The sequence below is a fragment of the Pseudomonas aestuarii genome (assembly GCF_027988105.1).
In the GTDB taxonomy this organism is placed as follows: domain Bacteria; phylum Pseudomonadota; class Gammaproteobacteria; order Pseudomonadales; family Pseudomonadaceae; genus Aquipseudomonas; species Aquipseudomonas aestuarii.
Map to the genome: position 1 here is coordinate 1 of NZ_JAQJZJ010000015.1, position 56,093 is coordinate 56,093.

General features: G+C 61.4%; 54 protein-coding genes and 1 pseudogene (1 of these 55 running past the window's edge). 30 read left to right on the top strand and 25 right to left on the bottom strand.

The genetic code is table 11. The features are described 5' to 3' along the window. Positions 1-63: 63 nt before the first annotated feature. From queD to PH586_RS22100, 3 genes are all read right to left on the bottom strand, one after another. On the bottom strand, positions 64-420 hold the full coding sequence (gene queD / locus PH586_RS22090; protein WP_271349969.1) for a 6-carboxytetrahydropterin synthase QueD: 357 nt from the start codon (positions 418-420) through the stop codon (positions 64-66). 157 nt (positions 421-577) lie between these two features. Then, on the bottom strand, positions 578-1,723 hold the full coding sequence (locus PH586_RS22095) for a catalase family protein (RefSeq protein WP_271349970.1): 1,146 nt from the start codon (positions 1,721-1,723) through the stop codon (positions 578-580). 74 nt (positions 1,724-1,797) lie between these two features. Further along, positions 1,798-3,672 carry a di-heme-cytochrome C peroxidase gene (locus PH586_RS22100; protein WP_271350024.1) on the bottom strand — a complete coding sequence of 625 codons (1,875 nt, stop codon included), beginning with the start codon at positions 3,670-3,672 and terminating at the stop codon, positions 1,798-1,800. A 305-nt stretch (positions 3,673-3,977) separates the two neighbouring features. On the opposite strand from PH586_RS22100, the gene PH586_RS22105 reads away from it, so the two are divergent. Further along, on the top strand, positions 3,978-4,445 hold the full coding sequence (locus PH586_RS22105) for a DUF3429 domain-containing protein (RefSeq protein ID WP_271349971.1): 468 nt from the start codon (positions 3,978-3,980) through the stop codon (positions 4,443-4,445). A 192-nt stretch (positions 4,446-4,637) separates the two neighbouring features. Here the strand turns inward: PH586_RS22105 and PH586_RS22110 are convergent, their stop codons facing one another. Then, entirely contained in the window at positions 4,638-5,252 is a 615-nt protein-coding gene (locus tag PH586_RS22110) for a hypothetical protein (RefSeq protein WP_271349972.1), read from the bottom strand. A 7-nt stretch (positions 5,253-5,259) separates the two neighbouring features. Then, a complete protein-coding gene (locus tag PH586_RS22115) occupies positions 5,260-6,894 on the bottom strand; it encodes a methyl-accepting chemotaxis protein (RefSeq protein WP_271349973.1) in 1,635 nt (544 codons plus the stop codon). A 337-nt stretch (positions 6,895-7,231) separates the two neighbouring features. On the opposite strand from PH586_RS22115, the gene PH586_RS22120 reads away from it, so the two are divergent. The 3 genes from PH586_RS22120 (at position 7,232) to PH586_RS22130 (ending at position 9,478) form a co-directional block, all read left to right on the top strand. Continuing rightward, on the top strand, positions 7,232-8,062 hold the full coding sequence (locus PH586_RS22120; RefSeq protein WP_271349974.1) for an undecaprenyl-diphosphate phosphatase: 831 nt from the start codon (positions 7,232-7,234) through the stop codon (positions 8,060-8,062). Positions 8,063-8,147: 85 nt separating this feature from the next. After that, complete coding sequence (locus PH586_RS22125; RefSeq protein WP_271349975.1) at positions 8,148-9,116, top strand: alpha/beta fold hydrolase; 969 nt, start codon at positions 8,148-8,150, stop codon at positions 9,114-9,116. A 167-nt stretch (positions 9,117-9,283) separates the two neighbouring features. After that, entirely contained in the window at positions 9,284-9,478 is a 195-nt protein-coding gene (locus PH586_RS22130) for a hypothetical protein (RefSeq protein ID WP_271350025.1), read from the top strand. A gap of 5 nt (positions 9,479-9,483) precedes the next feature. Here PH586_RS22130 and PH586_RS22135 read toward each other — a convergent pair whose 3' ends face one another. After that, positions 9,484-9,837 (bottom strand): MmcQ/YjbR family DNA-binding protein, encoded by a 354-nt coding sequence (locus tag PH586_RS22135; protein WP_271350026.1) that lies wholly within the window; start codon positions 9,835-9,837, stop codon positions 9,484-9,486. An 81-nt stretch (positions 9,838-9,918) separates the two neighbouring features. On the opposite strand from PH586_RS22135, the gene PH586_RS22140 reads away from it, so the two are divergent. Together PH586_RS22140 and PH586_RS22145 are read left to right on the top strand one after the other, a co-directional pair. After that, the gene (locus PH586_RS22140; protein ID WP_271349976.1) at positions 9,919-10,425 is read left to right on the top strand and encodes a DUF1993 domain-containing protein; all 507 of its coding nucleotides are present in this window, start codon (positions 9,919-9,921) and stop codon (positions 10,423-10,425) included. Between the two features lie 210 nt (positions 10,426-10,635). After that, positions 10,636-11,820 carry an MFS transporter gene (locus PH586_RS22145; protein WP_271349977.1) on the top strand — a complete coding sequence of 395 codons (1,185 nt, stop codon included), beginning with the start codon at positions 10,636-10,638 and terminating at the stop codon, positions 11,818-11,820. 79 nt (positions 11,821-11,899) lie between these two features. Here the strand turns inward: PH586_RS22145 and PH586_RS23775 are convergent, their stop codons facing one another. Continuing rightward, positions 11,900-12,205, bottom strand: coding sequence for a heme-binding protein (locus tag PH586_RS23775; RefSeq protein WP_408637034.1), 306 nt, complete (start codon positions 12,203-12,205; stop codon positions 11,900-11,902). A gap of 204 nt (positions 12,206-12,409) precedes the next feature. On the opposite strand from PH586_RS23775, the gene PH586_RS22150 reads away from it, so the two are divergent. Continuing rightward, positions 12,410-14,935 carry an EAL domain-containing protein gene (locus PH586_RS22150; protein WP_271349978.1) on the top strand — a complete coding sequence of 842 codons (2,526 nt, stop codon included), beginning with the start codon at positions 12,410-12,412 and terminating at the stop codon, positions 14,933-14,935. 2 nt (positions 14,936-14,937) lie between these two features. Here the strand turns inward: PH586_RS22150 and PH586_RS22155 are convergent, their stop codons facing one another. Then, positions 14,938-15,936: an AraC family transcriptional regulator gene (locus PH586_RS22155; protein WP_271349979.1), complete on the bottom strand. Its 999-nt coding sequence runs from the start codon at positions 15,934-15,936 to the stop codon at positions 14,938-14,940. A 159-nt stretch (positions 15,937-16,095) separates the two neighbouring features. Between PH586_RS22155 and PH586_RS22160 the strand changes: the two genes are divergently transcribed. After that, on the top strand, positions 16,096-17,235 hold the full coding sequence (locus tag PH586_RS22160; RefSeq protein ID WP_271349980.1) for an acyl-CoA dehydrogenase family protein: 1,140 nt from the start codon (positions 16,096-16,098) through the stop codon (positions 17,233-17,235). 120 nt (positions 17,236-17,355) lie between these two features. Next, positions 17,356-18,537, top strand: coding sequence for a CaiB/BaiF CoA transferase family protein (locus PH586_RS22165; RefSeq protein ID WP_271349981.1), 1,182 nt, complete (start codon positions 17,356-17,358; stop codon positions 18,535-18,537). A gap of 60 nt (positions 18,538-18,597) precedes the next feature. Here PH586_RS22165 and PH586_RS22170 read toward each other — a convergent pair whose 3' ends face one another. Together PH586_RS22170 and PH586_RS22175 are read right to left on the bottom strand one after the other, a co-directional pair. Then, on the bottom strand, positions 18,598-19,530 hold the full coding sequence (locus tag PH586_RS22170) for a transporter (protein WP_271349982.1): 933 nt from the start codon (positions 19,528-19,530) through the stop codon (positions 18,598-18,600). A 66-nt stretch (positions 19,531-19,596) separates the two neighbouring features. Next, entirely contained in the window at positions 19,597-20,208 is a 612-nt protein-coding gene (locus PH586_RS22175) for a VOC family protein (RefSeq protein WP_271349983.1), read from the bottom strand. Positions 20,209-20,782: 574 nt separating this feature from the next. On the opposite strand from PH586_RS22175, the gene PH586_RS22180 reads away from it, so the two are divergent. Then, complete coding sequence (locus PH586_RS22180) at positions 20,783-22,747, top strand: sigma-54-dependent Fis family transcriptional regulator (RefSeq protein WP_271349984.1); 1,965 nt, start codon at positions 20,783-20,785, stop codon at positions 22,745-22,747. Between the two features lie 128 nt (positions 22,748-22,875). Here PH586_RS22180 and PH586_RS22185 read toward each other — a convergent pair whose 3' ends face one another. From PH586_RS22185 to PH586_RS22220, 8 genes are all read right to left on the bottom strand, one after another. Next, a complete protein-coding gene (locus PH586_RS22185) occupies positions 22,876-23,589 on the bottom strand; it encodes a lipoyl protein ligase domain-containing protein (protein ID WP_271349985.1) in 714 nt (237 codons plus the stop codon). Further along, positions 23,586-24,293 carry a 2-oxo acid dehydrogenase subunit E2 gene (locus tag PH586_RS22190; protein ID WP_271349986.1) on the bottom strand — a complete coding sequence of 236 codons (708 nt, stop codon included), beginning with the start codon at positions 24,291-24,293 and terminating at the stop codon, positions 23,586-23,588. Before PH586_RS22190 ends, PH586_RS22185 begins: the two co-directional genes overlap by 4 nt. Before the next feature lie 3 nt (positions 24,294-24,296). Then, positions 24,297-24,530 carry a lipoyl domain-containing protein gene (locus PH586_RS22195; RefSeq protein WP_271349987.1) on the bottom strand — a complete coding sequence of 78 codons (234 nt, stop codon included), beginning with the start codon at positions 24,528-24,530 and terminating at the stop codon, positions 24,297-24,299. After that, positions 24,527-25,558 carry an alpha-ketoacid dehydrogenase subunit beta gene (locus PH586_RS22200; protein ID WP_271349988.1) on the bottom strand — a complete coding sequence of 344 codons (1,032 nt, stop codon included), beginning with the start codon at positions 25,556-25,558 and terminating at the stop codon, positions 24,527-24,529. The genes PH586_RS22195 and PH586_RS22200 overlap by 4 nt, the downstream gene beginning before the upstream one ends. Positions 25,559-25,586: 28 nt before the next feature. Continuing rightward, positions 25,587-26,576, bottom strand: coding sequence for a thiamine pyrophosphate-dependent dehydrogenase E1 component subunit alpha (locus tag PH586_RS22205; protein WP_271349989.1), 990 nt, complete (start codon positions 26,574-26,576; stop codon positions 25,587-25,589). 22 nt (positions 26,577-26,598) lie between these two features. After that, positions 26,599-28,179, bottom strand: coding sequence for a GMC family oxidoreductase (locus PH586_RS22210; RefSeq protein WP_271349990.1), 1,581 nt, complete (start codon positions 28,177-28,179; stop codon positions 26,599-26,601). Positions 28,180-28,233: 54 nt separating this feature from the next. Then, on the bottom strand, positions 28,234-28,752 hold the full coding sequence (locus PH586_RS22215; protein WP_271349991.1) for a gluconate 2-dehydrogenase subunit 3 family protein: 519 nt from the start codon (positions 28,750-28,752) through the stop codon (positions 28,234-28,236). A 489-nt stretch (positions 28,753-29,241) separates the two neighbouring features. Beyond that, positions 29,242-30,198, bottom strand: coding sequence for a LysR family transcriptional regulator (locus PH586_RS22220; RefSeq protein ID WP_271349992.1), 957 nt, complete (start codon positions 30,196-30,198; stop codon positions 29,242-29,244). Positions 30,199-30,302: 104 nt separating this feature from the next. Here PH586_RS22220 and PH586_RS22225 point away from each other — a divergent pair, with 104 nt between their 5' ends. Continuing rightward, positions 30,303-31,058, top strand: coding sequence for a sulfite exporter TauE/SafE family protein (locus PH586_RS22225; RefSeq protein ID WP_271349993.1), 756 nt, complete (start codon positions 30,303-30,305; stop codon positions 31,056-31,058). Here PH586_RS22225 and PH586_RS22230 read toward each other — a convergent pair. Continuing rightward, on the bottom strand, positions 31,048-31,902 hold the full coding sequence (locus PH586_RS22230) for a LysR substrate-binding domain-containing protein (protein ID WP_271349994.1): 855 nt from the start codon (positions 31,900-31,902) through the stop codon (positions 31,048-31,050). The genes PH586_RS22225 and PH586_RS22230 overlap by 11 nt on opposite strands. 97 nt (positions 31,903-31,999) lie before the next feature. On the opposite strand from PH586_RS22230, the gene PH586_RS22235 reads away from it, so the two are divergent. The 4 genes from PH586_RS22235 to queF all read left to right on the top strand — a co-directional run bounded on the left by PH586_RS22235 (position 32,000) and on the right by queF (position 34,917). Beyond that, a complete protein-coding gene (locus PH586_RS22235) occupies positions 32,000-32,260 on the top strand; it encodes a DUF1127 domain-containing protein (RefSeq protein ID WP_271349995.1) in 261 nt (86 codons plus the stop codon). Between the two features lies 1 nt (position 32,261). After that, entirely contained in the window at positions 32,262-33,140 is an 879-nt protein-coding gene (locus PH586_RS22240; protein WP_271349996.1) for a PhzF family phenazine biosynthesis protein, read from the top strand. Positions 33,141-33,285: 145 nt separating this feature from the next. Then, a complete protein-coding gene (gene pyrF / locus PH586_RS22245; protein ID WP_271349997.1) occupies positions 33,286-33,984 on the top strand; it encodes an orotidine-5'-phosphate decarboxylase in 699 nt (232 codons plus the stop codon). A 102-nt stretch (positions 33,985-34,086) separates the two neighbouring features. Then, positions 34,087-34,917 carry an NADPH-dependent 7-cyano-7-deazaguanine reductase QueF gene (gene queF / locus PH586_RS22250; protein ID WP_271349998.1) on the top strand — a complete coding sequence of 277 codons (831 nt, stop codon included), beginning with the start codon at positions 34,087-34,089 and terminating at the stop codon, positions 34,915-34,917. 71 nt (positions 34,918-34,988) lie between these two features. Here queF and PH586_RS22255 read toward each other — a convergent pair whose 3' ends face one another. Together PH586_RS22255 and PH586_RS22260 are read right to left on the bottom strand one after the other, a co-directional pair. Continuing rightward, on the bottom strand, positions 34,989-35,255 hold the full coding sequence (locus tag PH586_RS22255) for a DUF4404 family protein (protein ID WP_271349999.1): 267 nt from the start codon (positions 35,253-35,255) through the stop codon (positions 34,989-34,991). 233 nt (positions 35,256-35,488) lie between these two features. Next, positions 35,489-36,211: an HAD family phosphatase gene (locus tag PH586_RS22260; protein ID WP_271350000.1), complete on the bottom strand. Its 723-nt coding sequence runs from the start codon at positions 36,209-36,211 to the stop codon at positions 35,489-35,491. Between the two features lie 300 nt (positions 36,212-36,511). Between PH586_RS22260 and PH586_RS22265 the strand changes: the two genes are divergently transcribed. Continuing rightward, entirely contained in the window at positions 36,512-37,213 is a 702-nt protein-coding gene (locus PH586_RS22265; RefSeq protein ID WP_271350001.1) for an MlaA family lipoprotein, read from the top strand. Between the two features lie 76 nt (positions 37,214-37,289). Here the strand turns inward: PH586_RS22265 and PH586_RS22270 are convergent, their stop codons facing one another. Then, positions 37,290-37,589, bottom strand: coding sequence for a PilZ domain-containing protein (locus PH586_RS22270; RefSeq protein WP_271350002.1), 300 nt, complete (start codon positions 37,587-37,589; stop codon positions 37,290-37,292). Between the two features lie 216 nt (positions 37,590-37,805). Here PH586_RS22270 and rssB point away from each other — a divergent pair, with 216 nt between their 5' ends. Both rssB and rssC read left to right on the top strand, forming a co-directional pair. Beyond that, on the top strand, positions 37,806-38,990 hold the full coding sequence (gene rssB / locus PH586_RS22275; protein ID WP_271350003.1) for a two-component system response regulator RssB: 1,185 nt from the start codon (positions 37,806-37,808) through the stop codon (positions 38,988-38,990). Between the two features lie 8 nt (positions 38,991-38,998). Continuing rightward, on the top strand, positions 38,999-39,481 hold the full coding sequence (rssC, locus tag PH586_RS22280; RefSeq protein ID WP_238043421.1) for an anti-sigma factor antagonist RssC: 483 nt from the start codon (positions 38,999-39,001) through the stop codon (positions 39,479-39,481). A gap of 60 nt (positions 39,482-39,541) precedes the next feature. Here rssC and tal read toward each other — a convergent pair whose 3' ends face one another. Both tal and dusA read right to left on the bottom strand, forming a co-directional pair. Next, on the bottom strand, positions 39,542-40,468 hold the full coding sequence (gene tal, locus PH586_RS22285) for a transaldolase (protein WP_271350004.1): 927 nt from the start codon (positions 40,466-40,468) through the stop codon (positions 39,542-39,544). Between the two features lie 41 nt (positions 40,469-40,509). Then, the gene (gene dusA, locus PH586_RS22290; RefSeq protein ID WP_271350005.1) at positions 40,510-41,520 is read right to left on the bottom strand and encodes a tRNA dihydrouridine(20/20a) synthase DusA; all 1,011 of its coding nucleotides are present in this window, start codon (positions 41,518-41,520) and stop codon (positions 40,510-40,512) included. Between the two features lie 101 nt (positions 41,521-41,621). Here dusA and PH586_RS22295 point away from each other — a divergent pair. After that, positions 41,622-41,876, top strand: a pseudogene (locus tag PH586_RS22295) (site-specific integrase); the annotation flags it as partial. A gap of 17 nt (positions 41,877-41,893) precedes the next feature. Here PH586_RS22295 and PH586_RS22300 read toward each other — a convergent pair. Continuing rightward, entirely contained in the window at positions 41,894-42,919 is a 1,026-nt protein-coding gene (locus PH586_RS22300) for an AraC family transcriptional regulator (protein ID WP_271350006.1), read from the bottom strand. A 205-nt stretch (positions 42,920-43,124) separates the two neighbouring features. Here PH586_RS22300 and PH586_RS22305 point away from each other — a divergent pair, with 205 nt between their 5' ends. The 11 genes from PH586_RS22305 to PH586_RS22355 all read left to right on the top strand — a co-directional run. After that, entirely contained in the window at positions 43,125-44,309 is a 1,185-nt protein-coding gene (locus PH586_RS22305) for an acetyl-CoA C-acyltransferase family protein (RefSeq protein ID WP_271350007.1), read from the top strand. Positions 44,310-44,387: 78 nt separating this feature from the next. Further along, on the top strand, positions 44,388-45,038 hold the full coding sequence (locus PH586_RS22310) for a TetR/AcrR family transcriptional regulator (RefSeq protein WP_271350008.1): 651 nt from the start codon (positions 44,388-44,390) through the stop codon (positions 45,036-45,038). A 23-nt stretch (positions 45,039-45,061) separates the two neighbouring features. After that, positions 45,062-46,015, top strand: a complete 954-nt coding sequence (locus PH586_RS22315; protein ID WP_271350009.1) for a crotonase/enoyl-CoA hydratase family protein — start codon at positions 45,062-45,064, stop codon at positions 46,013-46,015. 320 nt (positions 46,016-46,335) lie between these two features. Further along, positions 46,336-46,965, top strand: coding sequence for a TetR family transcriptional regulator C-terminal domain-containing protein (locus PH586_RS22320; RefSeq protein WP_271350010.1), 630 nt, complete (start codon positions 46,336-46,338; stop codon positions 46,963-46,965). Positions 46,966-47,090: 125 nt separating this feature from the next. After that, entirely contained in the window at positions 47,091-47,816 is a 726-nt protein-coding gene (locus PH586_RS22325) for a response regulator (protein WP_271350011.1), read from the top strand. Continuing rightward, positions 47,813-48,604: a substrate-binding periplasmic protein gene (locus tag PH586_RS22330; protein WP_271350012.1), complete on the top strand. Its 792-nt coding sequence runs from the start codon at positions 47,813-47,815 to the stop codon at positions 48,602-48,604. The genes PH586_RS22325 and PH586_RS22330 overlap by 4 nt, the downstream gene beginning before the upstream one ends. Then, complete coding sequence (locus PH586_RS22335; protein ID WP_271350013.1) at positions 48,601-50,889, top strand: ATP-binding protein; 2,289 nt, start codon at positions 48,601-48,603, stop codon at positions 50,887-50,889. The genes PH586_RS22330 and PH586_RS22335 overlap by 4 nt, the downstream gene beginning before the upstream one ends. Positions 50,890-51,016: 127 nt before the next feature. Further along, entirely contained in the window at positions 51,017-52,513 is a 1,497-nt protein-coding gene (gene nhaC, locus PH586_RS22340; RefSeq protein ID WP_271350014.1) for a Na+/H+ antiporter NhaC, read from the top strand. A 255-nt stretch (positions 52,514-52,768) separates the two neighbouring features. Beyond that, a complete protein-coding gene (locus PH586_RS22345; RefSeq protein WP_271350015.1) occupies positions 52,769-53,560 on the top strand; it encodes an enoyl-CoA hydratase/isomerase family protein in 792 nt (263 codons plus the stop codon). A gap of 29 nt (positions 53,561-53,589) precedes the next feature. Further along, the gene (locus PH586_RS22350; protein WP_271350016.1) at positions 53,590-54,750 is read left to right on the top strand and encodes an acyl-CoA dehydrogenase family protein; all 1,161 of its coding nucleotides are present in this window, start codon (positions 53,590-53,592) and stop codon (positions 54,748-54,750) included. A 10-nt stretch (positions 54,751-54,760) separates the two neighbouring features. Continuing rightward, positions 54,761-56,093: the 5' portion of an acetate--CoA ligase family protein gene (locus PH586_RS22355; RefSeq protein ID WP_271350017.1), read on the top strand. Its footprint extends 773 nt past the window's final position; the window shows 1,333 of its 2,106 coding nt (coding positions 1-1,333); it begins with the start codon at positions 54,761-54,763; its stop codon lies beyond the right edge, outside the window.

A 56,093-nucleotide genomic window follows, 5' to 3' on the forward strand; every position in this document is an offset into this window, starting at 1 on the left:
AGAAAATTTATGGAGAACATTAAAAAGCCACCTGCAGGTGGCTTTTGGGTAGTTGCGGCTTAATCAGTCACCGCGATATTCGCAGCCACTGGTGCAGGTTTCGTGGATACGGATACGGGACAGCTCGGGAAGAAGAGGTTTGAGTTGTTGCCAGATCCATTTGGCGATGATTTCGCTGGTGGGATTTTCCAAGCCTGGGATTTCGTTGAGATAGTTATGGTCGAGTTGCTCGTAGAGTGGCTTGAAGATCGCTTTGATCTCAGAAAAATCCCGAATCCAGCCGGTGTAGGGATCGATCTCGCCTTCGATATAGACGGCAACGCGGAAGGAATGGCCGTGCAAGCGCCCACACTTATGTCCCTCTGGCACATGGGGAAGTCGATGGGCAGCTTCGAAAATAAACTCTTTGAACAATTCCACGGGTTGTCTCTCAAAAATACGCGGTTGCAAGCACCGCTCCGATAAAGGGAGATATTACCAGTTCTGGTTGACCAGCGTAGCTGTGCCGTCCCGTACTCGTCGTACAGGTCCCCCAGGCCGCCGCACCTATGGCGTTGAGCCAGTACCTCGCTTGCTTCTACTTTGTATCGCTGTGCCGGTTTCTCTCCTGCCGATAAACGCTGACGGCTGTATAGACTGCCTTCCTCAAACGGTTGATTCCGCCGATGGGGCGGTGCTCCGGTAGCGAGTGCCAGGGGTTGAATGCCAGGTTGTCGCAAAATAGATTTTGCACACTGCTGTCGAAGTCTTGAGCCGGGACTTCGATCTTGGCGACTGTCTCGAATGGTGCGATCGACTCGTCCCACTCCACGCTAGGATCTTCGATCGGCATATAGTACGCGGGGTTCTGCCGCTGAATCTGCAGGACGAAACAGGCAGGAGTACGGTCAAGCGAGAGCTGTTGGTAGAGCGCACTACGCAAGAAATTGGGCAGATCTTTGTTCGGCGTGGGCACCACATAGTCCGGGCAGTTTTCCGGTGCAGGGGTGACTCGATACTTGATGTTGTGCGGGCCGAGCTTGAATGGGGCGATGGAATTGTAGGTGGTCGCAACCGGGCTGGGCGGAGCGGGAGCCAAGGTTTTCAGGGCAATGAGCAGGTGACGAATTTCCCAGTTACGTGGATCCCAGCCCGGCAAGAATGCCAGCGCTTGTTTGCCCTCGGCCTGGGCAGCAAAGTTGTCCCTGTATTCGGCCACATCGCGGACGAAGAATGCAGGGTGATTGAACATGACGAAGTCTTGTTCGGTTGCGTGGGCGGCGTCGCTCAAGAGCTTTTCACCTGGTACCTCGAGCAGTTTTAGGGCCATGCCACGGGCATCGCGAGCACGATCGAATTGCGGGTAGGCGTTACCGTTGGAGAAGCGCATCCAGGCTTGCCAGGTTTTGCCCCTCTCGCTGAATACGCCATGGCGAAGACCGTTGTCGAGGTCGGTGAGCACCGTTACTTGCGCCTTTACGCAGCCGTGGGCTTTGGCATGAGCATCGCGCAAGACACGAGTGTTGTTTCGGTGTTGTTCGACTACCCGGATAGCATCTTCGATGATGCCTTGGGTGAGTGCAGCTTCACCTGGCGGGACTTGTTCCTCGCTGGAAACTGGGCCGGTAAATTTCCAGCTGTAGTACGCGCTACCTATGCCCCAGGCGCTGAGGCCTATGACCAGTAGCAGCAGTAAGAGCTTACCGAGCCAGCGGCCAAACCAGAGCCAGAGTCGATTGAGCATGGCACTATTCCTTGTTGGTTATTGTTATCCCTGTTGGCAGCTACCGACTCTGCCGTTTATGGTGTTTTCTTGGGTCAATCCTGGCACTTGGGCCCTGGATTCCAGGGTTTTTCCTTGACCGGTTGGAGTTGGGCTTCGAGCTCTGAGGTGCCCAGCACCTTGAGGTATTCGAGCAGAGCCCAGCGCTCTTCGGGTTGCAGCGCACGACCGATCACACCGCCCTGGCGACAACCTGCTCTAAACTCATGGCCGCGGTTGCTGTTACCGCGGATGCTGGTATCGAATAGAAAGCCACCGGGGAATTTGCCGCTGTCGAAGCCGACATGCATCGGGTTGTACTCGAAGCTGCCGACCCAGAATTGAGCTTGACGCTCTGAAAGTGGTGATAGCAGTTGGAACAAAGTAGGCACTGAACCATTGTGCAAGAACGGTGGGGTGGCCCATATGCCGTGCAGTGGCCGAGCCTTGTAGCCGCGTTTCTCCTGCACGCCTATAGGCAGGCCGTAACCATTCATGCGCCAGCGTTCACGAGGTTGGATATCTGCGTTCTGGTAGGCGCGGTTTTCAACGTAGGCGGTTAGGTAGGCAAGGCCCTTGGCGCTGGAGATGCTGTGCATATCAACGTCATCCAGGCTCGTGCCGAAGAGGCGGACATCCAGCTTGTCGAGTTCGGCTTTAGTCCAGCCAAGTTTGCTCATATCGAAGCGGTGATCGGCGATATTGTCGGCGGCGGTTGGATCCGAGCCGATGATGCCGGTTGGCACGATGCGCATGTGCCATTCGGGGTCACGTGCCGGTGCCAGGCGCTCGGTACGCGGCTTGGGATCGGGGGCGTGACAGTAGGCGCAGTTCTCGGCGAACAGTGCACGACCCTGACTGGCCAGCGGCAGGTCGATCTTGCCGAAAATATCCTCGGGCCAAGCGGGTGGCTTCAGATGCTTGAGGGCTTCCTCCAGAACATACAGGTCGCGCAGGCGTACGCTTGATGAGTATCGCTCGGCTTCTGGCACAGGAGCTCCGTCAGCGTGCAGTAGCCGCAATGTAGCACCTACGCCTAGAGCTTCGCCGACATTGCGCGCCATCGGCTGCATGGCTGAGCCGTTCCACTGCACCCAGTCGAATTTCCAGATATCCCAGACTTGTGGGTAGCTGACGGGAGCGTTAGCGACCCTGTAATTACTGGCGTCGATAGCATCACCGAAGACGCTGTTGGCGATGCGGCCAAAGGCATCGGTACGGCCAAATCCTTCTTCGGTCGGGTAGAGCCCGCGATGCCAGTCGTTGAATGCCGTACCGAGCAGGCGATCAAGTACGACCTTGAAGTCCTGGCGCAGTTGGTCACGGCCTTGCGAGTAGTGTTCACCGAGTACGGTCTTGGCAAAACGTCTGAATTTCAAGGGATTATAGTAAGTAAAGGCCATGCTCATGCCGAGTGACTGGCCAAAGCTGCCGCCTCTCAGCGTCGGCACGGTAGAGGCCAATGAGTGCAGCGCTGCGCTTCCATCAATCCGTACGGCCTGTCCCCGGTAGCGCAATTCGCCGGTGTGACAGGCCGCGCAGCTTATATCCAGATAATGCGTGGACGTCTCACGGTCTTCGTGACGGGCAAAGCCGACCGGCAGATTGGCCGGGTTTTGTGTTGTCGGCTTCTGTTCCGGATCGACCAGAAAACCAAAGCGCGCCAGGTATTCTGGTGCAGCAAACTTGTCTGTACTCAGGGGCAACTCAAGGGCGCTGAACCAGTCGTAACGCAGGCCTTTAACTTGAGTGCCCTGAGGCGTGTAGTAATACGTCTGGCGCTGCTCGTCGCTCCACTGTTCGAGGTAGTGGAGCTTGTCCGGTTTCTGGTAGCTGGGCAGGTTGGGATAGGCAGTGAAGTACAACCCTAAGGCCAGAGCGCACAGCAAAAGAATCAGGAATCCTAAGACAATCGCGCGGAGCATACGCATCACACACTTCCTTGTTGCATTCTTATGTTCTGACTTTATGCCAAGCTGGATGACTGCTGGCAAGCTGCCTTCACTGATTTTTCTCAGCTGAGCGCGGTTGATGCTGTCGAGCAAGCTCCGCGATTCAATGAGCGCCTGCCTTCTGGTGATTGCGCACTGAATAAAAATCGCGAGAGCCTGTTTTGTCCATCGACATGTATTACTGGGAAAGCCTGGGCTGTTCCATTGCCAATAGATGGTCTTTGCTCAATACGTGGAGAAGTTGCAGGCTGTAGTGGCATTAAACTGAAAATCAGGAGTAGGCAATGCACCCCTTTGAGGCCGAAAAGCCGCCGCGGTTGGCAATTTTGCTCGGTTATGCCGGGTTACTACCCTTTATCAGTGGAGCGCTGGGAATCTGGGTGATTCCATTGGGTTGGCGGCCATTCGTGCTAGAGGCGTTACTGGACTTTGCCGCCTTGATCTTGGCTTTTATGGGGGCGATTCATTGGGGCCTGGCGATGCGGGCCGAGGCGAGCGATGAGCAAGCGCAGATCCAGTTAGGCCTGTCGGTGATTCCGCCATTACTCGGCTGGTTGGCTATTTCTGCAGGGATGCCGATGGGGTTGGCCCTGCCGACACTTTTGGTCGCATACGTAGGGCTCCATTTTGCGGATGTGCATGCGGTCAAGTTAGGGCTGGCTCCACGCTGGTATTCAAGCCTGCGCATGCCGCTAACCGTGGTTGTCTCCCTCAGCTTGTTGTTGGCCTGGGCTAGCGTGCTGGTCGCATGAGTTCACTCCGTCTCTGAAGCATGACCACGCGACTAGAGCAGTTGCATACAGTCGTAGGGAATGCCCTGACCGCGTTGTCCAGGCTGACCTCAAGCCTGAGGCACTGGATCGTCATTCGAGTCACCTGGCGTTTGTCACTGGTGGTTGTGGCTGGATAAGCCGACATTTATCGCTGCAAGAGCGGACCTGACGCTAACACGCCAGGCTGTCCGCCTGGCGATAGAGCATCAGCAACTTGCGGGTGATGGTCTGCTGAATATCGTCGCGCTCGAACGAAGACAGCCGGCTGAGGCGGGTTACTTGCAAGCGGTGCAGGTGGATATATGGCATCTGCTGATCGAATTCGCGCAAATCACCCTTCATCATGACTGGGAGGAAGACGTCACCGGCTTTCTTCTGATTGCTGATGATCTGTGCCAGTGCCCGTTTGAACGGCATGGTTTTCGGTGCGGGCCCACCGTCTTTTATCTGTGTGGTTAACAGCAGGCCCGGCTTCCCCAGCACCACGCCCGGCAATACGCAGAGGCCGGTTTTGCGTACTGCGTGTGCTTCGATGCCGTGCAGGGTGTCATGGAACGCATAGGGGTTGGGCAGTACCACCATTTTGCGTCCCTGGTCGTGAGGGAAGTGCAGGTTGTAATTGGTGTAGAGCTGGCGCACGGATTCTGAATAGACGCACAAGCGGTTTTCAAACAGCTTGATGAAGCGCTCAGCCAACTCGCGGCGGGCCATAGAGTCCAGATCCCAGATCAAATCCTGATTCTGTGATCGGTTGAGGTCGACTTCCTGATGTTCCATGTCGCTCATTCATTCCTCATACGCGAAACTGGCCCAGTAATTGATTGAGCTGCTCAGCCAGTTGGCCCAGGCGCTGGCTGGATTCGCTGGATTGTTCAGCTGCCAGGGCGTTGCTGTGCGCTAAACCGGCTGCCTGGGTGACATTCTGGTTGATATCTTCAACCACCTGCGACTGCTGTAGTGTGGCACTGGCAATCGAGGCGTTCAAACCGGTGAGGTTGCGCAGCGATTGGGCTATTTGCTCCAGGCTCTCCCCGGCCAGGCTGGCTTGCTCGACCGTTAGTTGTGACGCGCGGCTGCTTTCATTGATGACCTTCACTGCTGCTTCGGAGTTGCCTTGCAAGCGCTCGATCATACCCTGAATTTCAGCGGTAGATTGCTGGGTGCGTTGAGCCAGCAAGCGCACTTCATCGGCGACGACGGCAAATCCGCGGCCTTGCTCGCCAGCGCGGGCGGCTTCGATCGCCGCATTGAGGGCGAGCAGGTTGGTCTGTTCGGCAATCGAGCGGATCACTTCCAAAACACTGCCTATCTGCGTGCTTTCTTGCGCCAGCTTTTGAATCACCTCCACTGCCTGATCAATAGTGCCGGACAGTTGGCTGACCTGGCGCAAGCTGGCATCGATGTTCTGTTGACCCTGGGTCGCCTGGGCTTCGGCGGCATGTACTTCACTCGATGCATGTTCGGCATTTTTCGCCACGTCCTGTACACCATAGGTTACCTGGTTGATCGCCGTGGCCACGAGTTCCATCTGCTGTGATTGCTGCTGACCGTGCTGCTGAGCCTCACGGGCAATTCCGCCGAGCGAGCGTGCGGCTTGATCAAGTGCGCCGGCAGAGTCGAGCGACTGGCGGATTACGTGGCGCAACTTTTCGGTAAAGGCATTGAAATGCTTGGCCAGGTCAGTCAGTTCGTCATCGCCATTAGTATCCATGGAGCGGGTAAGATCACCTTCACCGCTGGCTATATTGGCCATGGCATCGACAGCCTCCTGCAGCGGCCGGGCGATACTGCGTGAGATCAGGGTTACCAGCAGGGTCATGAGCAGGGTAATGGCGGTGCCGATAGCGAGTGCACGTAAGGCTTGTGCCTGAAATTCCGCCTGCACGTCATCGACGTACACGCCCGAGCCGATGATCCAGCCCCAGGGCTGGAACAAGCTGACGTAGGAAACCTTGGCTATTGGGTCGCTCGAACCTGGTTTTGGCCAGCGATAATGCACCAGGCCAGCGCCCTTGGTTTTGCTGATCTGCACCATTTCATTGAACAGTTCCTTGCCGTCCTGGTCTTTAACGGCGGAAAGATTCTGCCCTTCGAGTTTGGGATTGGTTGGATGCATGATCATGGTTGGCGTCTGGTCATTGATCCAGAAATACTCCTGGCCGTCATAGCGCAGGCCACGGATCACCTCCGTGGCCTGCCTCTGCGCCTCCTCACGACTGAGGGTCGTGGCTGTCTCGAGGCTGTGGTAATGGGCGAGGATGCCTGCCGCGCTCTGTACCAGGTGCTGGGTCTTCTCCTCTTTGGCGGCATACAAATCATGATGAATCTGTTGCAGCATCAACGCACCGAGGATCAGCAGCATGGCGATGGCGACGGCGAGAATAAGCCATAAGCGACGGCTGATGGGCAGGCTGCGTAGGCTGTTCATAGAAAGGCTCTCTCGGTTCTTGTTCTAGGAGGCAGTGGGCATCCCTTATCTATGGAATGCACCACTCGATGTTCTTGACCAGGCGTCGATGGGCTTGAGGCGTTGGGCAATGTTGAGATTCGCTCGGATGCGTATCAGTTGGCTCTAATACAGCAACAGAGCCCGGGTCTCTGTTAGCATTTCGGCCGGCGCGGCGAAAACCTGAGGTTTTCCCAGCCGTTTCTGCGTTATTGGACTCTTGGCGCAGAGCTTGAGTCCGAACGCTGCGCAAGTGTTGTCGGTTATTCACTAATCTATGTAGTTCGTGCGGTAGATGCCGCGCGCTTTAGGAGCGTTGATGGATCTTTGGACCGCCATGCAGTCGTTGATTTTGGGTGTTGTCGAGGGTATTACCGAGTTCTTGCCGATTTCCAGTACGGGTCATCAAATCATAGTCGCCGATCTCATCGAGTTTTCCGGTGAGCGGGCCATGGCTTTCAATATCATTATCCAGTTGGGCGCGATCCTGGCGGTAGTGTGGGAGTTCAGGCGCAAAATTATCGAGGTAGTGGTCGGGCTGCCACGGGAAGCCGCGGCGCAGCGCTTCACCGCTAACCTGGTAATTGCCGTCCTACCCGCGGTGATTCTCGGCGTGAGCTTCGCCGACCTGATTCACCAATACCTGTTCAACCCAATTACCGTTGCTGCCGCGCTGATAGTGGGGGGCGTGGTCATGCTCTGGGCCGAGCGGCGTGTGCATGTTATCCACGCCGAGAGCGTCGACGATATGACCTGGAAGGATGCGCTGAAAGTCGGTTTTGCCCAGTGCCTGGCGATGATTCCGGGCACCTCGCGCTCGGGCGCGACGATTATTGGCGGCCTGCTGTTTGGCATGTCACGCAAGGCGGCTACCGAGTTCTCCTTCTTCCTGGCGATGCCAACCATGGTCGGCGCGGCGGTGTATTCCGGCTACAAGTACCGCGATCTGTTCTTGCCGGCAGATTTGCCGGTGTTCGCCATCGGCTTCGTGACCTCGTTCATCTTTGCCATGATCGCCGTGCGCGCGCTGCTCAAGTTCATCGGTAACCATAGTTATGCGGTGTTCGCCTGGTATCGAATAGCTTTCGGACTACTGATTCTGGCGACCTGGCAGCTGCATCTGATCGACTGGAGTACCGCCCAGGGTTGAGCATGGAGGCTGTATTCGGCGAATTGATAAGAGGCGCGCTGATGGGCGCGCCTTTGTCATAGTGATGCCCGCTCATGGAGGCCTTATGAATTCCCTGCAACAGCAACTGCTCGACGTCAACGGCATCACGCTTAGCCTCTACACTGCAGGGCCTTCCGCTGGCCGTCCGCTGTGGTTGCTGCATGGTTTTCCCGAATGCTGGCACTCCTGGCGTCAGCAGATCGGTCCATTGACGGCGGCCGGTTATCGAGTGCTGATCCCGGAAATGCGAGGCTATGGGCAAAGCAGCGCGCCGCGAGATCCAGCCGCTTATGACCTGATTACCGTGTGTGGCGATATCCAGGCAGCCATGGATTTGCTCGGGCACAGCGAGGCATGCGTGGTCGGCCACGACTGGGGCGCGCCGATAGCTTGGCATCTGGCGTTATTGGAGCCGCAGCGGGTAAAAGCGGTGGTTGGCATGGCCGTGCCATTTGGCGGGCGACCCCGCCAGCCCGCGATCGATATGATGCGTCAGCACTATGCCGGGCGCTTTCACTACATCCTGCATTTCCAGCAACCCGGTGTTGCCGAGCAGGAAATGGACGCCGATATCCCACGCACCCTGCGCATGATGATGCACAACACCTCGGCCGCCGTACCCAAGGACTTTTTCCTGCAGGAAAAACCTGCGGGTGCCGGGTTGTTCGATGGCATGCAGGATCCAGGCATGTTGCCGCCTTGGTGCGATGTCGCGGCTTTCAATCACTACCTGCAGACCTTTACTGGGCGCGGTTTCCATGGCGCACTCAACTGGTACCGCAACTTCGAGCGCAACTGGCAACGTACCGAGGCACTGGCCGACAAGCACATCGAACAACCGGCGTTGTTCCTGCTCGGCGACAAGGACCCGGTCGGCACCCTGGAGGCCTACACCCTCAAGCAGATGCCCAAGCGCATTGCCAATCTGGAGCAGCATCTGCTGAGCGATTGCGGTCACTGGATCCAGAACGAGCAGGCCGCCGAGGTGAATCGGCTATTGCTGGCGTTTCTCAGCCGTCACTACGCCGTGTGAGCCCTCTGGAATAGGTTCTTTTCAGTGAGGACTGGCGTCATGGCGCAGCGCGGGCTGTTGCGCAATTGCGACGACAACAATGGGTTTGGCTTTTTCCGGCCGTCGCCAGCCTGATCAGCTTCAGGCAATACGGGCATGACGAGGCTTAGGCGCTGAATGGCGGCCGCATCCCGGACAGCAGTTTGCACCTGGTCGAGTTGCTGGGGGACTGGCCCAGCGCTTTGCTGGCTCAGCAAATAGTTCGTGATAAACCCGCAAGGCGCCTTTCCGTTGCTGTTCTGGACGATGTCGCGGCACGCCAGGCGATCTGGTTCGATGGGCTGGTGCTGGACGGCGCCTATTTCGGTGCCGTGCTGCGCTAGCTCGATCACCGGTCGAGGAGCAGGCCTACCTGCAAACGTTTCGGTAGCTTGCGTACCACCAGTTGGTGCGAGCGGGTCAGCAATTGCCACAGTTCGTCGTCGCCAAGTGGCGGCTGTGCGCAGCTCATGCTGATCCAGTGCGCCCGCGCCAGATAGGGCGCCGGGCGGATGCCGGGGCGGTCGACGTAACCGAGGAACAGATCGCTGTCGACCTTGAACGCCAGCTCATGGCCGAGAAAGTTGAGGATGGCGAACATCTTGTTGCCCGCCACGGAAAATACCTGATTGTTGCCCCACTTGAAATCTTCGCGGGCACCGGGCAGTTGCAGGCAAAAAGCGGCTATTTCCTGTTGTTTCATGTGCATCGAGCCTTGTTGCGGGTTCTCTAGCTAAGCTAGCAGAGTGTTGGCCCAACCTTCAGCCGCGATGGAGATTTCCTTATGCCACTGTCCATGTATGACGCCTCGCTTGCGCAGTTCCCCCGCATGCTTGGCAACCTGTCGGCCATCCTGCATAAAGCCGAGGCTTACGCCGCTGAGCGCAAGATCGAACCGAGCGTGCTGCTCAATGCGCGCCTGGCACCGGATATGCTGCCCTTGATCAGCCAGGTGCAGATCGCCAGCGACAGCGTCAAAGGCTGCGCCGCACGCTTGGCCGGTATCGACATTCCGAGCTATCCAGACAGCGAAAGCAGCTTTGCCGAATTGCAGGCGCGTATCGCCAAGACCCAGGCATTTATCGGCAGCGTTGCGGCGGCGCAGCTCGAGGGCAGCGAAGGCAAGTCGATCACCCTGAACTTTCCGAGTATGGAGCTGCAGTTCACGGGGCAGGAGTACCTGTTGCATTTTGTCCTGCCGAATTTCTATTTTCACCTGACCACCGCCTACGCGATCCTGCGCCACAACGGCCTGGATATCGGCAAGATGGATTTCCTCGGTCGTCCTTGAATCCCAGGGCGATGCATGCCGTTACTCAAGGGTGTACGGCTTTTCCGGTGAGGCGGAAGGGGCGGGGTGCGGGTGCCTTGTGACCCGCCAAACCAGGAGTGGTCTGTTCGTCAGGCGCACAACACCTGTGTGCCGCGGCGTGAGCCAGCGGGCCAGAGCGCGTGCTAGGCTTTGTGCCGGCCTGTTCGGGCCTTATTGCGAGCGTCATTGATGTCTTCCTCTGCTGTCAGTGCACACCTCCAGCGCGGCACCCCCGCTTATCGGCGCGCCACCCTGGCGCTGTTCTGCGCCGGGTTCGCTACCTTCGCCTTGCTCTATTGCGTGCAGCCGTTATTGCCCTTGTTCGCGGAGCGCTTCTCGTTATCGGCGGCCGCTAGTAGCCTGGCGTTGTCGCTGACCACCCTGAGCCTGGCGCTGTGCCTGCTGGTATCAGGCGCCCTGGCCGAGAGCTGGGGGCGCAAGCCGGTGATGGTGGCGGCCCTGGGCCTGGCCTGTGTACTGGGCATCGCCTGTGCGCTGGTTGAGACCTGGGATTACCTGTTGCTGCTGCGCGCGCTGCTCGGTCTGGCCCTGAGCGGCTTGCCGGCGCTGGCGATGGCCTATGTCGGCGAGGAGTGCGACCCCGAGGCGCTGCCCGCGGCGATGGGGCTGTATATCGGCGGTACGGCGCTGGGCGGTCTACTTGGGCGTTTGCTCGCCGGCCTGCTCAGCGATATCGGCGGCTGGCCGCTGGCGCTGGGCGGCATCGCCGGCATGGGCTTGCTGGCCTTGGCCCTGTTCATCTGGCTGTTGCCGCCGTCGCGGCATTTTCACGCCCAGCCATTGTCGCTGCGCGGGTTGCTCGGCAATTTTGGCCAACACCTGGGTAACCGGCAACTGCGCGCGCTGTTTCTGCTGGCGTTTCTGTTGATGGGCGGTTTCGTCGCGCTGTTCAACTACGTCGGCTTTCGTCTGGCGGCGGCGCCGTTCGGTTTGTCGTCGACGCTGATCGGCCTACTGTTCACGGTGTACCTGGTCGGGATTCTCAGTGCCGGCTGGGCCGGTCGGCTGGTGCCGCATTTCGGTGCGCGCCAGGTGCTGCAGGGCGGTATCGGCACCATGCTGCTCGGTGTCGCACTCAGTGCCACGCCCTGGCTGGGCGCCGTGGTGCTGGGCCTGGCGCTGTTGACCCTGGGTTTCTTCGCCGCCCATGCGGTGGCCAGCGGCCAGGTCGGTCAGCATGCCAAAGGCGCCAGGGCGCAGGCCTCGGCGCTGTATCTGTGTGCTTATTACCTGGGCTCCAGCGTAATTGGCTACGGCGCGGGGTATATCTGGGAACACGCCGGCTGGTTGCCGATGCTAGCAGCACTGACTGCTCTGTTTGTCGCCGCAGGGCTACATGCTCGTAAGCTCTGAGTGAAGGATTGAACTCAACTCGAGCCACCTGGCGTGTCGGGTCTTCAGTTCTGGTTGTTCGACGGCATCTCAATGGGCACTAACACTTCGTTGCGTCGCAAAACAACCGGAACAAAGGGCGGGGCATAGCGGGCCAAGATTGGCTCGCCAACAACGCGGAAACTGTGTTCTCAATCCAGGCGTCCAACTCAGCCTTTTTGCTTGTGTAGGCCTGCTCACTCCAGAACCCCGAGTAGCGAACCAGCGCAATCTGCCGTGCGGGCACTTGGCGCAACGTCATCGCTGGGTCTTTGGGTTCAGGCAGTGTTGCCAGCGAGTCGGACGCGCGCATCATAACGCTCACCGCCCAATTGAATCGCCGCGGTTGTTCAGCAACACCACTCAAAAAATACTCTTCAGATAATACAAATTGCTACATAGATGCCCTCTGTACCGCTTCCCTGGAAGCACCAAGTGAGTAGACTGCAGAGCAATAACAAAAAATAAACTGCCAGCGACTGGCCGCTAACGGAGACAGCATTCCGTGCATCTAAACCGGGCGTTTAACATCCTGGCTGCCATAGTAGTTGCGTGTCTGAGCCTAAGTGCTTTGGCGCAACCAGAACCGATTGAGATAACTCCAGCATCAAGCATCCCAGCCCATTTCCAGTTCTGGGAGGATGCCGCAGGCGACGCCTCGATTGATCAAGTGGTGACCTTGCCCGCTGAGCGCTGGACGCTTGTGCCCAATGGCAGTGCCACCTTCGGCCTCACTGAGTCGGCATACTGGCTGCGCTTTGAAGTCAGAAATCAGACACAGCTCAACCTGAACCTGATTGCCGAGTTGGGCTATTCCCAGTTGGACGATGTGGTCTTCTATGTGTATGCGGGTGGAGCTCAGGTAAAAGAGCTGAAAACCGGCGATGGCCGGCCTTTCTATCCACGTGACGTGGATCATCCGAGCATGTTGTTACGTGCTTCCCTGGCACCTGAAGAATTGAAGACGTTCTATGTTCGGGTCGCGACGGCCGGTTCCATGATCGTGCCGCTGCGTATATGGCGCGAGCAGACGTTTTTTGAAACCGCCGCCTATGAGCTAAAACTGCACTTTTTCTACTACGGCTGCATCCTGGTCATTGTCCTGATCAATCTCGCTGTTTACCTGAGCTTGCGCGAGAAACTGTATCTCTACTATGCCCTTGCAATATTCGGGTATTTGCTGTTTTTCGCCTCCATCAAAGGCTTCAGTTTCCAGCACCTCTATCCCCAGTTACCAGAGCTGCACGCCAAGGCGCTGCTGGTGTCGATACCCGGCCTGGCGCTGTTTTCACTTCTTTTCTGCCGGGAGTTCCTAAACACCAGGGTTCACAGCCCGCGGCTGGATAAAGTGCTACTTGGGATGATGGTGTTCGAGATGCTATTTCTCTTCTCGGCCCCTCTGCTCGACTATCACACGGGCATCCAGGCGGCATCGTTTTCCGCGCTGTTGTTTTTTTCGCTTCTGCTGGTCGCCGGTCCCGTGGTGTGGATGGAAGGCATTCGCGCTGGGGCATTTTTTACCCTGGCGTGGACGCCTTTGACTATCGGGGTGTTGGCAACATCCGGCAGGGCGCTCGGGTTCTTTCCTGAGAACTTTTTTACCGAGTACGGCATGCAGATTGGTTCAGGGCTCGAAGCCTTGATCCTGACGGTGGCACTGGCGGACCGGCTGTACCGTGAGCGCGAAGACAAGATCATTGCCCAGGCCGCCAGCCTGCGCGAGGCCCAGTCTCGCAATGCGGCTCAGAACCTGCTCACTGATGCACTGGCGCACGACCCTGTGACCGGGCTCCCCAATCGCAACCGTTTTGAGTGGATGGTGGATCAGCAACTGCGGCAGGCCCCTCACCGCCGTTATATGGTGGGTGTGGCCCGGATCACGCGGCTAGATGAAATCAATCGCACCCTTGGCCTGACCAGGAGCGAATGGATAATGAAGCGAGTGGCCGCGCAAATGGTCGAGCTGGCAGTCGGCTTACCCATCGTTCAAGCCATTCGGGATCACCAGGGCCGGGAAGAGCGGGTTTATCATCTTTCCAGCGACTGTTTCTGCTTGCTGATTGACGTGGATAAAGCCGGGAACGATTTCTCGGCCCTCAACAGCGCTCTAAGGCAATTGGCCGAACCGCTATGGCTGGATCACCTGGCGATTGAGTTAAACCCTCGCTTTGGCGCGGCCTGCTACCCGGAGCACGGTCGATCTGCCGCCGAGATGATCCGCAATGCTCATGTCGGCATGGAAGTCACCCCGCGGGGCTCTAACGAAGCCGGCATATATTCCCAGCGTCACGATATCTACAGCGAGAGTCGACTGACGCTGATGGCGGATTTGCGGGAGGCCTTGCAACAGAACCAGACCATGCTCTATTACCAGCCCAAGCAGGATCTCAAGACCGGGCATATTGTTGGAGTGGAGGCTTTGATTCGTTGGCACCATCAGGAACGCGGGTGGGTGAACCCGGTTGATTTCATTCCCCTGGCTGAGGAAACGGGCGTCATCATTCAACTGACCCAATGGGTCATCGGGCAGGCCACGAATGATTTGGCGCACCTACACAAGGACTACCCGGAGCTGAGCGTCGCCATTAATATTTCGGCGCGCGATCTTGAATCTACCGGGCTACACAGCACGCTGGAATTGGCACTTCAGCACAATGGGCTGCAGGCGTGCTCCGTCACCCTCGAAATCACCGAAACTGCAGCCATGCTGGACCCTGTCCGCAGCCTGCATGCGCTGAATGTATTGGCCGAGCTAGGGTACCCTATATCCATCGATGATTTTGGCAGCGGCTATTCCTCGCTGTCGTATCTCAAGCAGCTGCCTGCCTTTGAGCTGAAGCTGGATCGCTCGCTGATTCATGATATCTGCGTCAGCGAAAGCGCCGCCGTGATTGTGTCTACCACCATTCAGATGGCGTGCAGCCTCGGCTACCGGGTAGTGGGTGAGGGCATTGAGGACGCCGAGACAGCCCGTCGGTTGCAACAAGAGGGCTGCGATACGCTGCAGGGTTACTGGCTGTGCAAGCCCAAGCCAATCGCTGAGCTGAAACAATGGTTGCAGGTGTTCAATGCGAGCCGTGTAACAGCAGTGAAGTAGCCTTAACCTTCTTGCGCCCGATACGCCCCAGGCGTTAATCCGGTCCACTTCTTAAACGCACGATGAAACGCCGACGGCTCGGAGAAACCGAGTTGTTCGGCGATGTCCTGAATCGGCAGATCATCGCGGCCCAGGTGGTAAATCGCCAAATCACGGCGCAGGTGATCCTTCAGCTCCTGAAAGCTCGAGCCTTCCTCGCGCAGATGCCGACGCAGGGTCTGCGGGCTCATGTGCAGCTGCTGGGCGACAGTGTCGAGGTCTGGCCAGTCGCTGCAGTCGCGGCCGAGCAGGCGGCGGATCCTGCTGGTCAGGCTGTCGCCGCCATCCGGACGGGCGAGCAGGTCGGCCGGTGAATGTTCGAGGAACTGCTTGAGCGAGCGTTCGTCCTGCAGCAGCGGCATGCTCAGGTAACGCGCATGGAACAGTAGGCTGGTGCCGGGCGCGGCCAAATGGCGCGGACCGGGGAACAGCAGGTCGTACTCGCCAGCGTGGGCGGGGGCGGCATAGGCGAAGCTGGTCGCTTCCAGGCGAATGCGCTGGCCGATCAGCCAGCTGGCGAGGCGGTGCCAGATCACCAGCAGGCTTTCCACCAGGAAGTGATCCGGGTCCCACAGGGTCGAGTCATCCACCGACAGGCGCGCCCAGTCGCCTTCGCGGCTGAGGGTGATGGTCGGCGCCTCGGCGAACAGTCCATAGAACAGGGCGCCGCGGCTCAGCGCCTTCTCCAGCGTGCGGCAATGGATGATTGCGTAACACATCATGGCGAAGGTGCCGCGCTTGCTCGGCTGGTGGCAGAAGCCCAGGTATTCGTCGTCGAGGAATTCCCACAACAGTTGCAGCAGTCGGGTGAATTGCTCCGGGTCGACCCGCGCCCGCGGCTCTTCCAGCACGGCAGGCTGAATACCGGCCTGGCGCAGCAGCGGCAAGCAGTCGTATCCCTGGCGCTCGGCACCGCACAGGGCGGCGCGGACGAAGTGGCTGGCGATGGTACGTTCGCGCATGAGGGCTCCTTGAAAGTGCGTAGATGGTAGGCAGCTGGGGGCGATGAGGACAAGCCGACCGAGCGAATGGGTCAACCGAGGCTGAGCGCTTGGGTCATTGAGGCGATAGGGCCACGGCGCCTAACCTGCATGACGACTTCAGCCAGGGAGCACCGCCGCATGCAGCGCACTATCTTCGAAATCGAGCACAACCTATTTCGCGACGCTTTCAGCGCCTTTCTGAAAAAGGAAGTGTTGCCCCATCAGGACGACTGGGAAGCGGCCGGCATGGTCAGTCGCGAGGTATGGCGCAAGGCCGGCGAGATGGGCTTCCTGCTGCCCTGGGCCGATGAGCAATACGGCGGTTCCGCGCTCAAGGATTTTCGCTACGAGCAGATCATGGCCGAGGAACTGGCGAAGATTAACGAGGCAGGCTTCATGCTGCCGCTGCACTCGGCGCTCTGTGCTCCCTATATCGCCGAATACGGCAACGCCGAGCAGAAGGCGCGTTGGCTACCCGGCATCATCAAGGGCGAGACTATTCTCGCCGTGGCCATGACCGAGCCGAGCGCCGGCTCGGATCTGGCCGGCATGCGCACCACGGCGGTGGACAAGGGCGACCACTATGTTCTCAACGGCTCCAAGGTGTTCATCTCCAACGGCCTGCTCGCCGATCTGGTGATAGTCGCGGCCAAGACCGATCCGGCCAACAAGCATGCCATGGGCCTGTTTCTGGTCGAGCGCGGCATGGAGGGCTTCGAGCGCGGCAAGAACCTGGAAAAACTCGGCATGAAGAGCCAGGATACCGCCGAGCTGTTCTTCAACGAGGTCAAGGTGCCCAAGGAAAACCTGCTGGGCGATGCCACGGCTGGCTTCTACTATCTGATGAACATGCTTGCCCAGGAGCGCCTGACCAACGCCTGCGGTGCGGTGGCCGGTGCCGAAGCGGCGCTGCAGGTGACCATCGATTATGTGCGCGAGCGCAAGGCCTTCGACCGGCCGATCTCGCACTTCCAGAACACCCGCTTCAAGCTGGCCGAGATGCGCACCCAGATCGACGTGGCCCAGGTGTTCGTCGACCGCTGCGTGACGGACCACAATGAGAAGAAACTCAGCCCGGAGGTGGCCGCCGAGGCCAAGCTGTTCACCACCGAACTGCTCGGCAAGGTGGTCGACGAGGGCGTGCAGTTGCACGGCGGCTGGGGTTATATGTGGGAATATCCGATCTGCAAGATGTACGCGAACGCGCGTATCCAGCGGATCTTCGCCGGCACCTCGGAGATCATGAAAGAAATCATCAGTCGCGGCATGCAACTCTGAATAAGACACCAACGCTGTCCGGATGCACGCCGGGGATGCCTGCCGATTCGTCCCGGATTGCATCCGGGCTACTGGGCTTGCATCACCAGGTGCTGTCCATCCCGCACAAAAGGAGCCGTCATGAAAGGCCCGTTGTCCTCGTTGAAGATCCTCGATTTCTCCACCCTGTTGCCGGGGCCGTTTGCCTCGTTGCTGCTGGCCGATATGGGGGCCGAGGTGCTGCGTATCGAGTCGCCGACACGCACCGACCTGATCCGGGTACTGCCGCCGCACGACGATGGCGTCTCGACCAGCCATGCCTACCTCAATCGCAACAAGCGCTGCATCGCCCTGGATCTGAAGCAGGCCGAGGCGGTGGCGCTGGTCAAGCAGTTGGTGGCCGAGTACGACATCGTCCTGGAGCAGTTCCGTCCCGGGGTGATGGACAAGCTCGGGGTTGGCTATGAGGCGCTCAAGGCGTTCAACCCCAGGCTGATCTATGTGGCGATCACCGGCTACGGCCAGACCGGGCCGTACAAGGATCGCGCCGGGCACGACATCAACTACCTGGCCCTGGCCGGCATCGCCAGCTACACCGGGCGCCGCGACCGCGGTCCACTGCCGTTGGGTGTGCAGTTGGCGGATATTGCCGGCGGTTCGCTGCATGGGGTGATGGGTCTGCTGGCGGCGGTGATCCAGCGCCAGGTCACGGGCGAAGGGCAGTATGTCGATATCAGCATGAGCGATTGTGCCTTCGCCCTGCACGGGATGGCTGGCGCCGGTTACCTGGCTGCCGGGGTCGAGCCGCAGATGGAAAATCAAGTGCTCAACGGTGGCAGTTTCTACGACTACTACCGCACCCGCGACGGTCGCTGGTTCTCGGTCGGCAGCCTGGAACCGCAATTCATGCAGCAGTTCTGCTTGGCCCTCGGCCGCCCGGAACTGGCGGCGCGCGGCCTGTCGCCCGAGCCCGAGGATCAGCAGGCGCTCAAGCGCGAGATCGAGATCGAATTCGAGAAGCGCGACTTTGTCGAGTGGAGTCAGTTATTTTCCGCTCTGGATGCCTGCGTCGAGCCGATGCTCTCGCTGAGCGAGGCGGTCGAGCACCCGCAACTCAAGGCGCGCCAGCTGGTTGCCGCAGTGCCGCGTGCAGGTAGGGATCCACAGCGGCAGATCGCCTGCCCGATCAAGTTCTCTGGTGGGTTGCCCGAGCCCCGGCATGTGGGCGCAGTGCTGGGGGCGCATACCGAGGAGGTGCTGCGCGAGTTGGGTTACTCGACCGCACGGATCGCCGCACTGAAAGCCAACAAGGTCGTGGCGTAAAGGGGGATTGAGCGGCCGGCGACCGCAACAGCCTCGCGCAGGCCGCCGACAGCGCCCCCTTTAGAACACCTGCAGCAGGCGGATATTCAGCCGGCTGTCCTCGCGAAAGCCGTGTTTCACTGCGATATCCCGGCCGACAGTGGCCGCCAGCTGGGTGCCGGGCAGGAAGAACCAGGCGAAGCCCGCCGACCACTTGCTGCTGCGCTGGTTGTCGTCCAGCCAGCTCTGTTCCATGCGGTTCTCGCCGCCGCTCTGGTGCGACAGGCCGACACGCAGGTCGAGGTTGTCGCGCAGCGGATAGCGCAGAAAACCCTGGTACTGGTAGCTGGGTTTCTGCCGATGGGTCCACTTGTGTGCGCCGTAGCTGCGGTTGCGCCCATAGAAGGTCACATCGGCCGCCAGGTCCAGCGCCAGCTTGTCGCCGAGCCCGGTGACATAGCCGGCCTGCAGGTTGAACTTCCAGCGATTCTCGCCGAGGTTCAGCGCCCGGTCGTGGTCGTAGCTGCCGAGCGGGAGGAACAGGTAGGGCGTGATGCCGAAGAAGCGGCGTTTCTCCGGCTGGTTGAGCAGCCAGATCGGCATCGCCAGGATCGGGTCGGCCAGGCCGCTGCTATCGCCCAGTGCGCCGCCATCGTGACGCCCGTCAAGGCGGCCGAATGGCAGCAGGATCTGCGGTGCGATGCGGTAGCCGCCCAGATCGGTGTAGTGCACCAGCCGCAGGATGCCGATCTGCGAATCCAACCCGGGTGAGCCGGCCTGCTGGTCGCCGTCCCGGTAGAGCTGGTCGCGCTCCGCGTACTGCAGGTAGAGCAGCCCCAGGGTGGTGTCGGCGGCAGCCGGTACATAGTCGCCGGCATCCAGGTCCAGGGCCTGAGCGGGTCGGCCCCAGGACAGCAACGCGCCTAACAGCAGCAATCCCCACAGAACTATCCAGACTTTCGCATCGCCTTGCCGGGCGCCAGGGCGTAGCGGCATTGGAGTGATTGGTCGCATATTGTTTCCTAGATTTTTTGTTTTATTTGAGTGGTGCACGTCTTGCCAGCAGCAGGGCTGCCGGGGCTATTGCTGCGGATGACGTGGGTCCCACAGCAGCCGATCCAGCCCCTGCTCGTACTGCATGCCGCGCGGAAAGCTCACCAGTTCCAGCTGCAAACCCCAGGGGGCCAGGAAGTACACCCAAGTCAGGCCGGCTGCCGGGCCTTCGTTGAAGGTGCTGGGCGTATCGAGCACCCGCACCTGCTTCGACTTCAGGTAGGCGATCGCCGCATCCATGTCGTCCACGTAGAACGCCAGATGGTGGCCGCCGATGTCGCTGTTGCGCGGCAGCCGGCGATTCTGATCCGGCGCGCTGTACTCGAAGATTTCCAGGTTGGTGCCGTTGCCGCAGCGGACCATCTGGAAATCCTTGATCGCGGCGCGTGGATGCACGTTCAGGTGGCGCTCCATCCAGTCGTCGGCGAACTTGAACTCGCCGAAGGTGAAGTAGGGCTCGCAGCCGAGCACCTCGACGAAGAAATCCGTCGCCTGACGCAGGCTGGGTGCGGTGATGCCGATATGCTGCAGCCCTTGCATGCCGGGAAGTCCGCCCGCCAGCGCCAATGGTGACAGCGCTGCAGCGGCGAGAGTGAGAATGAAACGGCGCAATAGCTGGGTTGCGGCTCGGAAAGTCATGGCGATACTCCTGGTACGGGATTGGCAGGCGGTCGCGCGCCTGAGATGTGGGTCGATTGGGATAGTGCGAAGCGGGCAGGGGTCAGCGGCGGGATGATCGCTGCGCCACTTGCTGGCGCGGCGGCAAGCCGGGACGGCAAGGCAATGTCCAGGGCTGGCGCTCGGCGCGGCGGTTGGTAGCGGTAAAAGGCATCGGGGTAATGGCGGGCATGCTGAATCCTCGTCTTGTTGTTATGGGGCCCGTTGCCGGGCTCATAGACTGGATGGCAGAACCCATGCCAATCCCCTTAAGTCGCTGGGTTGCGACCGTAGTCGATTGATTTGTAATGATTTTTTTGAGGTGAAATCGAATGTTGGCGACCTGCAGAAGGCCGCCGACTGTCACGCCGCTTACAGCTGTAATGCCCGTCGTTACAGGCATTACAGGCTTCGCAGGGCAGGCCTAGGGGGAGTAGACTCAGGCCCATAGACGGATGCGCCCCGGCTTGCCAGCGAGAAGGCCGGGGCGCAACAAGAACAAGATCGTCAGCGCGTGCTGCCTGAGCAGGGTGCGTCGCGCGTCCGAGGAGGCTGCATGCGCATCATCCCGCCCAGCAGTGTGCATATCGACACTGTCCTGTCCCATGCCGCCGACCCGGCACTGGCCCCGCAGGGGCAAGGCTTCGACCCGCTGATCTCGCGCTCCTGGCAACGCTGCATCCAGGACTACGGCCTGGATCCGGCCAAACCGGCTCCACCGCGTTTCGTTCCGCGCCAGGTGCTGCTCGATCACCAGGATCAGGCCGATGAACTGATCAACGTGGCCCGCGCCGGCGTCGAACAGCTGTACCGGCATATTGCCGAGCTGGGCTATGTGGTGCTGCTCACCGACAACCGCGGGATCACCGTGCAATTTCTCGGCGACCCGGACGACAAGGCCTCGCACCGCAAGACCGGCCTCTACCTCGGTGCCGACTGGAGCGAGGATCACGCCGGCACTTGCGCGGTGGGCACCTGCATCAAGGAGCAGCAGGCGCTGACCTGTCACCACCATGACCACTTCAGTGCCCACCATGTCAGCCTCACCTGCACCGCGGTGCCGATCTTCAATCCCCAGGGTCAACTGCTCGCCGTGCTGGACATCTCTGCCCTGCAGTCGCCGCCCTCGAAGGACTCGCAGACCTTTGCCCTGCAACTGGTCAAGCAGTACGCACGGATGATTGAGGATGCCTACTTCCTCAGGCGCTACCGCGATACGCACATCCTCTGCCTGGACAGCTCGCGCGAGTTTGTCCTGATCAACCGTCATTACCTGCTGGCGATGGCCGAGGATGGCAGCCTGCTGGCGGCCAACACCGCCGGCCGGCAACTGCTAGCCGAGTGCGCCCTGGAGCTGCCGCTGCGGCCCTCGGCGCTGGCGCCCAAGATCGGCGTGCAGCAGCTGTTCGATTGCGAACTGGAGGATGTTTTCAATATTCCCTATGCCAGTGCCGATCATGTGCGAGCCTTCCGTACCCACCGGCAGAATGCGCTCTATTTCGCCGCCCTGATGGAGCCACGTCGCGCACCTGCGCAAGCGCTGGCCAGCAGCCGCGAACTGCCACGTTGCGCCCTGGACGAACTGGCCGACGACGACCCCTTGATGCGCAAGATGCTGGCCCGCGCCAAGCGCCTGTGCAGCGAACCCCTCAACGTCCTGCTCAATGGCGAGACCGGTACCGGCAAGGAGCGGCTGGCCCGTGCCCTGCACGAGAGCGGTAATCGCAGCCAGGCCGCCTTCGTCGCGATCAATTGCGCGGCCATGCCCGAGTCGCTGATCGAGAGCGAGCTGTTCGGCTACCAGCCGGGCAGCTTCACCGGCGCGCGCGGCAAGGGCATGCGCGGGCTGATCCAGCAGGCCGATGGCGGCACCCTGTTTCTCGACGAGATCGGCGACATGCCGCTGCACCTGCAGACCCGCCTGCTGCGCGTGCTGGCCGAGCAGGAAGTGATGCCGCTGGGCGCGGACAAGCCGATCAAAGTGGACATCCGGGTGATCGCCGCCAGCCACCGCGACATTCGCCAGATGATCGAGGCCGGGCAGTTTCGCGAGGATCTCTACTACCGCCTCAACGGCGCCACCCTGAAGTTGCCGGCGCTGCGCGAGCGGGCCGACAAGAGTTACCTGATCGAGCGATTGTTCATGGAGTTGAGCGAGCAACGCCAGCGTCCGCCGCGCCTGCGCGGCGATGCCATGAGTGCGCTGCTGGGCTATGCCTGGCCGGGCAATATTCGCGAACTGCGCAATGCGCTGCAGTACGCCCTGGCCACCTGCGAAGGCGACGAAATCACCGTCGACGATCTGCCCGAACAGTGCCTGCCCAGCACCGGGCCGCGTCTGTCCGCGCCGGCAGAACAGGCCCGTACCCTGAGCACCGATCCGGCTGCGCAGCTGGAGGCAACCCTGCGCCGGCATCGCTGGAATGTCAGCGCCGCGGCGCGCGAACTGTCGCTGTCGCGGCCGACCATCTACCGCTGGATGAAGGTCTACAACATAGTGCCGCCGAAGGCATGGGAGTGAGCGAGCCTCACGGCCATTCCTCCGTGGCGGGGTAGCGGGATACCTCTGTAGGTCGGCCTGGGGCCGCCCAGGCCGTGCGCACCAATGCACATTGCATGCTGCGCACGGCCTAGGCGGCCCCGCGCACCCTACGTGGAGAGCACCAGGCCCGCCGTCTGAAGCTGCTGCCGGTAGCAATCGAGCAGGCCATCGGTAGCCGGCCAGACATCCTCGAGCAACTCGTCCAGCGCCACATGGCTGGCGACCCGGCAACGGCTCGGCAGTTGGCAGCCGGCATAGAAGCTATTGACCACTTCGACCATCGACTGGCGCTGGTTCTCCAGCAGCACCGCGGCATGGGCTAGACACACATGGCGGCCATCGCTCGGTCGCCGCCGCCAGCGTTGCGCGGTGCCGGCCAGCTTGCGTTGCTCCAGGGTGATGTTGTAACGGCCGTCGCAGAAGGCGCCGTCCACTTCGCCCAGACCGGGGTCCAGGCCCAGACCGCGCAGCCAGGCGAGCAGCGGTTCGCACAGGCGCAGGTAGGCGGTTTCGATGCGTTTCTGTTCGTCGTCGCTCGCCGGCACCGCGTAGGCCAGGGCCACGTTGAGCACCGCCGACGACTGCGGCACCGGCTCGCCGCCGGTGTCGCGCAGGGCCACCGGCCAGCCCTGCGCTACGCAGGCCGCCTGGGCGGCTGCGAAGCCGTCCAGGCGATTGAGCCGGCGCGGCATCACCAGCGCCGCATCCAGCGGCCGCCAGAACAGCAGGCCGCAGTCGAGGGCGCCAGCATGCACCCGATCCAGCAACTGCCGCTCTGCATCCAGGCCGGCTTCGACCGGCAGTCGCTGTATGGTTGTCATGGCACCTCGTCGTGTTCCAGTCGCCTGCACAAATCATCGAGAAAGTCCGCCGCTGGTGCGCCGTTCACCGCACGGTGATCGAAGGTCAGCGACAAGCCCATGAAATCCCGTTCCACCAGCGTGCCATCGGCCTCGCGCTGCAAACGCCGCTGGCTGCCGCCAATGCCGATGATCGCCACCTGCGGCACATTGAGGATAGGGGTAAAGAAGCGTACCCGCGACAGGCCCAGGTTGGATACCGTGATGGTCGCACCGGTCAGTTCCCTGACCGACAGCTTGCCGGCCTGAGCCTTGTCGACTAGGGCGCGGCGCGCGGCGGCAAGCTGTTCGGCATCCAGTTGGTCGGCGTCGAACAGTGCCGGTGCCACCAGCAGGTCGCCGGGCAGCGGGATGGCCAGGCCCAGGTGCACCGCGCTGTAACGGGTGATTTGGTTGTCCTGCAGGGTGGCGTTGAGGCTCGGGTGCGCGCCCAGGGTCTGGACGATTTCGTGCAGCAACAGATCCTGCAACGACACCGCGCTGCCGGCGGCTTTCAAACGGGCGCGCCGCGCCTGCAGCGCAGTCAGTTCACACTCGGCGTGGTGGGAGAGTTGGGCGGAGCTCTGCAGGCTTTCGTGCATCTTCGCCGCGATCATCTTGCGCATGCCCTTGAGCGGCAGGATGCTGCTGCCCTCGTCGGCAATGGCTGTTTGCATATGGCTCATGGGCTACTCCACCAGGCCAATGGTCGCGCCCTTGGCGATCACCGCGTCTTCTTCCTCGAGGATCTTCAGCACCCCGGCGCAGGGCGCCTCGATCTCGAACTGGGCCTTCTCGGACATGATCTCGGCGACCAGGTCACCCTGGCCGACCTCGGCGCCGTCACTGACCAGCCAAGAGGTGATCACCGCTTCGGCGTCGCCGTCCCAGAGGTCGTCTGCAATCAGGATGGGAGTACTCATCGGCTTTGTTCCTCGTGCATCTGTTGGTAGGCGGCCACAATTTTCTCGGCATTGGGCAGGGCCCATTGCTCCATGACCGGGGTGAAGGGGATTGGAATGTCGGGGAAGGCCACCCGCTGCGGCCGCGCCTTGAGCATGCCGATGTCGTGCTCGACCACGCTGGCGATGATCTCGCCACTGACGCCGAAGCTGTGGTAGTCCTCGTCGACCACGATCAGCCGACCGGTTTTGCGTACCGAGGCGATCACGTGTTCGCGGTCCAGTGGTACCAGGCTGCGCAGGTCGATGACCTCGGCGCTGACGCCGTCTTTTTCCAGCTGCTGGGCCGCGCGCAGGGCATGGTGCACGCCGACGCCGAGGCTGACGATGGACACGTCCGAGCCCTCGCGCACGGTCTTGGCCTTGCCGATCTCCAGGCAGTAGGGTTCCTCCGGCACCGCTACCGTGGCGCCTTTCTCGGTGCCCAGCCAGCCCATGCCCTGCAGTGCCTTGTGGAACAGGAAGATCACCGGGTTGTCGTCGCGGATCGCCGCGGTCATCAGGCCCTTGGCGTCATAGGCGTTGCTCGGCACCACCACTTTCATCCCCGGCAGGTGGGCGAAGGTGGCGTACAGGCATTGCGAGTGCTGGCCGGCATCGGAATAGCCGGCACCGGTGGAGGCCATCAGCACCATCGGCACCCTGACCTTGCCGCCGGAGAAGTAGGTGTTCTTCGCCATCAGGTTGTAGATGGCGTCCATGCACACGCCGAAGAAGTCGACGAACATCAACTCGACGATCGGGCGCATGCCATCGGAGGCGGCGCCTACCGCGGCACCGATGAAGGCGGTCTCGGAGATCGGCGTGTCGCGTACCCGCGCACCGCCGAACTCTTCATGCAGGCCGCGGGTGTTGCCGAATACGCCGCCGAGCGGGCCGATGTCCTCGCCCATCACGAACACACGGGGATCGAGGCGCATTTCCTGGGCCACCGCCTCGGCCATGGCGCGGGCGACGGTGAGTTTGCGTTGCTTGACTGGACTGCTCATGTTGGAACTCCTGACAATTCGATGGGGCTCAGACGAAGACGCAGTCGAGTGCTTCTTCGGGGGCCGGGTAGGGGCTTTCGCGGGCGAACAGCACGGCCTCCTCGACCCGTCCGCGGGCGCGCGCGGCGATCGCCTCGGCAGCGCGCTCATCCAGCACGCCCAGTTCGAGCAGGCGTTGGCGGTAGGCGGGAATCGGGTCCTTGGCCTGCAGCGCTTCCTTCTCGCCAGCGGGACGGTACTGCTCGCCGTCGCCCATGAAGTGGCCAGCCAGGCGCGAGGTCTCGATCTCGATCAGGCTCGGGCCGCCACCGGCGCGGGCGCGCTCGATGGCATCGGACGCGGCGGCGAAGATCGCCTCGGCGTCGTTGCCCGGGACGAACACGCCGGGCATGCCGTAGGCCGCCGCGCGCAGGTAGTTGCGCTCGATCGCGGTGGAAGCCTGCTTGGCCACCGAGATGCCCCAGGCGTTGTCCTCGATGACGAACACCACTGGTAGCTTCCACAGGGCGGCGAGGTTCAGCGTCTCGTGGAAGGCGCCCTGATTGGCCGCGCCCTCGCCGATAAAGGCCACCGCCACGCCGGGCTTGCCCTGCAGTTGGCGCGACAGCGCCGCGCCCACGGCCGGGCCCATGCCTTCGGCGATGATCCCCGAGCAGGAGAAATTCACCCGGGCATCGAACAGGTGCATATGGCCGCCGCGCCCGCCAGACAGGCCGGTCTTCTTGCCGAAGATTTCGGCGACCATCTCGTTGAGATGCACGCCCTTGGCCACGGCAATGTGGTGCGGGCGATGGGTGGCGGTGACGATGTCCTCGGCATTCAGGTGCGCGCAGACGCCGACCGCGCAGGGCTCCTGGCCGTTGGATAGGTGCATTTCGCCGGGGATCGGCCCGTTGGCCATGTTGAATACCGGGGTCTTGCCTTCCATGTAGATGCGCTCGATGGACTCCTCCAGGTAGCGGCTGACGAGCATCTGCTCGAACATCCAGAGGCGCTGCGCGTTGCTTGGTACGGTCATGTGCTGGGCTCCATTGTTTCTATCAGAGGGCGCGCTGGCTGAGCTGCGTGCCGATGTACTCGGCCTGGCGCAGGGCCAGGGCAACGATGGTCAGGGTCGGGTTCTGGCCGCCGCTGCTGGTGAATTGGCTGCCATCGGAGACGAACAGGTTGGGGATGTCGTGGCTCTGCCCCCATTTGTTGACCACGCCATCGGCGGCCTTGGCGCTCATGCGGTTGGTGCCCATGTTGTGGCTGGCCGGGTAGGACGGCAGGCGGATCACCTCGGTGGCACCGACTGCCTCGTAGCATTTGCGGGTCTGCTCGACGCCGTGTTCGCGCATGGCGACGTCGAAGGCATGGTCATCCTTGTTCACCACCGGCACCGGCAGGCCGTACTGGTCTTTCTCGCTGGCGTGCAGGGTGATGCGGTTGCCCTCCATGGGCAGATCCTCGCCACACAGCCAGACCCCGGACATGTGGTCGTAGCGCTCCATCTTCGAGGCGAAGCCGCGGCCCCAGCCCTGCGGCGTCGGGTCGAGGAAGGCGGACATGAACGGCAGGCCGAGCGACAGCACTTCCAGGCGGTAGCCACCGATAAAGCCGCGCGAGGTGTCGTTGTACGACTCGTCGGAGATCACTCCGGCGCAGGTGGTACCGCGGTACATGTGCACCGGCTTGGGCATGGTGGCGTAGATGCCGGCGGTGGTGTGGGTCATGTAGTTGCGCCCGACCTGGCCGGAGGAGTTGGCCAGGCCGTCCTTGAAGGTCGACGACTCGGAGTTGAGCAACAGCCGTGGCGACTCGATGGAGTTGCCGGCCACGCATACCACCCGTGCCTTCTGCCGCTGCTGGCGGCCCTGAGCGTCGGCATAGATCACTGCATTGACCCGGCCACGGGCGTCATGCTCGATGCGCAGGACCATCGACTGCGGGCGTACCTCGCAGTTGCCGGTGGCCTCGGCGCGCGGGATGTCGGTGTAGAGGGTCGACCACTTGGCACCAATGCGGCAGCCCTGCATGCAGAAGCCGATCTGCATGCAGCCCGGCCGGCCGTCGTAAGCCTGGGTGTTGATCGCCATGGGGCCGGACTGGATTTCCTTGTAGCCGACCCGTTTGGCACCTTCGGCCAGCACCTTGAAGGAGTTGTGCCACTGGTGGTACGGCATGCCGGTGCTGGGACCGGTCACGCCCATGTGCTTTTCCGCCTTTACGTACCAGGGTTCCAGTTCCTCGTAGCTGAGCGGCCAGTCGAGCAGGTTGGCACCCTTGATCTCGCCATTTTCCGTGCGCATGCGGAACTCGAAGTCGCGAAAGCGCAGGGCCACGCCGGCCCAGTGCACGGTGCTGCCGCCGACCGCCTTGACGATCCAGGCCGGCAGGTTGGGGTGGTTCTGCGCTATGTCCCAGCCACCGGTGGCGATGCGTTTGTCGAGCCAGGAGATCTTGTTGAACATGGCCCATTCATCATTCTCGATGTCGGCCATTTCGAAGCGTTTGCCAGCTTCCAGCACCACGCTACGGATGCCCTGCTTGGCCAGGGCATGGGCCAGGGTGCCGCCGCCGGCACCGGAGCCGATGATGACCACGACGTCGCCGTCGTCTTGTGAAAATTTCGCTGCCATGGGGTGTTCCCCTCGTTGTTGGAATTGGATGAGCTGCGATTGGTCAGGCGTGGGTCAGAGCCAGTCGAGGTCGTTGTAACCGCGCGCCAGGTAGCCGCCTTTCTCCACCGAGGAGCCTTCGTAGCCGAACAGTGGGAACAGCGCCGGGTTGTCGTAGAGGCCGAACATCAGGGCGTTGCGCACGGCGCGAAAGAACGGCCCGGTTTCGATCTCGCGCAGCAGGGCGACCCGGTCGATTTCCGTGTTGAGGCCATCGAAGGACTGGCCGTGCCGCCGCTCGGCGCTGGCCTGCAGCTCTCGCAGGCCGTCGGCGATCAGATCGGGCTGCTGGGCCGCCAGTTCTGCCAGGGGTTTGGCATAGTGCAGGTCGTTCAGGCGGTCATGCGGGTAGATGTCGCGGCCCATGCGCAACAGGCCCGGGGGCAGGGCGGGCAGTGCCTCGTCGGCGAGCAGGGTGACCGGAATCAGCTGCGCGGCCACGGCCGTGGCACCGAGGGCGAGCAGGGACTGGCCGGAAAGGGACATAAAGCGCCGGCGCGTGAAGCCGGTGTCGGGGCTGGGAGAGTCATGCATGGCAGTGCTCCAGGCTATTGCCGGCACAGCCTGCTGGTGGGGTCAGGTGTGGCCGGCACTCATTGTTATGTGCCGAGAGGACTGTTTCTCCTCTCTCGATAACCCTTGAGCAGCTTGCGTGCCAATGCTTTTAAGTGTTCTTAACCTGTTGTTTAGTAAAGGCTTTATAAGGTCTTTGGCGGCGCTCTCACGCGGCACCGTAATGCGCCTGTAAAGCGAGATTCATTACAGTTGTAAAACATCTGTAATGGGGACGCCGGAGTGCGCGGAACAGGTAAGGCCCCTGACATGCGTTCGCGGTAAGGCGCAACTCCGTGCAGCGTAGCGTTCGGCTCTCAGTCGACTTCGCTATTGCTGGCTTTATTCCAGACGCTGCGCTCGTGCTCAACCGCCTTCGACGCGGCGCGTGAGCACGTTCATTACTCACCGTTTCGAGCGTAGGTTGTTGAGCAGTAATTGCGCCTGCCGGCCCGGATGCTTTCAACCTGGTTAGTTGCGGTTCAGCCCGCCTTGCAGGGCCAAGTCCCAGGGGGGGACTGGGCCGAAACGGGCCTTGAGGAATTCCAGCAGCAGGCGGCTGCGCGAGCCGCTTTCGCGTTCCAGGCGCAGGGCGAAGATGCCGCTCGGTTCCGCTGCAGGCAGGCCTGCTTCGCAGAACAGTGGCAGCAACTCGCCGCGCAAAAGGTAGTCACTGATCAGCCAAGTCGGAAGATGGGCGATGCCGAGGCCGGCGAGGGCGCCGAACAGCAAGGTTTCGGCGTTGTTGGCGGTCAGGCGTAGGCGTTTCGGTCGGTAGATCTGCAGCTTGCCATCGACGTCGAAACGCCAGGCATAGGGTGGCGCCAGGCTATCCCAGTCAAGGCCGTCGTGCTCGAGCAGTTCGCTGGGCGCGCGCGGCACGCCGTGTCGTGCCAGGTAATCCGGGCTGGCGCAGACTATCCGCACCAGCGGCGCCAAAGCGGTGGCGACCAGGCGGGTGTCGGCCAGCGGGCCGATGCGCAGCACCAGGTCGACCTCGCCGAGGTGCGCGCCGTGCAGGTCGGTGAAGCTGTCGATCAGGCGCAGTTGCACGTCCAGCCCCGGATAGGCAACGAGAAATTCGGCAATCGCCGGTGCCAGGTGGCGCCTGCCGAAAGGCGCGGGCGCGTCGATGCGGATCAAGCCCTCCGGCGCGCTGCTCAGCGATACGGCCTCCGCACGGGCCAGATGCAGCTCCGCGAGGATGCGTCGGGCCCGTTCGGCGAAGGCCAGCCCGGCCGGAGTGGCGCGTACTGCGTGAGTGCTGCGGCTGAACAGGCTGCTGCCGAGCGAGCGTTCCAGGGCATCGATGCGCCTGGCCACGGCAGAAGGGGTGAGCGGGTGGCGCCGGGCGGCGGCGGAGAAACTGCCGCTTTCCAGCACGTCGAGAAACAGGCTGAGTTGGTCGGTGAGGGCGTCGGGGTTCATGTGTGGCTCGCTTGTGCGTGATCAGCACAGCCATTGTGCGCTGCTGTGCGTTTACGGACCAGTACTGGCTGGCTAGCATGCGCAGGACGCCAATGGAGCCACCGATGAACCCGATCGACTTTGCCCTGAATCTGCTCCTCGGTGTGTTGCTGGGTACGCTGGGCGGCCTGTTCGGCATCGGCGGTGGCCTGATTGCGATTCCGGCCTTGGGCGTGCTGTTCGGCCTGGATCAGCAGTTGGCCCAGGGTACGGCCCTGGTGATGGTGGTGCCGAACGTGCTGCTGGCGCTGTGGCGCTATCACCAGCGCAACCGCATCGACCTGCGTCATGCGCTGACCCTGGCGCTCAGCGGTTTCTGCTGTGCCTGGCTCGGGGCGGGTTGGGCGGTGACGCTGAATGCCGAACGCATGCGCCTGGCCTTCGTCGGTTTTCTGTTGGCGCTGGCGCTCTACAACCTGTCGCGGGTGTATTGGCGTCCTGCCGCAGGCAGTAGCGAACTCGGCCACCCCTGGCCCTGGCTGGCGGCGCTGGGCAGTGGTGCCGGTTTGCTCGGCGGCCTGTTCGGGGTCGGTGGCGCGGTGTTGGCCACGCCGGTATTGACCAGTGTGTTCGGCACGACTCAGGTCGTCGCCCAAGGCCTGGCATTGGCGCTGGCGGCGCCCAGTACCGGCGTGACCTTGGTCACCTATGCGCTGCACGACCATGTCGACTGGGGGTTGGCGCTGCCCCTGGCAATTGGCGGGCTGCTTAGCATCAGTTGGGGCGTGCGGCTGGCTCACGCCTTGCCCGAACGGCAGTTGCGCGCGCTGTTCGCCGCTTTCCTGCTGCTCTGCGCGCTGCTGCTCGGATTTAAAGCCTGAAGCCTTCGACGATGTGCTCGGCCAGGGTTTCGGTTACCGGCGACTGGCTGTGGGAGTTACGCAGCAGCACGATGCTTGCCGAGGGCATGGCCGGCAGGCCTTCCGCCTCGCCGATGATGCGCATGTCCGGGGGGATCAGGCTCTGCAACTGCGCGGTGATCGCCAGACCGGCGCTGACTACCGCCATGATCGCCGAGAGGCTGGGGCTGGTATAGGCGATGCGGTAGGGGCGTTCCATGGCGTCCAGCGCATTACAGGCCCAGGAGCGGCAGAAGCACTGGGCGTTGAACATCGCCAGCGGCAGTGGCTCCTGCTCGTGTGGGCTAAAACCCTGGGCCTCGGCCCAGACCACGCGCTCCTGGCGTAACAGCTGGCCGATTTCGGTACCCGGCTCGCGGGTGACGATGGTCAGGTCCAGGTCCTGGCGTTGCAGCAACTGGAACGACGGCTCGCAGTGCAGTTCCACCTGTACCAGCGGGTAGGCCTGGGCGAAGCGCGAGAGAATCCCTGGCATGAAACGCATCACATAGTCATCCGGGGTGCCGATGCGCACCGAGCCGACCATGTGCGGTTCGCGCAGGGTGTTCATCACCTCGCCGTGCAGCTTGAGGATGCGCCGGGCGTAACCGAGCAGTACCTGGCCTTCGGCGGTCAGGCTGAGTTGGCGGCCGTCGCGCTGGAACAGCGGGCGCTGCACCACGTCTTCCTCCAGGCGTTTCATCTGCATGCTGACCGCGGACTGGGTGCGGTTGACCATCTCGGCGGCTCGGGTAAAACCGCCGTTATCGGCAATGGCGACAAAGGTACGCAGCAGCTCGCTGTCGATGCTCGGGTAATTGGCCATTCATCAATCTCCGAGATGCAAGGCATAAGAAACATTCGTTGGATTGATCATAAGCCCAGCGCGAGACTGTCGCCAACCCCACAAGGAGGGCGACGAGATGAAAGGTCAAAAGAGTAATGCACTGTTTAATCCGCTACCTCAGCGTGGCTTCAGTCTGAGTGCTCTTGCCCGTGCTGCATGGCTGCACCTCAGGCGTTGGCAGCAATTGGCTAAACAGCGTCGGCTGTTGGCTACGCTTAACGATGAGGCGCTCAAGGACATAGGGCTGAACCGTGGCGATGTGTTTCGCGAGACTGAGCGGCCATTCTGGGATGATCCATTGGCGAACACGATGAACTGCAACAAAGCGGAGTATTGAGATGCAAGTGCAGGTGCGGATTGTTAACGCTTTTGTCGATGGCGGAAAAGGCGGCAATCCGGCCGGCGTGGTGCTGCAGGCCGACGCTTTGGATCGCCGGCACAAGCAGGCGATCGCCGCCCAGGTGGGCTTGTCGGAAACCGCCTTCGTTTCCAGCTCAACCAGTGCGGCGTTCAAGCTGGAGTTCTTCACCCCCACGCGGCAGATCGCGCATTGTGGCCACGCAACGGTGGCCACGTTTTCTCTGCTGCGCCAGCTGGGCATGGTCGCTGACGGCTGGACCAGCAAGGAAACCATCGATGGCAACCGCGCCATCCTGATCCAGGCGGACATGGCGTTCATGGAGCAGCGCGCGCCCGACTACCTCGACCTGAGCGATGACCCGGCCCTGCTTGCCGAGGTGTTGGCGGCCCTGGGTAGCGATCCCGGGCAACTGCTGCCTGGTGTTTGGCCGGTGCGCGTGAGTACCGGCGGCGCTTTTGTTGTCATTCCACTGGTGGATGAGGTGCAGGTGCATGCCCTGCATCCCGATCAGGCGGCATTGGCGCGCCTCAGCGAGCGACTCGATCTTATCGGCTTCTATGCCTTCTCCCGACAGACGCGGCATCCGGGCCGGGCGGCAGGCGCGCGCATGTTCGCGCCGCGCTACGGCATCGACGAAGAGTCCGCCACCGGCATGGCGGCAGGGCCGTTGGCCTGTTTCCTCCATGACCGCATGCAGTTGCCGGGCTCACGCCTGCTGATCGAGCAGGGTTACCTGATGCAACCGCCATCGCCCAGTGTGATCACCGTCGACCTGCAACTGGCGCAGGGGCGCATCGAACGCCTGCTGGCCGGCGGCCAGGCACAGACGATGCATGAGCTGACCCTGGTGCTATGACTCCGGGCCAGTGCCCGTCAGGGTGGCAGGGCATGGTGGCCGGGTTCATCGCGCGACCTATGGATAGGCGAGGGCAGTGGATCGGCAACAGGCTGTGGCTTCCGCTACAATATGCGCCGAATTCGATTTGCCTGAGAGCCCGCCCATGTCCGCTTGCCAGACCCCGATCATCGTTGCCTTGGATTTCCCGACCCGTGATGCTGCTCTGGCGCTGGCCGAACGGCTCGATCCCAAGCAGTGTCGGGTCAAGGTCGGCAAGGAGCTGTTCACCCGTTGCGGCCCGGAGATCGTCGGCGCGCTGACGGACAAGGGCTTCGAGGTGTTCCTCGACCTGAAATTCCACGATATTCCCAACACCACGGCGATGGCGGTCAAGGCGGCTGCCGAACTGGGCGTGTGGATGGTCAACGTGCACTGCTCGGGTGGCCTGCGCATGATGGCGGCCTGCCGCGAGACCCTGGATGCCCTGAGCGGAGCCACGCCGCTGTTGATCGGCGTGACCGTGCTGACCAGCATGGAACGTGAGGATCTGGCCGGCATCGGCCTGGATATCGAACCCCAGGCGCAAGTCCTGCGTCTGGCGGGTCTGGCCGCGCAAGCCGGGCTGGATGGCCTGGTGTGTTCCGCCCAGGAAGCCCAGGCGTTGAAGGCCGCTTATCCGGCATTGCAGCTGGTCACGCCCGGCATTCGTCCGGCAGGCAGTGCCCAGGACGATCAACGGCGTATTCTGACTCCACGCCAGGCGCTGGATGTCGGTTCCGATTATCTGGTCATCGGCCGGCCGATCAGTCAGGCCAACGACCCTGCGCAGGCCTTGGCGGCGGTCGTGGCCGAGCTGACCTGAAAGCGTGTGTAATGGCCCGCTGGCGGCGCTCAATAGCTTCACCAGCATTGAGCTCCGCCACGCGCTTATGCCCTGTTCCTTTTGACTAACCAGGTTTTTGCCATGCATCCCGCCGCCGAAGATTCGCCACTGGGTAAATCCAGCGAATACATCGCTACCTATACGCCGTCGCTGCTGTTCCCGATTGCGCGCGCGGCCAAGTGGGCCGAGCTGGGCCTGACGGCCGAGACGCTGCCCTATCAGGGCGTGGATTTCTGGAACTGCTTCGAGCTGTCCTGGCTGTTGCCTTCCGGTAAGCCGGTGGTGGCCATCGGCGAGTTCGCCATACCGGCTGACTCACCGAATATCATCGAGTCGAAATCTTTCAAGCTGTACCTCAACTCGCTGAATCAGACGGTATTCAATGATGTGAGCGAATTGCTCACGCTGCTGCAGCAGGACTTGTCAGCCGCCGCCGGCAAGCCGGTGGGCGTGCGCGTGCGCAGTTTGGCCGAAGTGACGAGCGAAGGCGTGGCGACCTTGCCTGGACCGTGCATCGATGAGCTGGATGTGCTCATCAGCAACTATGCGCAGCCGCAGCCGGAGTTGCTGCGTTGCAAGCCGGAGTTGCTAGTCGAGGAAAGCCTGCACAGCCACCTGTTGAAGTCCAACTGCCCGGTCACCGGCCAGCCGGATTGGGGCAGCGTGGTGGTGCAGTACCGTGGTGCGGCGCTGGATCACGCCAGTTTGCTGGCCTATCTGGTGAGCTTTCGCCAGCATGCGGATTTCCACGAGCAGTGCGTGGAGCGGATCTTTCTCGACTTGCAACACCTGCTCCAGCCCGAGTACCTGACGGTGTATGCCCGTTACGTACGTCGCGGCGGACTGGACATCAATCCCTATCGCAGTACGGCAGCAATAGCGCCGGACAACCGGCGCTTGGTGCGCCAGTAAGCGGGGAGGGGCAGCAAGCTGGGACGCCTCAACAAGAGTTTTAGCGCATCGGTACAGCTTGCTACTGTAATTTAGATCCCCATGTTGGCCAGGCTCTGCACGATGTTGCGCAAGGTGCCGGCAAGGGTCGGATGACTGGCTTCGAAGCGCTCCACGGCCAGGTTGACGCCGTCGATCAGGGTGGCATCTGGTGCGGCTGCTGCCTGGCGGGCCAGTTGGAGTTCGATTTCCTGGGTCAGGACAAATAGCGATGCTCGTTCTTCTTCAGTCAGTGGTGGCTCCTGAGCCAACTGATCGCGCAGCTCTTGCAGCTGTTGCTGCAGGCGGTTTGCAGGCATAAAACTCTCCCTTTATTGATAGGCAAAACATTGGCCACGCGCCTTCGCGAAGGCCCTTGCATGCCTGCTAGGGTAATCCAAGCGGCGCTGCTTTGCTTGCCCGGGATCAAATCTTCAGCTCTCTGCGCGAGAGCTATCGCCAGTTTGCTTCGCGGCATTTTGCTTCTATAGAGAGTCCGGCAATGACGCCTTGGCGCGCGGCCTGGATAGAAACGAGAGGTTGAACCAGCCGCTCAGGGTTTTTCCCCTTTTTGCCGGCGTGAGCCGAGGTCGACCAGGCAGGGGCCGAGTTCACTCAATTGATCGATTACCGCATGCACGCCGAGACGATACAGGGTCAAGGTCGCCTGGGTACGCAGGCGGTCGCGTTCGGCTGCGGCGAGGGCTTGCCAGTCTGCTGGCGCCTGGTTACAGAGTGGTCCGCAGGCCGCCAGGCCGATGGTCCATAGCCCGGCATTGAGGCCGGCCTGGAGTAGGCGCGGTTCGCCACTGATCAATACGCAGCCATCGAGTTGCGCGACCTGCAAGCCCATCAGCGCCTGCCAGCAGGCGTCCGGCGCAGGCCAGGCGCGGCCGACTCTGCTCGGAGCGGCGACGAGCCAGTCGGGCAGTGGGGCTGCCAGGACGCTGCTGCTATCGCCCGGCAGCTCGTCGAGCCAGGCACAGGGCACATTCTGCAGATGCAGTTGTTGCAACTGCTCCAAGGCGCCCGGAGTGAGTTCGGCGTGCTCGCCGGCTGCTTCGCTCAACGCCCGCTCGAAGACCTGCCGTTCGTCGGCATCGGGCGCGCGGCCAAGCCGTTGCTCCAGGGCGCTTTTGGCCGGGTTGCTCTGTTCGTCGCCGTGCCCTGGATACAAGCGCTGCATGGCCGTAGGCAATGTGCGTGCCCCAAAGTCCACCAGGCAACCGGATAAACCAAAGAGCACCGCACTGAAGGCGGGTGGGGCGGTGGGCATACTGGTCATCCTTGAATTGATAAGGCCCAGTCTGCTGGCTGTTTGTGACGATTAGATGAAGCCGTTGTGACGGTCGCCGTCAGCGGCCTCCGATCCCTCTGGCAGTGGTTTGCAGCTGACAAGCGGCGGCCATGACGACTGTCCATGCCCTGCCCAACGAGGCTGTGGACACTGTCGAGCATGTGTTTTTCCTGCACATTGCTGGCGCCCCTGCTGCCTATTTGGCTGCGTCAGGCTTTATACTGCTGGCCTCGATGGCTGCGTTGGGCCGGCCTACACTTTTCTCAAGGAGAGACCCTAATGCCTGTAATCGGTGCGAATTGGATCGATCGTCTGGGCCGATTGTTTGCCTGCGCCAGCTTGGTACTGCTTCCATTGGTGGCTCAGGCTGCCGAAGAGGATCCTTGGGAAGGCTTCAATCGGGTGATCTTCCGCTTCAATGACACCCTCGACACCTATGCGCTGAAGCCTTTGGCGCAGGGCTATCAGGCGGTAACCCCGCAGTTTCTCGAGGACGGCGTGCATAACGTCTTTGGCAATATCGGCGACGTCGGCAATCTGGCCAACAACGTGCTGCAAGGCAAGCTGCACGATGCCGGCGTGGACACCAGTCGGCTGATCTTCAACACCACTTTTGGCTTGTTGGGCTTCTTTGATGTGGCCAAGAAAATGGGCCTGCAGCGCAGCGATGAGGACTTCGGTCAGACGTTCGGCGCCTGGGGGCTGGGCAGTGGGCCCTATGTGATGCTGCCGCTGCTCGGTCCGAGTACGGTGCGCGATACGTTCAGCAAAGTGCCGGACAGTCTGCTCCAGCCTTACCGGTACATGAACCATGTGCCGACGCGTAACCTCACGCGCGGTGTGGATGTCATCGATACCCGCGCCAGCCTGCTGTCGGCCGAGCGGCTGGTCAGTGGCGACAAGTACATTTTCATCCGTAACGCCTACCTGCAGAACCGTGAGTTCAAGGTGCGTGACGGCGATGTCGAGGACGACTTCTAGTCTTCCTGCGTTCAAGTAGTCCATGCAAAAAGGCGACCATCTCGGTCGCCTTTTTGCGTGTTGAGGCCTGCGCCTTTCAGCTCATCGACAGAATAGCCAGGCCCAGGGTCTGGCGGCCATTGTCCAGGTCGCTGACGCGTACCACCTCGGCTTCGGCAATCAGCCCTTTGAGTTGATTATGGTCGGAGGCGATATGCACCTGGATCGTGTCGCCCATCTTCAGCGCACACTCGGCCTCGAGCTGCATGCCGGTACTCGACAAGTCGAGGCACAGTGCGGGAATTTCCTTTCCGGCATGCTGCAGGGTGACTGGTGCTTCCAGTCGCATGCGGATGTAATCGCGCTTTTCACTGTAGTCGTGATTACTTTGGCTCATGGACGCTATCCTCGTTATTGTCGGGTTCTCCTGCTGTCCTTATAACCTTCGCCGATTTGAGCTGTAAAGTCGCGTACTGATGACTGGCGCATGCTTGAATCGAGGTGCGTATGGGAGTACCGTCAGCGCCTTGAGACATACCCAGTACGCGCGCTCAGGCTGATGGCCTGGTGTATACGCCTAGCCTTGCCCCGGCGCAGTTTGCCTGGATACCCAATGCACAAAACCAGTGCCACGCTGCTGATTATCGATGACGACGAAGTGGTGCGTGCGAGTCTCGCAGCCTACTTGGAAGACAGCGGCTTTGTAGTTCTGCAAGCCTCTAATGGCCTGGAAGGCTTCGATGTATTCCAGCGCGAGCAGCCGGATGTGGTGATCTGCGATCTGCGCATGCCGCAGGTCGATGGCCTCGAGCTGATTCGCCGGATCAACCAACTGCAGGTAGAAACCCCGGTGATCGTCGTGTCGGGCGCCGGCGTGATGAGTGACGCGGTCGAAGCCTTGCGCCTGGGCGCCGCCGATTACTTGATCAAACCCCTGGAAGACCTCGCGGTGCTCGAGCACTCGGTGCGCCGTGCGTTGGATCGTGCGCATCTGCGTCTGGAGAACCAGCGCTATCGGGAACAACTGGAAGCCGCCAACCGCGAGCTGCAAGCCAGCCTGCATCTGTTGCAGGAAGACCAGAACGCCGGTCGCCAGGTACAGATGAATATGTTGCCGGTCACGCCCTGGAAAGCCGATGGCCTGCAATTCGCCCACCAGATCATTCCGTCGCTCTATTTGTCCGGGGATTTTGTCGACTACTTCCGCGTCGATGAGCGCCGTATCGCCTTTTACCTGGCGGATGTGTCCGGACATGGCGCGTCATCGGCATTTGTCACTGTGCTGCTGAAGTTCATGACCACTCGCCTGCTCTATGAGTTGCGGCGCAATGGCCGTTTCCCCGAGTTCAAACCTTCGGAAGTCCTCGGTCATATCAATCGCGGCTTGATCAATTGCAAGCTGGGCAAGCACGTGACCATGCTCGGAGGGGTCATCGATGAGCAGCAGGGTCAACTGACCTACAGCATCGGTGGTCATCTACCGCTGCCAGTGCTGTACAGCGAAGGCGAAGCACATTACCTGACGGGTCGTGGTTTACCGGTTGGCTTGTTCGATGAGGCCGAATACAGCGACCATGTGCTGAAATTGCCCGAGTCGTTCAGCCTGACGCTGCTGTCCGACGGTATTCTCGACCTGCTGCCAGGCGATACCTTGCAGGAAAAAGAGCTCGCGCTGCCCCGGTTGGTCAGTTCGGCCGGCGGAACCCTGGATGGGTTGCGTCAAGTGTTGGGGCTGGCCAATCTGGCGGATATGCCGGATGATATTGCCTTGCTGGTGTTAAGCAGGAACCTTGCATGAATCCTGGGATAAGCCCCGGTAGAATCCAGTTCGCCGAACAAAACGGTACCTTCGTACTGAAGTTTGTCGGTGAAGTGCGCCTGACCCTGTGTTCAGCGCTGGATTCCACCATTGAAAAGATTTTTACCGCGCTGAATTTCTCCGCCATCGTCATCGACCTGACTGAGACTCGCAGCATCGACAGCACCACTCTGGGTTTGCTGGCCAAACTGTCGATTCTCTCGCGCCAGAAGATTGGTCTATTGCCGACCGTGGTGACCACCCACCCCGACATCACCCGGCTGTTGCAGTCGATGGGCTTCGATCAGGTGTTCAACATCGTCGATACGCCGATTCCCTGTCCAGAGTGTCTGGACGACCTGCCATCGCAGGACCAGTCGGAAGAGGTGGTGCGGGCCAAGGTGCTGGAAGCTCACCGCATTTTGATGGACCTGAACGACTCCAATCGCGCAGCCTTCCACGATCTGGTTAGCGCCCTAGAGCATTACTGATAGTTCATGCTGTTTCACACGTGCGGGGCGTTCGATGAAAATCGGCGCCCCGCAGTGCATTCAGGCGATGTCGGCAAGCAGCTTTTCCAGCTTTTCCTGATCGCGCGCGAATTGACGAATGCCTTCGGCAAGCTTTTCCGTGGCCATCGGATCCTCGTTCATCGCCCAGCGGAACTGGCTTTGTTCGAGGCTTTGCCGCGCTTCGGCGGGCTGGCCGCTGCTCAGCTTGCGCTCGAGCGGGGACTGGTCATTGGCCAGCTGCTGCAACAGTTCCGGGCTGATGGTCAGGCGATCACAACCGGCCAACTGCTCGATCTGGCCAATGTTACGGAAGCTGGCGCCCATCACTACGGTCGCATAGCCGTTGGCCTTGTAGTAGTTGTAGATGCGCGTCACCGACTGCACGCCGGGATCTTCTGCACCAACGAAATCACGGCCTTCGGCCTTCTTGTACCAGTCGTAGATCCTGCCCACGAAGGGTGAAATCAGGAACACCCCGGCATCGGCGCAGGCCTGGGCCTGGGCGAAGGAGAACAGCAGCGTGAGGTTGCACTGGATACCGGCTTTTTCCAATTGTTCGGCGGCGCGGATACCTTCCCAGGTCGAGGCGATCTTGATCAGTACCCGCTCGCGGCCAATCCCAACCTGGTCATACAGGTCAATCAGGCGTTCGGCGCGGCGCAAGGTGGCCTGGGTATCGAAGGACAGGCGCGCATCGACTTCGGTGGAAATACGCCCCGGAATAATCTTGAGAATTTCCTGACCGACCGTCACACCGAAGCGGTCGCAGGCCAGGCCCATATCGCCCTGGCTGGCGCTGACTGCATTTTTCAGCAGCTGGGCGTAGCGCGGCATGGCGGCGGCCTTGAGCAGCAGTGACGGGTTGGTGGTGGCGTCGACCGGTTGCAGGCGGGTGATGGCATCGAGGTCACCAGTATCGGCGACCACGGTGGTGAACTGTTTGAGTTGATCCAGCTTGGAAGTCATGGCGCTGCCTTGTCGTTACTGATCGCATGACATTACCCGAGTCAGCGCCCTTGCAGCAATTGCGCCGCCTGGTCGAACAGTGCGAGGGGCTCGGCGGTCTTGTGAATATCCACCGACAACAGCTGGCGGAAACGCCGGGCACCGTTGAAACCCTGGGCCAGACCGAGCATGTGCCGGGTGATGTGGTGCATGCTGCCGCCCTCGGTCAGGTGCCCAGCGATATAGCCGCGCATCGATTGCATCGCCTCGAAGCGGCTGAGTACCGCTGCCGTTGAGCCGAATAGCTGCTGATCGACCTGTGCCAGCAGATAAGGGTTGTGATACGCCTCGCGGCCAAGCATCACGCCATCGAAGGTCTGCAGATGGGTCTGGCATTCCTCCAGGGTCTTGATACCGCCATTGAGGATGATCTGCAGATCCGGGAAGTCGCGTTTTACCTGCGCCGCCAGGTCGTAGCGCAGCGGCGGCACTTCGCGGTTTTCCTTGGGCGACAGCCCGGAAAGAATGGCAATGCGCGCATGCACGGTAAAGCTCTGGCAGCCGGCTTCGCGCACCTGACCGATGAAGTCGCACAGTTCGGTGTAGCTGTCGCGGCCGTCGATGCCGATGCGGTGCTTGACCGTCACTGGAATGCTTACCGCATCGCGCATGGCCCTGACGCATTCGGCGACCAGCGCTGGGTGGGCCATCAGGCATGCGCCGATCATGTTGTTCTGCACCCGGTCGCTGGGACAGCCGACATTCAGGTTGACCTCGTTGTAACCCGCCGCTTCAGCCAGCTTGGCGCAGGCCGCCAGCTCGGCCGGCACGCTACCACCCAGCTGCAGCGCCAGCGGGTATTCCGCTGCGCCGTGGCGCAGAAAGCGCGCGCTGTCGCCATGCAGCAGTGCGCCAGTAGTGACCATCTCGGTATAGAGCAGCGCATGGCGCGACAGCTGCCGCAGGAAGAAGCGGCAGTGGCGATCTGTCCAATCCATCATGGGGGCAACAGAAAACCTCCTAGATGTGGATATCACTGGTTTAGCTAGGTTTTCCGGGCTTTTAGCGAACATTTACTGCGCTCTCATGTATTACGGTTGTCCACGTTTTTTGCTTATTTCTGCTACAGCGTTGCTACGATTAAGCAACACAAGCCAGCCGTGTAGCAAAACCTGTGGGCACAATCACTACCCGCAAGCGAAAGAACGGCTTTACGGCGTATACAGCGCAGATCCGCATCATGCAAAAGGGCGCGACAGTTTATCAGGAAAGCCAAACCTTCGACCGTAAGGTGACGGCCCAGGCATGGATCAAAGAACGCGAGTCTGACCTGGCATCGCCGGGCGCTCTCGAGAAGGCAAGTCGCAAGGGCGTTACGGTCAAGGAGATGATTGGCCTCTATTTGGCTGAGTACGAACAGCTCCGACCTGAGTCGCCCCTGGTTTTCTAGGCACTATCCAGATTCTGTGAGCGTTGTTTCAACCGATAGCTGCCCGGACTCTCTCCTGTCCACTGTTTGAACGCTCGGTGAAACGCGCTTGCTTCACGGAAACCTGCCATCTCTGCAATTGCGGCGACACTCAGGTCGGTGTTGCGAAGGCAGTCAAAGGCAATGGTGCGGCGCACTTCATTCTTGATCTCCTGAAAGGAGAGGCCTTCGCGCTTGAGCTGGCGACGGAAGCTGGTGACGCTCAAGGCACGCTCTCGGGCAAAGTCCACTAGGGTCGGCCATTGCTCGTAACGGCAATTGCGCAGTTGTCTATACACCTGAGCGCTCAGTCCCTGGCGATTGCTGAAGCGGATGATTACCCATTGCGGGGCCGTGCGCAGGAAGGCTTTTAGCGACTCTAGATCCTGAACAACGGGCAGCTTCAGATAGTCTGCATCGAACGCGACTTCGGTCTGCGTGGCCTCGAATGTCAGATCCGGTCCCCATAGCAGGTGATCATCATCATGGGCGGGTCGCGGGTGGCCGAATTGCGTACGACTAATCGGTATGCGTCGGCCAGCCAGCCAACACATGAGGCTGATGACCACCGTCAAGAAGGTTTCCTCGAGGATGCTGCGCAGGAAGGGTGACTCTTGGCGATTGTGCAATGTGATCACGGCGTGTTTTCCGCGCAGCGACACACTGCCCTGGATATCCCTGAGAAACAGCCGGTAGCTGGACAGGCATTGGCGCAGCGCCTGACCAATGGATGCTGTCTGGATCAGGCCTCGGCAGATCAAGGCGAAGCTGCCCGCGGGCATGCCGTGGGAGTCGTAGCCGAAGAACTCATCGTCCAGTTCTTCGGCTACCACCAGCCATAACTTGGCAAATGCCGTGGCCGGTACCCGGGCCGCACTATCGCAGAGCAACTGCTTAGGTATACCTGCCTGTGCCAAGAGATCATCCATTCGCACTGGTTGATCGCGCAGGCGATACAGCGCCGCCTGGACGAAATAAACGGACACCGAATCTTTCTCTTGCATGGCCTTGATCCGTTGCGAATCCACCCGCAGTGGGTGGCAAAAAACGTCAGCCACATCGACTATTTTTGGCATAGGCCAACACTGGTGGCATCTTTAGACTAACAGGCTCTTTACACCAGGCCGGCTCGATGTCGAGTCCTTCCTGGTCCATGTTAGTCAGTCGAATTTGGCCGCGCCGGTCGCGACCTCGCTGCCGGAGTGTCCTATGCCCAACCACGAAGTTTACATCGTCAGTGCCGTCAGAACCGCAATCGGCTCCTTCGGCGGCACGCTGAAGGACACTCCACTATCCGCGCTGGCCACAACGGCGGTGCAGGCTGCTCTGCAGAGGAGCGGTTGTGCCGCCGAGCGCGTTGGCCATGTGGTAATGGGCAACGTGATTCCGACGGAGCCGCAGGATAGCTACATCTCTCGTGTCGCCGCCCTCAATGCAGGAATTCCTCAGGAAACCCCCGCGTTCAATGTCAATCGCCTGTGCGGCTCGGGCTTGCAGGCGATCATCTCGGCGGCCCAGAGCCTGCTTTTGGGCGAAACCGATATCGCCGTTGCGGGCGGTGTCGAAAGCATGAGCCGTGGCCCTTACCTGCTGCCCGGTGCTCGCTGGGGCGGACGCCTTGGCGATATGCAGGCCGTCGATTACATGCTGGGTATTCTGCATGACCCCCTGCATCGTATTCATATGGGCATCACCGCGGAAAATGTTGCCGAACGCTATGGCATCACTCGTGAAGCACAGGATGGCCTGGCTCTTGAGAGCCAGCAGCGCGCGGCCCGGGCGATCGCTCAGGGGCATTTCCTCGGCCAGATCGTGCCGCTCGAAATCAAAAGCCGCAAAGGCACACAGGTGTTCGAAGTCGATGAGCATGTCCGTAATGACTTTTCCCTCGAGCAACTGGCGCGAATGAAGCCTGCGTTCAAGGAGGGCGGCAGCGTGACGGCCGGCAATGCCTCGGGACTCAACGACGGCGCCTCGGCTCTGGTGTTAGCCACGGGTGCGGCGCTGCAGGCCGACAATCTGCGTCCGCTGGCCCGTCTGGTCAGTTATGCGCATGCCGGTGTCGAGCCCGAGTTTATGGGCTTGGGACCAATTCCTGCCACGCGCTTGGCCCTTAAGCGGGCTGGGCTTAGCGTCGCCGACCTGGATGTGATCGAGTCCAACGAGGCGTTTGCCGCGCAGGCCTGTGCGGTGGCCCGCGAGCTGGATTTCGACCCGGCCAGGGTCAATCCGAATGGTTCCGGCATCTCCCTCGGTCATCCCGTGGGCGCCACGGGTGCGATCATCGTCACCAAGGCCATCCACGAACTGCATCGCACCCAGGGGCGCTATGCCTTGGCGACTATGTGCATCGGCGGTGGCCAGGGCATTGCCGCGATCTTCGAGCGAGTCTGATGGCTGTCGGGCGCGTCACTGATTCTGGGCGAGGAATGGGTCGATATGCATAGCCGGCGCGCACCCTGCAGTGCTCCCGTGGCATTGCTCGCAGGCTCCGGCGAAGCCCCGCTCTCGCGGCTGGAACAGATTCGGCACAAGGCACTTGAGCTGTTTGCCGAGCGCGGCTTCGCCCGGGTCAGCATGCGTGAGCTTGCCCTCCACGTGGAGATCGGCTGCGGCTCTCTGTATCACCATTTCGAAAGCAAGGAGCGCCTGCTGTTCGAGCTGATCGAGGAGCTGTATGACGATCTGCTCGAAGCGGTCTTCAACACGTCCCGGGGCAACGCTCATGAGCGCCTGTTAGGTCTGTTGTGGGCGCATATCGCTCTGCATGAACGGCGTAGTTTGAATTTTCTGATGGCCGAGCAGGAATTCCGCTGCCTTTCCCCGCCACACCAGAAGCAGATCCAACAGCTGCGCCAGCGCTATGAGGACAGCCTCCTGACGCGCTTGCTCGATGCCGGTGCCACAGGCCCGTCCCGGCTGCTCAGGGCGACTGTGCAGGCGCTGATTGCGTGGCTGAACCATCTGCCGAGCTGGCTGCAACAGTCCGCTTTGGAGCCGGCGGAAAGACAAGCGCTGATCGAGGAGATCGTCCTGGGTTCGCTGTCCGGGGTGATCAAGCAGCCGCTACATGTTGCCGGCCCAGCCATAGTTCCCTTGGCGGCTCATGGCGCAACCGGCTGATTTTCGTCCCGGGTGCTCGAGGCATGCCCCGCGCCCACAGGGCATCAGCAACAAGGTCTGAGCAAAAGGATGATTCGATGAACTATGCAACGCTGGACTGGCATGTCGACGATGGCTTGTTGAAGCTGACACTCAATCGTCCCGAACTGATGAATACGTTTACCGTCGAGATGGCGGACGAGCTGGAGCATGCCTTTAAACGTGCCAGCATGGATGATGAGGTTCGCGTGGTTTTGGTGACCGGGGCGGGGCGGGCTTTTTGCGCCGGCATGGATCTGTCGGTGGAGGGCAATGTTTTCGGTCTGGATGAAAACCTCTCGCCCAGCCTGCGCGATATGCATGAGCGTATGGATACGGCGGAAATTCAAAACGGGGTTCGCGATACCGGCGGTCAGGTGACCTTGGCCATCCAGGCCTGTCGCAAGCCTGTGGTCGGCGTAATTAACGGTCCCGCAGTGGGTATCGGAGCGACCATGACGCTGGCAATGGATTTTCGTCTCGCCTCGGAAAAAGCGCGCTTTGGTTTCGTTTTCGGTCGTCTGGGTATCGTCCCGGAAGCCTGTTCGAGCTGGTTTCTGCCGCGCATCGTAGGCTTGCAGCAAGCCCTGGAGTGGGTTTACACCGCCGACATATTCGACGCTAACGAGGCCCTGCGCGGCGGTCTGGTTCGCTCGATTCACAGCGCCGACACACTGCTGGAAGAGGCTGAGGTATTTGCCCGACGACTGGTGCGGGATCGCTCGCCAGTTGCCATCGCGCTCAGCCGGCAGATGCTCTATCGCAACAGTGCCCAAGCCGATCCGTTTGAGGCCCATCGCATCGAATCGCTGGCAATGTTCTACACCAGCATCGGTGACGGTAAGGAAGGTGTGGCAGCCTTTCTCGACAAGCGTGCGCCACGCTTCGTCGGCAAGGCTTCAGAGCTGCCCACGTTCTACGAGCAGTGGACGGCTAACGTCGCCGATGAGCAAACATGAAGGCTATGCCTGAGTTGGTCGTAGTAACAGGCTAAGCACTATATGAAATCTCCTCCGGCCGGAAGTGGAGCATGGCCGCGGGTCAGTTCAACATCTGAATTGCCTTGCTTTCCAGGCCCAACCTCAAGCGGTATGAGCAGTTGTTAACATGCCCCTCAGAGCCCGACGCATGTTCACTGGAGATGGTCGCCAAATCATGCGGCTGGCGCCACTATCCAAGTCTGGTTTGTACGCCGCCATACCCCTATCGAGTAGGTAAGGTCACCTATCTTGCTGTACATTCGTTCAAATCGACCGGAATCAGCAATGGAGTTGTCGGCATGAACCTGGGAACGCGTTTCTCTCGCCTGGAACCTGAACAACGTAAGACGCACTTGGTCGAAGCGACTCTGGTGTGCCTCAAGCGCCATGGCTTTCAGGGAGCCTCGATCCGTAAGATATGCGCCGAGGCGGGGGTGTCGGTCGGCCTGATCAATCACCACTACCGGGGCAAGGAAGAGCTTGTGGCTGAGGCTTATCTGACCGTCACCGGGCGGGTTATGGGTTTACTGCGCGAAGCCATCGGAGCCACTGCAGCCAATCCCAGGGCGCGGTTATCGGCGTTTTTTCGTGCGTCGTTTTCCCCCGAGGTGCTCGCCCCCGAACTTCTCGACGCTTGGTTGGCGTTCTGGGGGGCGGTCAAAACGGCCGAAGTGATTAATCTGGCCCACGAACAGTCTTACGGGGAATACCGGGCCATCCTCGCGCTCGCCCTGTCAGAGCTGGCTGAATGGGAAGGCTGGATCGACTTCGATGCCGAACTCGCTGCCATCGGCCTCAGTGCTCTGCTCGATGGCCTGTGGTTGGAGTACGGGCTCAGCAGCGCGACTTTCACTCCGGCGCAGGGTGTGCAGATCTGCGAGGCCTGGGTCGATGGCCTGCAAGTGAGCGGCTTCCGTCGTTGCGGGTAGCCAGTCTTTGAGTCTATTGATCATTCGTTCAGTACTGACTACATTGGCTGGCAAAGTAAGTACCCTGTTTTACCCAAAATAAATCCAAGAGTTGGCCGCGCCTATGCTGCGGTGGGGGCACAGTGATGACGGAAACACCCTGTGTACTGATCGTTGATGACGACCCAGTGATCCGCGAATTGCTCGCAACCTATCTGCTGCGCGATGGTTATCAGGTGCTCTGCGCCGAGACCGCGGAACAGGCTGAGGACAGGCTGCTGGAGTCCCCGGTAGATCTGGTGATGCTGGACATCCGCCTACCGGGTAAGGATGGCCTGACCCTGACGCGTGAGTTACGTGTGCGCTCGGAGGTGGGGATCATCCTGATCACCGGCCGTGATGATGAAATCGACCGTATCGTCGGCCTGGAGTGCGGCGCCGACGATTACGTGGTCAAACCCTTTAATCCGCGTGAGCTGGTGTCAAAGGCGAAGAACCTGGTGCGCCGTGTGCGCCACGTTCAGGCGTTGCAGCCGCAGGCGGAAGCACGCCAGCTGAAGTATTTCGGCGACTGGGCTCTGGACGTGGATCGGCGTCGGCTGGTGGCCGCCGACGGTAGCGAGGGCCTGCTGACTCAGGGCGAGTTCCAGCTGCTCAGCGTGCTGCTGCGCAACGCCGGACACACCCTGAGTCGCGACCAACTGATGGATCAGATCCGTAACCGAGAGTGGCTACCCAATGACCGCTCGATCGACGTACTGGTTGGCCGTCTGCGGCGCAAGTTGAACGACGACCCGGCCGACCCGCAGTTGATCATCACCATTCATGGCGCCGGTTACCTGTTTAGCGCTGCGGTCAGTAGCAGGCAATGACTCTTCCCCTGCACCTGGCGCTGCTGCTGGCTGGGCTGTGCCTAAGCGCTGCCAGCTTGGCGGCACCTGCGACTGTGCGTTACTGCGATTATCCGGTGTATCCGCCGATTTCCTGGAGCGATGCCAGCGGCGAGGTGCGGGGGCTGGCGCCCCGCGCGGTGCGCGAGGTGTTCAGCCGGCTCGGCCTGCCGCTGGAGGTGGTGGTGCTCGGCAACTGGAAGCGCTGCCTGACTGATGCGGCCGAGGGCCGTGTCGACCTGGTGATTGCCTACCGTTCGGCCGAGCGCGAGCGCAGCCTGGTGTTCAGCCAGGTGGCCCTGTTGCGCGAAGAGGTGGCCGTTTTCTACAACCGGCGCAAACCACTGGCGGTGACCCGGCTTGAGGATCTGGCGCGCTATCGCGGCGGCCTGCTGTTTGGCGAGAGTTATGGTCAGGCCTTCGACCGTTTCGTTGCCGTTCATGGCAATGTCGAGTGGGTGGCCAGTAATCGGCAGAACTTTGGCAAACTGATCCGCGGGCGGATCGACTTCATCGCCCATGAGCGGCGCACCGGCAAGCTGTTCCTCGAGTACCTTCCAGGCGCCGACGAGATCGAGGTGCTGCCGCTGACACTGGCCGTTGACCACCTATATTTTGCGGTGTCGAAGCGCTCGCCGCTGACGGCGCGGATGGCCGATATCGACCGGGAGCTGCAACGTCTGGCGAGCAGTGAGCACGTCGAGCGCTGGCTGCGGGAAAGCGAGCTGGCTTATCGCATGCTGCAGTCGCAGTCGGACAGGCAGCCGTGAAGTCTTGGGCGGTGTCGCCGTCCGGCGAGTTGTCGCGACGACTGTTGCGTTTCATCCTGCTGTTCAGTCTGTGCTTCACCCTGCTGGCCAGCGCCCTGCAACTGTACTTCGAATATCGTCGGGAGATGCAGGGCATCGTCTCGCGACTCGAGTTGATCCGCAGCGGTTACCTGGCCAGCATCGAGCGCAGCCTGTGGGACCTCAACCAGGCGCAGTTGGACGTGCAACTGCGCGGCCTGGTCGACTTCCCCGATATCGCCTGGGTTCGGCTGCGCAGTACCGATTTCGATCTGTTGCAAGGCCATCAGCTGCCCGCCGACGCGGCGCGCACCGAGCGCTTCGGTCTGAATTACCGCATGGCCGATGGCGAATTGCGCGCACTCGGCTCCCTGGATATAGGCGTAGATCTGGAGGCGGTACACCGGCGTTTGTATGCCAGCGGCTTGACCAACCTGTTGTGGATGGGGCTGTTCATCTGCGGCCTGGCCATAACCCTGTCCTGGTTATTCCACCGTCTGGTGACTCGCCACCTGCTGGCCATGGCGGCCTTCTCGAGACAACTCGCCAGCGGCGAGTGGCAGCTGCCCTTGCGCCTGGAAAAAGGCCGCGGCGCGGCAGAGGATGAGATCGACGCGGTGGCCCATGCCCTGGACGAGATGCGCCAGGCCATAGTTGAGGATATGGGCCGGCGCGAGGCTGACCGCCTGGCCCTGCAGGACAAGAAGGACGAACTGCAGAAGATGGTCGAGCGGCGTACCGCCAGTCTGCATAGCGCCAAGGAGGAGGCCGAAGCGGCCAATCTGGCCAAGTCACGCTTCCTTGCCACCATGAGCCACGAACTGCGTACCCCGCTGAACGGCATACTTGGCATGGCCGAGCTGTTGCGCGACGCACCTCGGGACAAGCTCGGCCAGCGGCGCTTGCAGGCCTTGCACAAGGCCGGCGAGGGGTTGCTGGCGTTGCTCAACGACCTGTTGGATTTCGCCAAACTGGAGGAGGGCGAGGCCCGCGTCGAGCCGGTGGACTTTTCTCTGCAACAGTTGCTGGACGAGGTTCTCACCTTGCTCGAGCCGCGGGCGCAGGCCAGTGCCAGCCAGCTCATGAGTCACCTCGATCCGGGCCTGGGCAGCTACTTCCGCGGCCCCGAGCAGTTCCTGCGGCAGGTCCTGACCAACCTGTTGGCCAATGCCATCAAGTTCACCCAAGACGGGCGGATCCAGCTGCGGGTGGAGTTGCTGCAACAGGAGGCGGGACGCCAGCGCCTGCGCATCCAAGTAGAGGACGACGGTATAGGCATCCCCGAGGCGATGCAGGCGCGGATCTTCGAGCGCTTCGTGCAGGCTGACGAACAGGTGGCCAGGCGCTATGGCGGTGCCGGGCTCGGTCTGGCGATCTGCAAGCGTCTGGTGCAGGCCATGGGCGGCGAGGTCCATTTGCACAGTCGCGAAGGCCATGGCAGCCGCTTCTGGTTCGATATTTGGCTGCAGCAGGCGCAGCCCCCGCTGCCGCACGCCGCCAGTGCGGCGCTGGAATCCCCCCCTGAACCTCGTCACGTGCTGGTGGTAGAAGACATTGAGCTGAATCGCGAGGTGGCCCAGGGCCTGTTGGAGCGCGAAGGGCACCGGGTGAGCCTGGCCGAAGATGCTGCGCCGGCCCTGCGCCAGTGCCAGGCATGTCGTTTCGACCTGATCCTGCTCGATGTGCAGCTGCCGGGGCTGAGCGGAGTGGAACTGTGTCGACAAATCCGTCAGGACCCGCTGGGAGCCAATCGGCAGACGCCGATCTTCGCCTTCACCGCCAGCCTGCAACCGGCCATGGTCCAGGGCTACCTGAATGCCGGCATGCAGGGGGTGATTGCCAAGCCGATCCAACTGCCGGCCCTGCGTCAGGCCCTGGCAGGAATGTTGCGGAGTGAGTTGGTGAAGGCGGGCGAGGCCCTGCTCGATCCGCACGTGTTGCACACCCATCGCGAGGCGCTGGGGGCCGGTAAACTCGCCCAGCTGTTGCGGCTGTTGCATGTCAGCCTGGAGCAGCAGGGCGAACTGTTGCTGACGGCCCTGCAGGCCCTGGATTATTCGGAGATCGCCAGTGCCGCGCACCGCCTGGCCAGTGCCAGCGAGTCACTCGGCGGGCGGCAACTGGCGGTAATGCTGCGCCGTCTCGAAGCGGCCGGCGAAGCGGAAGTCGAGGCCCCGTGTATGGAACTGGCGGAACCGCTGCGCCAACTGATCGCGGCCACCCAGCAGGCGATTAGGCAGACCCTGGTGCAGCTGCCCGCCGTGTAACAGTCGCGTTACCACTTCTTACATCTTCTTTCCCGGTGTTCAACGGGGGCTTACATCGCTTGCCAATACTCAAGGCGGAACCGGGCACTGGTCCCGGTAAAACCTTGGTCTTTGGGAGATAACAACAATGAAGCTCCGCAAACTGTCCGCTCTGGACGCGCTGCTGGTCGGCGCCGTCCTGCTGGCACTGATCGCCGGCTCGCTGAGCCTGTTCGATGATCCGATGTCCGGTCCGCTGCAACTCGCGTTGATCATGGTGGGCTGCTTCGCTGCCTTGATCGGCATGAAAAATGGGGTCACCTGGGCTGAACTGGAGCGCGAGATAGTCGCCACCAATGCCAAGACGGTGGGGGCAATCTTCATTTTCCTGTCGATCGGCGTGCTGATCGGTGCCTTTATCATCGCGGGTACGGTACCAACCCTGCTGTATGCCGGGCTCAGCCTGCTGTCGCCGGCCTTTTTCTACCCCCTGGCTTGTCTGATCTGCGCCATCGTCTCGCTGTGCATCGGCTCTTCCTGGACCACCGCAGCGACCATCGGCGTGGGGCTGATGGGCACCGCCCACGGTTTCGGCCTGTCGGCGGAAATAACCGCGGGTGCGGTAGTCGCGGGCGCCTATTTTGGCGACAAGATGTCACCGTTGTCGGAAACCACCAACTTGGCTCCGGCCGTGGTGGGCTCTGATCTGTTCGCCCATATTCGCCACATGAGCTGGGTGTCGGTGCCCAGCTTCCTGATCGCCCTGGTGCTGTTTTCCATCCTGGCGCTGACTGCGGATATCCAGGGTGAGGCCGTTTCCAATGTCGGCGAACTCAAGGCGCAATTGGCCGGCTCGTTCAATATCGCCTGGTACAACCTGATTCCACTACTGGCCTTGCTAGGCCTGTCGGTGCGCAAGGCGCCGGCCTTTCCAGCGATCATGCTGTGCAGCATTCTGGCCTGTGTGTTTGCGGTACTGTTCCAGGCGCCGGTGATCGAGCGCTTCATGGCCGACAGTGGCCAGACCGGTGCGCTCATGGTGGTCAAGGCACTGTGGACAGTGATGGCCACCGGTTTTGTTTCGAGCAGCGGTAACGAGGTGGTCGACAGCCTGCTCAGCCGTGGTGGCATGGCCGGCATGGTGTTCATGGCCTTCCTGGTGTTCTGCTCGATGATGATGACCGCCGTGCTCGAGCGTATTGGCTTCATCCGCTTCTTGCTCGCTCTGATCGTGCGCAGCGTGCACTCGGTAGGCGCTTTGATCGGCGCGACTCTGGCCACCAGCATCGGCGTCAACGTGCTGACCGGTGACCAATACCTGTCCCTGGTACTGCCTGGGCAGATGTGGAAGGAAGAGTACCGCCTGCGCGGTCTGGCCGCGGTCAACCTGTCACGCACCATCGAGGATGGCGGCACCGTGACTTCCGCGCTGATCCCCTGGAACGCCTGCGCCGTGTACATGGCCGCAACCCTGGGGGTCGCCACCCTGTCGTATGCGCCTTTCGCCTTCTTCAACTGGATCAACCCGATCATCGCGCTGATCTACGGCATCTTCTGCATCAAGATCCTGCCGCTGGTCAGCCACGACTCTGAGCCTGAGCCGCAACTCGCGTCAGCCAAGCCGCTGGTCGCTGCTGCCGGCTAACCACGGGCTTCGCTGGGTTGCATCACAAAGGCCTGGCCGGCAACGGTCAGGCCTTTGTTTGGCTGCTGTAAGCGGTTGTTCGAAGTTGTAACGCATGGTCGTTAAAAAATAAAAAACCTAATAAATACAGGTAGATAGAGAGTTGTTTCTAGCTGCGGTAATTGATTGCCACGCTATTGAACAAGTGTTTAGTATTGCATCTCGGAGAGGGCGTGTATCCCGTTCTTCTCACCAAAATAAAAGCCGAGGATTCTCATGAGTACTGCATCGAGTCTGTTGACCCAAGTGGAAGGCGGCGTCGCCTGGATCACCCTGAATCGTCCCGAACAACGCAATGCGTTGGACATCCCCACGCTCAAGGCCTTGCATGCTTTGCTCGATGAACTCAGCGCCGACTCCGCCGTGCGCGTGTTGGTGCTGACCAGCAGCGGCAGAAGCTTCTGCGCCGGCGCTGATCTGGCCGAGTGGGCTGCGGCCGAGGCGCGTGGCGATCTGGAAAGCTACGGCTGGACCGAAGCCGCCCATGCCCTGATGACTCGTCTGCATGCCTTTGCCAAGCCGACCGTTGTCGCCATCAACGGCACTGCGGTCGGTGCCGGCATGGATCTGACCCTGTGCTGCGATTTTCGTCTGGCTGCGCAGTCGGCACGCTTCAAGGCCGGCTACACCAGCATGGCCTACGCGCCGGATGCTGGCGCCAGCTGGCATCTGCCGCGCCTGATCGGCAGCGAGCAAGCCAAACGCCTGCTGTTCCTCGACGAACTCTGGGGCGCCGAGCGGGCCCTGGCCGCCGGTCTGGTCGGTGAAGTCTGCGCCGATGAGCAGTTGCTGGCAGTGGCCGGCGAACTGGCGACGCGCCTGGCCAGCGGGCCAACCTTGGCTTTCGCCCAGACCAAGGCCCTGATCGAGGCCGGCGCCCAGCGCAGCCTGGCCGAGCAGCTCGAGGCCGAGCGCCAAGCCGGCCTGCTCTGCGGTCGCAGTGAGGATGGCGCCGAGGCCCTGCGCGCCGCCATGGAAAAACGTGCCCCCCTATTTATTGGCCGCTGAAGCGCTGCCTTACACCACAGGACATAGCGATGAATTTTCAACTCAGTCATGAACACGAAATGCTGGTCGACACGGCGCGCAGCTTCGTCGAAAAAGAATTGCTGCCCCATGAAGAGGCGGTTGACCGCGCCGATGCAGTTTCCCCCGAGTTGGCTGCAGAGATTCGCAATAAGGCGATCGCAGCGGGCCTCTATGCCTTCAACATGCCCGAAGAAGTGGGCGGCGGTGGGCTGGACTATTTCTCCCAGGCGCTGATCGAGCGTGAGCTGTCCAAGTGTTCATGGGCTCTGCATGTATTTGTCGCGCGGCCGTCGAAAATTCTTATGGCGTGCAAGGGTCAGCAGATCGACGACTATCTGCTGCCCACCGTGCGCGGCGAAAAGATCGACTGCTTCGCCCTCACCGAACCGGGTGCCGGCTCCGATGCCAACGCAATCAAAACCCGTGCGCTACGCGACGGTGATGACTTCGTCCTCAATGGCAGCAAGCACTTTATCAGCCACGCCGGCCACGCCGACTATGCGATCGTCTTCGCCGTCACCGACAGCTACGAGAAAAACGGCAAGAAGCGCAACGCCGTAACCTCCTTTCTGGTCGACCGCGACACCCCCGGGATGACCATTCGCCGTGGGCCAAAGTGTGTGAGCAACCGCGGTTATCACACCTATGAAATATTCTTCGACGACTGCCGCGTACCTGCAAGCAAAGTCCTTGGTGAAGTCGACAAGGGATGGGAAGTGGCCAACGCCTGGCTCACGGCTGGCCGCGTGATGGTCGCCGCCAACTGTGTCGGTCAAGCCCAGCGCGCCATGGATCTGTCGCTGCAATGGGCTGCTGACCGCCAGCAGTTCGGCAAGCCGATCGGTACCTATCAAGGCGTATCGTTCAAGCTGGCCGATATGGCCACTGAGATTCGCGCCGCTGAGTTGCTGGCGCTAAACGTCGCCTGGAAGATGGATCAGGGCAGCATGACCGATGCCGATGCCGGCATGGCCAAGCTGTTTGCCAGCGAAGTGTTGGGCAAAGTAGCTGACGAAGCAGTGCAGATCTTCGGCGGCATGGGTTTGATGGATGAGGGCCCGGTGGAGCGCATCTGGCGGAATGCGCGGATCGAGCGGGTCTGGGAAGGCACCTCGGAGATCCAGCGTCACATCATTTCCCGTGAACTGTTGCGGCCGCTGTTGCGCTAAGGGGATCGTCATGAGCCAAAGAGACAACCTCAAACGCCTGCTGGCGCCGCGCCATCTGGCCTTTATCGGCGGGCGCAGCATGGCCCGCGCCCTCAAACGCTGCGCCGAAGGCGGCTATGCGGGTGACCTGTGGTTGGTCAATCCGCAACATGCAGAGCTGGAAGGCGTGCCCTGTGTGGCCAGCATCGCCGAGTTGCCCAGTGGCCCGGATGCGGTGTTTATCGCCACTAACAAGGAGCTGACCGTGCAGGCGGTGGCCGAACTGGCCGCCAAGGGTGCGGGCGGCGTCATCTGCTACGCCTCCGGTTTCGCCGAAACCGGCGCCGAGGGCGAGGCGCTGCAGGCCCGCTTGCTGGAAGCGGCGGGTGACATGGCCCTGCTCGGGCCGAACTGCTACGGCTTGCTCGACTACCTACACGGCGCGGCGCTGTGGCCAGTGGCCCATGGCGGCCAGTTGGTGGAGAAGGGCGTCGCGGTGCTGACCCAGAGTGGCAACTTCGCTTACAACCTGTCGATGAGCGACCGTTCACTACCCGTGGCCTATATGGCCTCGGTGGGCAACCAGGCGCAAATGGGCGTCGCCGAGTTGATGGACGTGCTGCTCGACGAGCCACGCGTCACCGCTATCGGCCTGCACCTGGAGGGGCTGAAGAACGTTCCCGGTTTTGCTCGTGCGGCGCACAAGGCGCTGAAAAAGGGCATTCCTATCATTGCCCTGAAAACCGGGGTGTCGCAGATCGGTGCCGAGTTGGCCCTTAGCCACACCAGTTCCCTGGCCGGTTCCGATGCCTTGTATGACGCGCTGTTCGAGCGTCTCGGGGTGATCCGCGTGAGTGGCCCGGTAAGCTTTGTCGAAACCCTCAAGGCGGCGGCCTGTGGCAATTTGCCGGCGGGGCCGAGTCTGGCCGCGATGGCCTGCTCCGGTGGCGATGCCGGGCTGATCGCCGACTACGCCGAACGCAACGGTCTGGGTCTGCCGCCGCTGGACGAAAACCAGCGCAGCGAACTGGCCGAGGTGTTGCCGAGCTATGCCAATATCGTCAATCCGCTGGACTTCACCACCGCGATCTGGGGCGATAGCGAAGCGCTCGACAAGATGCTCGACAGCGTCTTGCGCAGTCCGGCCGATGCCGCTCTGCTGGTGCTCGACTATCCCGACGAAGCCTCGGGTGAGCGCCCGCAGTGCGACCTGCTGCTGGAGCTTTACTGCGCCGCGCTGGCGCGTCACGGCAAACCGGGGTTCGTCGCCTCGGCCTTCCCCGAGCTGCTCCCGGCCAGTGCTCGCGAGCGTTTGCACGCGCACGGCGTGGCGGCTCTGCAGGGGGTCGAAGATGGCCTGGCGG

Coding starts and splice junctions, on each gene's coding strand:
- PH586_RS22095 (WP_271349970.1), bottom strand. CDS start 1,723: ATGCTCAATCGACTCTGGCTCTGGTTTGGCCGCTGGCTCGGTAAGCTC.
- PH586_RS22100 (WP_271350024.1), bottom strand. CDS start 3,672: ATGCGTATGCTCCGCGCGATTGTCTTAGGATTCCTGATTCTTTTGCTG.
- PH586_RS22105 (WP_271349971.1), top strand. CDS start 3,978: ATGCACCCCTTTGAGGCCGAAAAGCCGCCGCGGTTGGCAATTTTGCTC.
- PH586_RS22110 (WP_271349972.1), bottom strand. CDS start 5,252: ATGAGCGACATGGAACATCAGGAAGTCGACCTCAACCGATCACAGAAT.
- PH586_RS22115 (WP_271349973.1), bottom strand. CDS start 6,894: ATGAACAGCCTACGCAGCCTGCCCATCAGCCGTCGCTTATGGCTTATT.
- PH586_RS22120 (WP_271349974.1), top strand. CDS start 7,232: ATGGATCTTTGGACCGCCATGCAGTCGTTGATTTTGGGTGTTGTCGAG.
- PH586_RS22125 (WP_271349975.1), top strand. CDS start 8,148: ATGAATTCCCTGCAACAGCAACTGCTCGACGTCAACGGCATCACGCTT.
- PH586_RS22135 (WP_271350026.1), bottom strand. CDS start 9,837: ATGAAACAACAGGAAATAGCCGCTTTTTGCCTGCAACTGCCCGGTGCC.
- PH586_RS22140 (WP_271349976.1), top strand. CDS start 9,919: ATGCCACTGTCCATGTATGACGCCTCGCTTGCGCAGTTCCCCCGCATG.
- PH586_RS22145 (WP_271349977.1), top strand. CDS start 10,636: ATGTCTTCCTCTGCTGTCAGTGCACACCTCCAGCGCGGCACCCCCGCT.
- PH586_RS22155 (WP_271349979.1), bottom strand. CDS start 15,936: ATGCGCGAACGTACCATCGCCAGCCACTTCGTCCGCGCCGCCCTGTGC.
- PH586_RS22160 (WP_271349980.1), top strand. CDS start 16,096: ATGCAGCGCACTATCTTCGAAATCGAGCACAACCTATTTCGCGACGCT.
- PH586_RS22165 (WP_271349981.1), top strand. CDS start 17,356: ATGAAAGGCCCGTTGTCCTCGTTGAAGATCCTCGATTTCTCCACCCTG.
- PH586_RS22170 (WP_271349982.1), bottom strand. CDS start 19,530: ATGCGACCAATCACTCCAATGCCGCTACGCCCTGGCGCCCGGCAAGGC.
- PH586_RS22175 (WP_271349983.1), bottom strand. CDS start 20,208: ATGACTTTCCGAGCCGCAACCCAGCTATTGCGCCGTTTCATTCTCACT.
- PH586_RS22180 (WP_271349984.1), top strand. CDS start 20,783: ATGCGCATCATCCCGCCCAGCAGTGTGCATATCGACACTGTCCTGTCC.
- PH586_RS22185 (WP_271349985.1), bottom strand. CDS start 23,589: ATGACAACCATACAGCGACTGCCGGTCGAAGCCGGCCTGGATGCAGAG.
- PH586_RS22190 (WP_271349986.1), bottom strand. CDS start 24,293: ATGAGCCATATGCAAACAGCCATTGCCGACGAGGGCAGCAGCATCCTG.
- PH586_RS22195 (WP_271349987.1), bottom strand. CDS start 24,530: ATGAGTACTCCCATCCTGATTGCAGACGACCTCTGGGACGGCGACGCC.
- PH586_RS22200 (WP_271349988.1), bottom strand. CDS start 25,558: ATGAGCAGTCCAGTCAAGCAACGCAAACTCACCGTCGCCCGCGCCATG.
- PH586_RS22205 (WP_271349989.1), bottom strand. CDS start 26,576: ATGACCGTACCAAGCAACGCGCAGCGCCTCTGGATGTTCGAGCAGATG.
- PH586_RS22210 (WP_271349990.1), bottom strand. CDS start 28,179: ATGGCAGCGAAATTTTCACAAGACGACGGCGACGTCGTGGTCATCATC.
- PH586_RS22215 (WP_271349991.1), bottom strand. CDS start 28,752: ATGCATGACTCTCCCAGCCCCGACACCGGCTTCACGCGCCGGCGCTTT.
- PH586_RS22220 (WP_271349992.1), bottom strand. CDS start 30,198: ATGAACCCCGACGCCCTCACCGACCAACTCAGCCTGTTTCTCGACGTG.
- PH586_RS22225 (WP_271349993.1), top strand. CDS start 30,303: ATGAACCCGATCGACTTTGCCCTGAATCTGCTCCTCGGTGTGTTGCTG.
- PH586_RS22230 (WP_271349994.1), bottom strand. CDS start 31,902: ATGGCCAATTACCCGAGCATCGACAGCGAGCTGCTGCGTACCTTTGTC.
- PH586_RS22235 (WP_271349995.1), top strand. CDS start 32,000: ATGAAAGGTCAAAAGAGTAATGCACTGTTTAATCCGCTACCTCAGCGT.
- PH586_RS22240 (WP_271349996.1), top strand. CDS start 32,262: ATGCAAGTGCAGGTGCGGATTGTTAACGCTTTTGTCGATGGCGGAAAA.
- pyrF (WP_271349997.1), top strand. CDS start 33,286: ATGTCCGCTTGCCAGACCCCGATCATCGTTGCCTTGGATTTCCCGACC.
- queF (WP_271349998.1), top strand. CDS start 34,087: ATGCATCCCGCCGCCGAAGATTCGCCACTGGGTAAATCCAGCGAATAC.
- PH586_RS22255 (WP_271349999.1), bottom strand. CDS start 35,255: ATGCCTGCAAACCGCCTGCAGCAACAGCTGCAAGAGCTGCGCGATCAG.
- PH586_RS22260 (WP_271350000.1), bottom strand. CDS start 36,211: ATGCCCACCGCCCCACCCGCCTTCAGTGCGGTGCTCTTTGGTTTATCC.
- PH586_RS22265 (WP_271350001.1), top strand. CDS start 36,512: ATGCCTGTAATCGGTGCGAATTGGATCGATCGTCTGGGCCGATTGTTT.
- PH586_RS22270 (WP_271350002.1), bottom strand. CDS start 37,589: ATGAGCCAAAGTAATCACGACTACAGTGAAAAGCGCGATTACATCCGC.
- rssB (WP_271350003.1), top strand. CDS start 37,806: ATGCACAAAACCAGTGCCACGCTGCTGATTATCGATGACGACGAAGTG.
- tal (WP_271350004.1), bottom strand. CDS start 40,468: ATGACTTCCAAGCTGGATCAACTCAAACAGTTCACCACCGTGGTCGCC.
- dusA (WP_271350005.1), bottom strand. CDS start 41,520: ATGTTCGCTAAAAGCCCGGAAAACCTAGCTAAACCAGTGATATCCACA.
- PH586_RS22300 (WP_271350006.1), bottom strand. CDS start 42,919: ATGCAAGAGAAAGATTCGGTGTCCGTTTATTTCGTCCAGGCGGCGCTG.
- PH586_RS22305 (WP_271350007.1), top strand. CDS start 43,125: ATGCCCAACCACGAAGTTTACATCGTCAGTGCCGTCAGAACCGCAATC.
- PH586_RS22315 (WP_271350009.1), top strand. CDS start 45,062: ATGCCCCGCGCCCACAGGGCATCAGCAACAAGGTCTGAGCAAAAGGAT.
- PH586_RS22320 (WP_271350010.1), top strand. CDS start 46,336: ATGAACCTGGGAACGCGTTTCTCTCGCCTGGAACCTGAACAACGTAAG.
- PH586_RS22325 (WP_271350011.1), top strand. CDS start 47,091: ATGACGGAAACACCCTGTGTACTGATCGTTGATGACGACCCAGTGATC.
- PH586_RS22330 (WP_271350012.1), top strand. CDS start 47,813: ATGACTCTTCCCCTGCACCTGGCGCTGCTGCTGGCTGGGCTGTGCCTA.
- nhaC (WP_271350014.1), top strand. CDS start 51,017: ATGAAGCTCCGCAAACTGTCCGCTCTGGACGCGCTGCTGGTCGGCGCC.
- PH586_RS22345 (WP_271350015.1), top strand. CDS start 52,769: ATGAGTACTGCATCGAGTCTGTTGACCCAAGTGGAAGGCGGCGTCGCC.
- PH586_RS22350 (WP_271350016.1), top strand. CDS start 53,590: ATGAATTTTCAACTCAGTCATGAACACGAAATGCTGGTCGACACGGCG.